Origin of the sequence: Streptomyces sp. NPDC006476, from assembly GCF_040612015.1 — a bacterium.
GTDB classification, from domain to species: domain Bacteria; phylum Actinomycetota; class Actinomycetes; order Streptomycetales; family Streptomycetaceae; genus Streptomyces; species Streptomyces griseorubiginosus_B.
Map to the genome: position 1 here is coordinate 1 of NZ_JBEXPK010000069.1, position 41,623 is coordinate 41,623.

36 protein-coding genes and 6 pseudogenes are annotated in these 41,623 nt (G+C 69.7%); 31 read left to right on the top strand and 11 right to left on the bottom strand.

Features of this window, described 5'->3' with window-relative positions:
• The 11 genes and pseudogenes from ABZZ74_RS42745 to ABZZ74_RS42795 form a co-directional block, all read left to right on the top strand.
• Positions 1-94 (top strand): annotated as a pseudogene (locus tag ABZZ74_RS42745) (carbohydrate ABC transporter permease); the annotation flags it as partial.
• Positions 95-102: 8 nt separating this feature from the next.
• Entirely contained in the window at positions 103-2,139 is a 2,037-nt protein-coding gene (locus ABZZ74_RS42750) for a hypothetical protein (RefSeq protein ID WP_356949540.1), read from the top strand.
• The gene (locus ABZZ74_RS42755) at positions 2,136-2,483 is read left to right on the top strand and encodes an L-rhamnose mutarotase (protein ID WP_356949541.1); all 348 of its coding nucleotides are present in this window, start codon (positions 2,136-2,138) and stop codon (positions 2,481-2,483) included. The genes ABZZ74_RS42750 and ABZZ74_RS42755 overlap by 4 nt, the downstream gene beginning before the upstream one ends.
• Positions 2,484-2,541: 58 nt before the next feature.
• Positions 2,542-3,447, top strand: a complete 906-nt coding sequence (locus ABZZ74_RS42760; RefSeq protein WP_356949542.1) for an amidohydrolase family protein — start codon at positions 2,542-2,544, stop codon at positions 3,445-3,447.
• 159 nt (positions 3,448-3,606) lie between these two features.
• Positions 3,607-4,650 (top strand): alcohol dehydrogenase catalytic domain-containing protein, encoded by a 1,044-nt coding sequence (locus tag ABZZ74_RS42765; RefSeq protein ID WP_356949543.1) that lies wholly within the window; start codon positions 3,607-3,609, stop codon positions 4,648-4,650.
• Positions 4,647-5,408 (top strand): SDR family NAD(P)-dependent oxidoreductase, encoded by a 762-nt coding sequence (locus ABZZ74_RS42770; RefSeq protein ID WP_079658457.1) that lies wholly within the window; start codon positions 4,647-4,649, stop codon positions 5,406-5,408. Before ABZZ74_RS42765 ends, ABZZ74_RS42770 begins: the two co-directional genes overlap by 4 nt.
• Positions 5,405-6,037 carry a bifunctional 4-hydroxy-2-oxoglutarate aldolase/2-dehydro-3-deoxy-phosphogluconate aldolase gene (gene eda, locus ABZZ74_RS42775; RefSeq protein WP_099935557.1) on the top strand — a complete coding sequence of 211 codons (633 nt, stop codon included), beginning with the start codon at positions 5,405-5,407 and terminating at the stop codon, positions 6,035-6,037. Before ABZZ74_RS42770 ends, eda begins: the two co-directional genes overlap by 4 nt.
• Entirely contained in the window at positions 6,034-7,128 is a 1,095-nt protein-coding gene (locus tag ABZZ74_RS42780; protein WP_356949544.1) for a sugar kinase, read from the top strand. Before eda ends, ABZZ74_RS42780 begins: the two co-directional genes overlap by 4 nt.
• 61 nt (positions 7,129-7,189) lie before the next feature.
• Positions 7,190-8,188 (top strand): aldo/keto reductase, encoded by a 999-nt coding sequence (locus ABZZ74_RS42785; RefSeq protein ID WP_079658460.1) that lies wholly within the window; start codon positions 7,190-7,192, stop codon positions 8,186-8,188.
• Positions 8,188-8,691: pseudogene (locus ABZZ74_RS42790) on the top strand (IS5 family transposase); the annotation flags it as partial. The gene ABZZ74_RS42785 and the pseudogene ABZZ74_RS42790, both read left to right, overlap by 1 nt.
• Before the next feature lie 31 nt (positions 8,692-8,722).
• Positions 8,723-8,968 carry a hypothetical protein gene (locus ABZZ74_RS42795; RefSeq protein WP_162499661.1) on the top strand — a complete coding sequence of 82 codons (246 nt, stop codon included), beginning with the start codon at positions 8,723-8,725 and terminating at the stop codon, positions 8,966-8,968.
• Between the two features lie 41 nt (positions 8,969-9,009).
• Here the strand turns inward: ABZZ74_RS42795 and ABZZ74_RS42800 are convergent.
• Positions 9,010-9,311: pseudogene (locus ABZZ74_RS42800) on the bottom strand (transposase); the annotation flags it as partial.
• Between the two features lie 135 nt (positions 9,312-9,446).
• Entirely contained in the window at positions 9,447-10,379 is a 933-nt protein-coding gene (locus ABZZ74_RS42805) for a LysR family transcriptional regulator (protein ID WP_079658461.1), read from the bottom strand.
• Between the two features lie 105 nt (positions 10,380-10,484).
• Between ABZZ74_RS42805 and mdlC the strand changes: the two genes are divergently transcribed.
• The 3 genes from mdlC to ABZZ74_RS42820 all read left to right on the top strand — a co-directional run bounded on the left by mdlC (position 10,485) and on the right by ABZZ74_RS42820 (position 14,928).
• Positions 10,485-12,065: a benzoylformate decarboxylase gene (gene mdlC / locus ABZZ74_RS42810; RefSeq protein ID WP_356949545.1), complete on the top strand. Its 1,581-nt coding sequence runs from the start codon at positions 10,485-10,487 to the stop codon at positions 12,063-12,065.
• Between the two features lie 67 nt (positions 12,066-12,132).
• Positions 12,133-13,587 carry a benzaldehyde dehydrogenase gene (locus tag ABZZ74_RS42815; protein ID WP_356949546.1) on the top strand — a complete coding sequence of 485 codons (1,455 nt, stop codon included), beginning with the start codon at positions 12,133-12,135 and terminating at the stop codon, positions 13,585-13,587.
• A gap of 57 nt (positions 13,588-13,644) precedes the next feature.
• The gene (locus ABZZ74_RS42820; RefSeq protein WP_356949547.1) at positions 13,645-14,928 is read left to right on the top strand and encodes an aromatic acid/H+ symport family MFS transporter; all 1,284 of its coding nucleotides are present in this window, start codon (positions 13,645-13,647) and stop codon (positions 14,926-14,928) included.
• A gap of 277 nt (positions 14,929-15,205) precedes the next feature.
• Here ABZZ74_RS42820 and ABZZ74_RS42825 read toward each other — a convergent pair.
• A pseudogene (locus ABZZ74_RS42825) lies at positions 15,206-15,652 on the bottom strand (IS5/IS1182 family transposase); the annotation flags it as partial.
• Between the two features lie 64 nt (positions 15,653-15,716).
• Positions 15,717-16,013, bottom strand: a complete 297-nt coding sequence (locus ABZZ74_RS42830) for a hypothetical protein (RefSeq protein WP_356949548.1) — start codon at positions 16,011-16,013, stop codon at positions 15,717-15,719.
• Positions 16,014-17,156: 1,143 nt separating this feature from the next.
• Between ABZZ74_RS42830 and ABZZ74_RS42835 the strand changes: the two genes are divergently transcribed.
• Both ABZZ74_RS42835 and ABZZ74_RS42840 read left to right on the top strand, forming a co-directional pair.
• Positions 17,157-19,376, top strand: coding sequence for an alpha-L-fucosidase (locus tag ABZZ74_RS42835; protein ID WP_356949549.1), 2,220 nt, complete (start codon positions 17,157-17,159; stop codon positions 19,374-19,376).
• A gap of 127 nt (positions 19,377-19,503) precedes the next feature.
• Positions 19,504-19,656, top strand: a complete 153-nt coding sequence (locus ABZZ74_RS42840; RefSeq protein WP_356949550.1) for a DUF4177 domain-containing protein — start codon at positions 19,504-19,506, stop codon at positions 19,654-19,656.
• Here the strand turns inward: ABZZ74_RS42840 and ABZZ74_RS42845 are convergent.
• Both ABZZ74_RS42845 and ABZZ74_RS42850 read right to left on the bottom strand, forming a co-directional pair.
• Positions 19,637-19,999 (bottom strand): annotated as a pseudogene (locus tag ABZZ74_RS42845) (transposase); the annotation flags it as partial. The gene ABZZ74_RS42840 and the pseudogene ABZZ74_RS42845 overlap by 20 nt on opposite strands.
• 150 nt (positions 20,000-20,149) lie before the next feature.
• A complete protein-coding gene (locus tag ABZZ74_RS42850) occupies positions 20,150-21,028 on the bottom strand; it encodes a 3-hydroxyacyl-CoA dehydrogenase family protein (protein WP_356949551.1) in 879 nt (292 codons plus the stop codon).
• Between the two features lie 102 nt (positions 21,029-21,130).
• Here ABZZ74_RS42850 and ABZZ74_RS42855 point away from each other — a divergent pair, with 102 nt between their 5' ends.
• The 3 genes from ABZZ74_RS42855 (at position 21,131) to ABZZ74_RS42865 (ending at position 23,994) form a co-directional block, all read left to right on the top strand.
• Positions 21,131-21,928 (top strand): acetoacetate decarboxylase, encoded by a 798-nt coding sequence (locus ABZZ74_RS42855; RefSeq protein ID WP_356949552.1) that lies wholly within the window; start codon positions 21,131-21,133, stop codon positions 21,926-21,928.
• Positions 21,925-22,554: a TetR/AcrR family transcriptional regulator gene (locus ABZZ74_RS42860; protein WP_356949553.1), complete on the top strand. Its 630-nt coding sequence runs from the start codon at positions 21,925-21,927 to the stop codon at positions 22,552-22,554. Before ABZZ74_RS42855 ends, ABZZ74_RS42860 begins: the two co-directional genes overlap by 4 nt.
• Positions 22,555-22,833: 279 nt before the next feature.
• A complete protein-coding gene (locus ABZZ74_RS42865) occupies positions 22,834-23,994 on the top strand; it encodes a serine hydrolase domain-containing protein (RefSeq protein WP_356949554.1) in 1,161 nt (386 codons plus the stop codon).
• A 484-nt stretch (positions 23,995-24,478) separates the two neighbouring features.
• Here the strand turns inward: ABZZ74_RS42865 and ABZZ74_RS42870 are convergent, their stop codons facing one another.
• Positions 24,479-25,699 carry a helix-turn-helix domain-containing protein gene (locus ABZZ74_RS42870; protein WP_118082903.1) on the bottom strand — a complete coding sequence of 407 codons (1,221 nt, stop codon included), beginning with the start codon at positions 25,697-25,699 and terminating at the stop codon, positions 24,479-24,481.
• 292 nt (positions 25,700-25,991) lie between these two features.
• On the opposite strand from ABZZ74_RS42870, the gene ABZZ74_RS42875 reads away from it, so the two are divergent.
• From ABZZ74_RS42875 to ABZZ74_RS42885, 3 genes are read left to right on the top strand one after another with little or no spacing between them, the layout of a single operon-like run.
• Positions 25,992-26,198 (top strand): hypothetical protein, encoded by a 207-nt coding sequence (locus tag ABZZ74_RS42875; RefSeq protein ID WP_356949555.1) that lies wholly within the window; start codon positions 25,992-25,994, stop codon positions 26,196-26,198.
• A gap of 38 nt (positions 26,199-26,236) precedes the next feature.
• Positions 26,237-27,667, top strand: coding sequence for an aldehyde dehydrogenase family protein (locus tag ABZZ74_RS42880; protein WP_356949566.1), 1,431 nt, complete (start codon positions 26,237-26,239; stop codon positions 27,665-27,667).
• Between the two features lie 47 nt (positions 27,668-27,714).
• Entirely contained in the window at positions 27,715-28,677 is a 963-nt protein-coding gene (locus ABZZ74_RS42885; RefSeq protein WP_356949556.1) for an oxygenase MpaB family protein, read from the top strand.
• 264 nt (positions 28,678-28,941) lie between these two features.
• On the opposite strand, the gene ABZZ74_RS42890 is transcribed toward ABZZ74_RS42885, so the two are convergent.
• Both ABZZ74_RS42890 and ABZZ74_RS42895 read right to left on the bottom strand, forming a co-directional pair.
• Positions 28,942-29,511: a MarR family winged helix-turn-helix transcriptional regulator gene (locus ABZZ74_RS42890; protein ID WP_007379938.1), complete on the bottom strand. Its 570-nt coding sequence runs from the start codon at positions 29,509-29,511 to the stop codon at positions 28,942-28,944.
• Between the two features lie 80 nt (positions 29,512-29,591).
• The gene (locus ABZZ74_RS42895; RefSeq protein WP_356949557.1) at positions 29,592-30,347 is read right to left on the bottom strand and encodes an SDR family oxidoreductase; all 756 of its coding nucleotides are present in this window, start codon (positions 30,345-30,347) and stop codon (positions 29,592-29,594) included.
• A gap of 108 nt (positions 30,348-30,455) precedes the next feature.
• Between ABZZ74_RS42895 and ABZZ74_RS42900 the strand changes: the two genes are divergently transcribed.
• The 8 genes from ABZZ74_RS42900 (at position 30,456) to ABZZ74_RS42935 (ending at position 39,221) form a co-directional block, all read left to right on the top strand.
• Positions 30,456-31,079, top strand: a complete 624-nt coding sequence (locus ABZZ74_RS42900; RefSeq protein ID WP_030944704.1) for a hypothetical protein — start codon at positions 30,456-30,458, stop codon at positions 31,077-31,079.
• Positions 31,080-31,160: 81 nt separating this feature from the next.
• On the top strand, positions 31,161-32,771 hold the full coding sequence (locus tag ABZZ74_RS42905) for an FAD-binding oxidoreductase (protein WP_356949558.1): 1,611 nt from the start codon (positions 31,161-31,163) through the stop codon (positions 32,769-32,771).
• Between the two features lie 120 nt (positions 32,772-32,891).
• On the top strand, positions 32,892-34,178 hold the full coding sequence (locus ABZZ74_RS42910; RefSeq protein WP_356949559.1) for an ABC transporter substrate-binding protein: 1,287 nt from the start codon (positions 32,892-32,894) through the stop codon (positions 34,176-34,178).
• A gap of 33 nt (positions 34,179-34,211) precedes the next feature.
• Positions 34,212-35,081: a branched-chain amino acid ABC transporter permease gene (locus ABZZ74_RS42915; protein WP_356949560.1), complete on the top strand. Its 870-nt coding sequence runs from the start codon at positions 34,212-34,214 to the stop codon at positions 35,079-35,081.
• Between the two features lie 3 nt (positions 35,082-35,084).
• The gene (locus ABZZ74_RS42920) at positions 35,085-36,155 is read left to right on the top strand and encodes a branched-chain amino acid ABC transporter permease (RefSeq protein WP_356949561.1); all 1,071 of its coding nucleotides are present in this window, start codon (positions 35,085-35,087) and stop codon (positions 36,153-36,155) included.
• Complete coding sequence (locus tag ABZZ74_RS42925; RefSeq protein WP_356949562.1) at positions 36,152-36,868, top strand: ATP-binding cassette domain-containing protein; 717 nt, start codon at positions 36,152-36,154, stop codon at positions 36,866-36,868. The genes ABZZ74_RS42920 and ABZZ74_RS42925 overlap by 4 nt, the downstream gene beginning before the upstream one ends.
• Positions 36,865-37,614 (top strand): ABC transporter ATP-binding protein, encoded by a 750-nt coding sequence (locus ABZZ74_RS42930; protein ID WP_356949563.1) that lies wholly within the window; start codon positions 36,865-36,867, stop codon positions 37,612-37,614. The genes ABZZ74_RS42925 and ABZZ74_RS42930 overlap by 4 nt, the downstream gene beginning before the upstream one ends.
• The gene (locus ABZZ74_RS42935) at positions 37,611-39,221 is read left to right on the top strand and encodes an FAD-binding oxidoreductase (RefSeq protein ID WP_356949564.1); all 1,611 of its coding nucleotides are present in this window, start codon (positions 37,611-37,613) and stop codon (positions 39,219-39,221) included. The genes ABZZ74_RS42930 and ABZZ74_RS42935 overlap by 4 nt, the downstream gene beginning before the upstream one ends.
• A 494-nt stretch (positions 39,222-39,715) precedes the next feature.
• Here ABZZ74_RS42935 and ABZZ74_RS42940 read toward each other — a convergent pair whose 3' ends face one another.
• Together ABZZ74_RS42940 and ABZZ74_RS42945 are read right to left on the bottom strand one after the other, a co-directional pair.
• Complete coding sequence (locus tag ABZZ74_RS42940; RefSeq protein ID WP_356949565.1) at positions 39,716-40,267, bottom strand: transposase; 552 nt, start codon at positions 40,265-40,267, stop codon at positions 39,716-39,718.
• Between the two features lie 249 nt (positions 40,268-40,516).
• The gene (locus ABZZ74_RS42945) at positions 40,517-41,365 is read right to left on the bottom strand and encodes an SDR family NAD(P)-dependent oxidoreductase (protein WP_030944676.1); all 849 of its coding nucleotides are present in this window, start codon (positions 41,363-41,365) and stop codon (positions 40,517-40,519) included.
• A 171-nt stretch (positions 41,366-41,536) separates the two neighbouring features.
• Between ABZZ74_RS42945 and ABZZ74_RS42950 the strand changes: the two are divergent.
• A pseudogene (locus tag ABZZ74_RS42950) lies at positions 41,537-41,623 on the top strand (cell wall protein); the annotation flags it as partial.

Here is a 41,623-nt window from a genome sequence, read left to right on the forward strand (position 1 = left end):
GACGCTGGTTGCCATCACCCCCGTCCTCGTCGTGTTCCTGTTCGCCCAGCGCTTCCTGGTCAGCGGAATGCTCGCCGGCGCCACCAAGGAGTAACAGCTCTCATGCCATACAGCCCTGACTCCCACCTCTCCGGCGACCCCGGCGACCCCGGCGACGACATCCCGGCCGCCGACCGGTCCACCCCCGCTTCCGACGTCCAGGCCGCAGTGCCGCTGCTCGAACCCCCCGGCTGGGCCGTGGCCCAGCGCGCGCTGTTCGACCTTCTCGACCACGCCTGGCGCCGCTTCGCCCGCGACTTCACCGGCCCCGACGGGCGCCTCAACTACACCGGCCCGCTCACCACCCGCGACGGCGTGGACGACTTCTACGAAGTGTTCTTCAACTGGCCCCAGCTGTACCTCCTCGGCGGCGCCGACGACCTGCTCCCCGCCAGCGAGAAACACTGGGAGGGCGTCACCCGGCAGCTGACCGAACTGGACATGCTGCGCGACGAGTTCGAGCGCGGCTACGACTGGTTCCACCAGGGCGAGAGCCTGCTGCTGCTGTACTTCCTGTGCATGGCCGCCCCCGACCGCTGGCGTGAGCGCGCCCTGCGTTTCGCCGAGTTGTACGTCGACCCGGCCAAGGGCAACTACGACCCCGAACACCGCATCATCGCCCGCCCGCACAACGGCAGCGACCCCGACCGCACCGGCCTCTTCGACGGCGACGTCTACCCCTGGCTGCCGAAGGAGGCGGAGACCTACGGCTTCCCCCTCGAGTGGATCCCCGAGGCGGCGAACGGCCCCTTCCCCCTGTCGGCGGACCCGCGCCTCGGCGACCAGATGCGGGACCGGATGGGCGTCGGCGACACCGCGGTCAACCTCGCCGCGGCCGGGCTGGTCCTCAACGCCTGGATCCTGTCCGGCGAGGAGCGCTACCGCGACTGGATCGTCGAGTACGTGGGCGCCTGGCGCGAGCGCACCCGCGAACAGGGCGGCCTGATCCCGGACAACGTGGGCCCGGACGGCGAGGTCGGCACCATGCTGGAAGGGCGCTGGTACGGCGGCCACTACGGCTGGTCGTGGCCCCACGGCTGGCACAGCCTCGGTCACGCGGCCTGCGTGGCGGCGCTCGCGGCGGCCACGGTCACCGGCGACGACGACTACCTCTCCATGGTCGCGACCTCGCTCGACACCCTCATCGACCACGCCAAGGTCATGCCCCACACGGAGGCCGACTCCAGCCTGCCCTCCAAGTGGGCAGTCGAACTCGGTCCGGACCGTCACACGCCCACACCGCACCTGCCGTTCCGCCACAACGACTCCGGCTGGTTCGACTACAACCCGGCCACCCCGCCCGTGCCGGTGGCCCTGTGGCACCACACGGCCTCCGACGCCGACCGCACCCGGCTGGAGGGGCTGCGCGAGGCGGACGGAATCGACTGGCGCACCGTGCGGCCGTTCCGGTCCAAGGAGGACTCCGGACACGAGAAGGCGTGGTTCGCCTTCCTCGCCGGCGACGACCCCGACTACCCCGAGCGGATCCTCGCCATGGCGCAGGCCCAGGTCCGCCACCGTCTGCGGCGCATCGACCGCTACCGCGACCTGGACGTGCCCGAGGCCGACATCCACGTGTGGCAGCTTTGCAACCCGGTGGTCACCGAGGCCCTGGTACAACTGACCTGGGGCGGCCCGCAGGTGCTGTATCAGGGCGGTCTGCAGCAGGCGAGGCTGCGCTACCACGACGCCGACGCCCGCCGGGCCGGCCTGCCCGCCGACGTCGCCGCCCTGGTCACCTCCATCGACCCCGAGGCGACCACCGTCGAGCTGGTCAACCTGGCCCCCGAAACCGACCGCACGGTGATCGTCCAGGCGGGCGCGTTCGCCGAGCACACCATCACCAGCGTCCGGTACACCACCTGCCAGGACGACGGCTGGATCGGCGACATGTACGACTACGGGCACACCGAGCCAGTGGTCGCCGAGGCCGAGGTCCCGTGCGACGGCCCTTACCTGACGGTCCGTCTGCCCGCCTCCACCCGTATCCGGCTCACCCTGCGGCTCGGGCTGCGCACCCGTACTCCCAGTTACCGGACCCCGTTCGACAACGCGGCCGAGCAGGCCGACTCCACCGAGACGACAGGGGAACCGGCGTGAAGCGCATCGCCCAGACCATCAGGCTCCGTCACGAGCACCGCGAGGAGTACCTGCGGCTCCACTCCGCCGTGTGGCCCGGCGTAGAAGCCGCCCTGCTCCGGGCGAACATCCGCAACTACAGCATCTTCCTCCACGGTGACGTGCTCTTCGCCTACATGGAGTACATCGGCGACGACTTCGAGGCGGACATGGCGTCCATCGAGGCCGACCCCGAGACCCAGCGCTGGTGGAAGCTCACCGATCCGTGCCAGGAGCCCTTCCCCGACCGGGGGGAGGGACGCCAGTGGACCGAGCTCCCCGAGATCTGGCATCTGAGCCCGCCCGACGGCGACGCCACCGTCTGATCCGGCCCGCACCGGCCAGAGCCGGCCCGCACCCGCCCGACCCGACTTGGACCACCCCATGAACGCACCCGTGCTCGTCGACGCCCACCACCACCTGTGGGACCTCGCCCACCGTCCGCAGCCCTGGCTGGACGACCCCGGCGTGGCATCGATCCGCCGCACCTTCACCCCCCATGACCTGCGCACCACCGCCACCCACCGCATCGCGGGCCGACGGCTGCACAGCACAGTGGTCGTCCAGTGCATCGCGGAGATCGCCGAGACCGAGGACCTGCTCGCGCTCGCCGAGCGGGTACCCCTGATCCAGGCCGTGGTCGGCTGGGCCGACCTGACGTCACCGGCCATCGGTGACGTACTCGACCAGCTGCAAGCCGGGCCGGGCGGCGGATACCTGCGCTCCTTGCGGCACCTCGTCCAGGGCGAGACGGACCCCGACTGGCTCCAACGCCCCGACGTGGAACGCGGATTGCGGGCGGCCCGGGATCGCGGACTGCGCTACGACGTGCTCGTGCGCGACCACCAGCTCGGTCAGGCTATCCGGCTCGCGGAACGCTTCCCGGACCTGCCCCAGGTGCTCAACCACGCGGGCAAGCCGGACATCGCCCGTGGGGACATCGCCGAGTGGGAACGCCGGATGCGGCAGCTCGCCGGGCACCCGCAGGTGGTGTGCAAGGTCTCGGGGCTGATCACCGAGGCCGACCACACCCGCTGGACCACCGCCGACATCCGCCCGGTCTGGGAGGTGCTGCTCTCGGCCTTCGGCCCTGAGCGGCTGATGTTCGGCTCGGACTGGCCGGTCGCCAACCTGGCGGGTGGCTGGAACCGGTGGGCCGCCACCGTGGACGAACTGCTCACCGGCTGGAGCGAGAGCGATGTCGACGCGCTCCTCGCCGGCACCGCGACCGCGTTCTACGGCCTGGCTTCCGTTTTCACGAAGGGCGACGCGACCGCCCGGAGGGCCTGACCCGCTCCGGCTCCGCGACGAGACCCACTGCCGCGGAGCCACATCCCATGACACGGACTCACACGAACTCGCGCGAAACCAGCGCCGGACACATAGCCACGGACGCCGAGCCACTCGGCATCCGTAGGCACCGGTCCGCGCCGAAGGGACCCTGCCCCCATGACACTAGCCGCCCGATACCTCTGCGCCCGCACCCTGGACACGGCCCCCGCCCACAGCGCGCCGCCGGGACCCGGTGAGGTGGAGCTGGCCCCGGCCTACGTCGGCATCTGCGGGACCGACCTGCACATCTTCCACGGCGACATGGACGCCCGGGTCAGCGCACCGGCCGTCCTGGGGCACGAGATGGCCGGGCGCGTGGTCCGCTGCGGGCCGGACGTAACGGACTGGCGGCCAGGCGACGCGGTCACCGTGATGCCGCTGCGCTGGGACGACACCTGCCCGGCCTGCCGCAACGGCCACCAGCACATCTGCCAGCACCTGGACTTCATCGGCATCGACTCTCCCGGCGCGATGCAGCAGCGCTGGACGGTACCCGCCGCCACCCTGATACGGCTGCCCGACTCCCTCCCGCTGGACCGGGCCGCGCTCGTCGAGCCCACTGCGGTCGCGGTGCACGACGTCGGCCGGGCCGGGGTGTGCGAGGGCGAGCGGGTCGTCGTGGTGGGCGGCGGCCCGGTCGGCGTCCTGATCGCGCTGGTGGCCCAGGCCGCGGGGGCGGACGTCCGGGTGGTGGAGCTCAGCGCCCACCGCCGGCTGCTCGCCGAGGAGTTGGGGCTGACCGTGTGGGATCCTGCCGCCGAGGACCTGGCTGAGCTGGTCCGGCGGTGGACCGGGGACGCGGGGGCGGACGTCGCCTTCGAGGTGTCCGGCGCGGCGGGCGGGGTGGACACCGCGGTCGACGTGCTCGGCGTGCGCGGCCGACTGTGTCTGGTCGCGATCCACTCCCGCCCGCGCGAGGTGAACCTGCACCGCTTCTTCTGGCGCGAACTCACCCTCGTCGGGGCCCGGTTGTACGACCGCTCCGACTTCGAGAAGGCGGTGACACTGGTGGCCGACGGCACCATTCCCGCCGACCGGCTGATCAGCAAGGTCGTGCCGCTCACCCAGGCACCCGCCGCCTTCGAGGCGCTGGAGGGTGGCGGCGACGTGATGAAGATCCTCGTGGACTGCACCGACGACGCCCAGGGAGCCGCCGTATGACCGCCTTCGACCTCACCGGACGGCTCGCCGTCGTCACCGGAGCCCGGCGAGGCATCGGACGGGCCATGGCCCGCGCGCTCGCCGGGGCCGGCGCGGACGTCATCGGCGTCAGCGCCTCCCTGGAGGAGTCCGGCAGCGCGGTGGAAAAGGACGTCGTCGCCGCAGGCCGCACATTCGAGGCCATCCGCACCGACTTCGCGGACCCCGAGGCGGTACGGGCCCTGGGCGCGGACCTCGCCGGGCGCGAACGCCCGGTGGACGTCCTGGTCAACAACGCGGGCACGATCCGCCGCGCCCCGGCCGCCGAACACACCGACGCCGACTGGGAGTTGGTGCTCCAAGTCAATCTCAACGCGCAGTTCGCGCTAACCCGCGCGGTCGGCGCGGCGATGGTCGCCCGCGGCCAGGGGAAGGTCATCTTCACCGCATCGCTGCTCAGCTTCCAGGGCGGCATCACCGTGCCCGGCTACACCGCCGCCAAGCACGGCATCGCGGGCCTGACCAAAGCGCTGGCCAACGAGTGGGCCCCGCACGGTGTGAACGTCAACGCCATCGCCCCCGGCTACATCGCCACCGACAACACCCAGGCCCTCCAGGACGACCCGGTGCGCAGCAAGGCGATCCTGGACCGCATCCCGGCCGCGCGCTGGGGCAGCGCCGACGACCTCGCGGGCGCCACCATGTTCCTGGCCTCCGACGCGGCCGCCTACGTCCACGGCGTAGTCCTGCCCGTCGACGGCGGATGGCTCGGCCGATGAGTGACGTAGACCTGGCCTGCGTGCTGGACGGCGCCCGTGTCATGCCGGTGCTGACTGTGCGCGACGCCGCCACGGCCGGCCCGTTGGCCGACGCGCTCGCCGCGGGCGGCGCCCGGTGCGCAGAGGTCACCTTCCGCACCCCCGACGCCGAACAGGTCCTCAAGACCATGGCCTCCCACGGAAGACTGGCCGTCGGCGCCGGCACGGTCCTCACGCCCGAGCAGGCCGAGCGGGCCGTGGCGGCCGGGGCCCGCTTCGTGGTTTCGCCCGGCTTCGACGAGGAGGTTGTCGCGAAGTGCGGTGAGCTGGGGGTCCCGGTCGTGCCGGGCATCGCCACCGCCACCGAGCTGATGTGCGCCCTGAAGGCAGGCCTCGACACCGTCAAGCTCTTCCCGGCCGAGCCGCTCGGCGGCGTCCCGATGCTGCGCGCGCTCGCAGCGCCCTTCCCCCAGGTACGGTTCGTGCCGACGGGCGGCATCGACGCCCGTCGTCTGCCCGCCTATCTCACCGACCCGGCGGTCCTCGCCGTCGGCGGCAGCTGGATGGGCACCGTTGCCCATCTGGAGCGGGGCGAGTACGGGGAGATCCGCCGGCTGACCGCCGAGGCCGTGCACGGGAGCGCGACGTGACCGACGTGGTGGCACTCGGTGAGGTGATGCTCCGCTTCGATCCGGGCGAGGGCAGGATCCGCACCGCCCGCACTCTCCAGGTCTGGGAAGGCGGCGGGGAGTACAACGTCGTGCGCGGACTGCGCCGCTGCTTCGGCCTGCGCACCGCCGTCGTCACCGCCCTCGCCGACAACGAGGTCGGCCGGCTGGTCGAGGACCTGATCCTGCAGGGCGGCGTCGACACGTCACTGATCCGCTGGGTGCCCGCGGACGGCATCGGCCGCGGGGTGCGCAACGGACTGAACTTCGTCGAGCGGGGCTTCGGCATCCGGGGCGCACTGGGCGTCAGCGACCGCGCGCACACGGCCGTCTCTCAGCTGCGCAAGGGGGACATCGACTGGGACGCCATCTTCTCGGCCGGAGTGCGGTGGTTCCACACCGGCGGCATCTTCGCCGGCCTGTCCGACACCACCGTGGACGTCGCCGACGACGCCATGGCGTCCGCCCGCCGCCACGGCGTCACCGTCTCCTACGACCCCAACTACCGCCCCAGCCTCTGGGCCGGCCGCGGCGGCGCCGACCGGGCCCGCGAGGTCGACGTACAGCTCACCCGCCACGCCGATGTCGTCGTGGGCGCCTTGGGCCTGGCCGGGCCGTACCCGGGTGCGGTACGCATCGGGGCGGACGAGGTGCAAGACGCCCTCGTCGAAGTGGCCGGGCTCCTGCCTCAGGCCGAGGTCCTCGCTACAACACTGCGTCACGTGCCCTCCGCCGGGGTCAACGACTGGTCCTCCGCGGCCTGGTCGGCCCGTACCGGAATCGTCCGTGGCCCGCAGATGTCCGGCTTGCACGTCCTCGACCGCATCGGCTCGGGTGACGGCTTCGCAGCCGGCCTGATCTACGGACTGCTGACCGCCCGCGGGGAAGAGGACGGACCGGCGGCCGCTGCCACACCCTTGGCGCACCTCGACGTCGCCGCGCTGAGCCGCGCCCTCGCCTACGGGACCGCGCACGGGGCCCTCACCATGACCACCCCCGGCGACGTGTCCATGGCCTCGCTCGCCGAGGTGGAGGCGCTGATGGCAGGCGGCTCGGCCGCCGTCAGAAGGTGACAGGCCCGTGGGCGCTCACACCGTCCGCGTCATCCAAGGAGAACAGTTGACACACAGGAGCATGGGGCGCCGGAAGATCGGGAGCACCCCTGTCGAGCTCACCGAGCTCGGCTTCGGGGCCTCCGTCATCGGCAACCTCTACAAGGCCACCCCGGCGCAGGACGCGCAGGCCGCGATCGAGGCGGCGTGGGACGCGGGCATCCGCTACTTCGACACCGCACCGCACTACGGCCTCGGCCTCTCCGAGCGGCGCCTGGGCGCCGCACTGCGGGACCGGTCGCGTGACACCTACGTCATCTCCTCCAAGGTCGGCCGTCTGCTCGTCCCCAACGAGCACCCGCGTGGCACCGACGACGAGGGCTTCGTCGTACGCGATGACCTGCGCCGACAGTGGGACTTCAGCCGGGACGGGGTCCTGCGGTCCATCGAGGACACGCTGGAACGAACGGGACTGGAACGCCTGGACGTCGTCTACCTGCACGATCCCGACGCCCACTGGCGGCAGGCCGCCGAGAAGGCCATGCCGGCTCTGGCGGAACTGCGCGACCAGGGGGTGATCGGCGCGATCGGCGCCGGCATGAACCAGTCGGCCATGCTCGCCCGCTTCCTGCGCGAGACCGCTGCCGACGTGGTCATGCTGGCCGGTCGCTACACCCTCCTCGACCAGTCGGCACTGGACGACGTCCTTCCCGCCGCACACGAACTCGGCAAGAGCGTGGTGGCCGTCGGCGTGTTCAACTCGGGACTGCTTTCCCGCGACCGGCCCGCCGAGGGCATGAAGTACGACTACCAAGAGGCTCCTTCGGCCCTGGTGACCCGCGCCAGGGCGATCGCCGAGGTCTGCGCGAGGCACGGTACGACATTGCCCGCGGCAGCGGTCGCGTTCCCGTACAGCCATCCCAGCGTCATCAACGTCACCCTCGGCATGCGCACCGCGCAGCAGGTCGCACGGAACGTGGAACTCCACCGTCAGCACATCCCCGAAGGTCTCTGGGACGATCTCCGCGACCGGGGGCTGATCAGGTCGGACGTGCCCCGGGCGAACGAGTCCGGGCGGTGATCGACGGCTCGCACGTCAGGGCGCTTAAAGGCGGCCCAAAACAGGACCGAGCCCGGTCGACCGTGCCCGAACAGGCTCCAAGCACGATCTGATCACCGACGGGCACGGCATCCCGCTGGCGGTATCGCTGGCCGGCGGAAACCGCAACGACGTCACCCAGCTCATCCCCCTGCTCCAGGCCGTCCCGCCCGTACGCGGCCGGCGCGGACGGCCCCGACAACGACCGGTCGCGCTCTACGCCGACCGCGGCTACGACCACGACAAGTACCGCAAGCAGGCGCGGGCCCTGGGGGGGGACCCCGGTCATCGCGCGGCGCGGAGTCGAGCACGGTTCCGGACTGGGCGTGCACCGCTGGGTGGTCGAGCAGAGTTTTGCACTGCTGCGCTGGTTCCGCAGACTGCGCATCCGCTGGGAGATCCGCGACGACATCCACGAAGCCTTCCTCAGCCTGGCCTGCAGCATCATCTGCTGGCGCCGACTGGTCAACCTGTCACTCTGTTAGGAGTTCTCAGGCAGGGCTGCGAGCGTTCGACGTGCCCAACGAACCATTCGTCGACGCAGCCCGGGCGCTCATCAGCGGCGAGCGGTTTCCGCCCCTCATCCTCGTCGGCGAAAGGCAGGACAACCTGGTCTGCCTTGAGGGCCATCTGCGTCTGACCGCCTACGCCCTCGTCGGCTTCCCGACCGGCATCGCGTCAGCGGTGTGCATCGTGAAGCCTCAGGTCAAGTGTCTGGTGTGCGCGGGGTTCGGGGTGCTCGGGCTGGTCGTGGGCGGATGACTACGGCGAAGATCATCGGTCACCGGGAGACTTCGCCGCGCGGTGGTGGAGTCGACGCTGACCAGGGACAGATCGATCTCGCCCCGCTTCGCGGCTTCCGCGATCAGGCCCTCCAGCAGGGCCTCGAAGACACCGGCGTCACGCCACTGTCGGAAGCGGTGGTGGACGGTCGCCAGGTACCGGACTCCTGCGGCATCTCCCGCCACTGGCCGCCAGTCTTGAACCGCCAGATCACCCCCTCGAACTGCTGCCGCAGCCGCTCGGGATACGGGCCGTACTCACCGATCGGCAGGTACGGCTCGATGAACTCCCATTCCTCGTCCGTCAGTTGCACGCGTGTCACACAGGAAGGTCTACCGCTCCAGGCCCCGCCACGACGGCGAATCCCGCAGATAGATCACGACTCAATACGCGCCCTAGGCCGCCCGGCAAAGCACGACCGGCGCGTTTTGCGCATGGCGAGAGCGCGGCCGACCGCTCAGCCAGCACTCGGCGGCAGCTGTGCAGGGCTGACCAACTCCCCCAGAACATCAGCCATGAACTGCACCAGCCACCGCTGGGACGGACTGCGTGATGCCTCGTGCCCGGCGTAGAGCGCCACTTCGATCGGTTCCGTGTCGAACGGGAGCCTCACGAGGCGCAGGCGGTGGGAGGCGGTGAACACCTCGCCGACGTATTCGGGGACGATCGCGATGAGGTCGGTGTGTTCCAGCAGGTAGGGCAGCACCGTGAAGCGCGTGGCGTCGACGGCGACGCGCTCCAGGAGGCCGTGCGTGGCGAGGAGCAAGCGGGGCACGTCGTGGCCGTGGGGGCCGTACACCGTCGCGTGGTGTTCGGCCGCGAGGTCCGCCAGCGTGACGGAGGCGCCGCGGATGCGGGGGTGGTCGGCGGCGACCATACCGACGTAGCGCTCGTGGAAGAGCGGGATGCGGACGGTGCGGTGGGACGTGAGGACCGGCGTGGCGACGAAGGCGTCGAGTTCACCGCGGCGTAGCTGGCTCTCGACGGAGTCCACGTCCAACGGGCGGACAGTGAAGGACACTCCGGGAGCCCGCTCGCGGGCCGCAGCGGCCAGCCGGGGCAGCAGGGTGACCTGGCCCAGGTCGGAGAGAGCGATGGTGAAACGCCCTGACATGGCGGTCAGGTCGAAGTCGTTTTCCTGGCGGATCACGGCGTCCATGCCGGCCAGCGCACGCTGCAAGGGCTCGTAGAGGCGCTGGGCGCCGGCGGTCGGGGTCAGGCCGCGGCCGGTGCGCCGGAAGAGCTCGTCGTCGAAGTGCCGGCGCAACTTGGCCAGGCTGTAGCTCACCGTGGGCTGAGTGACGTGCAGCGTCTCCGCCGTCGCCGTGACGCTGCCGGTCTCGTAGAGCAGCACGAAGACGCGGGCGAGGTTGAGATCGAAGCTGCTCATATCGAACAAGTCTATATCGCAGCCAGCCAACATTTATTAGTCCGAAAGTCGTGCGGTGCCTAGCGTGGCCTGCATCACTTCGGCGTCGCCGCGAAAGGAACGTTTGTGCCATCCGTGCGCCGTGTCTGCCATGAGTTCCTCCAACGGCAGGAGCTCACCACCGTCTTCGGGAATCCCGGCTCCAACGAGCTGCCCTTCCTCGCCGACCTGCCGGACGGCTTCCGGTACGTCCTGGGGCTGCACGAGGGCGCCGTGGCGGGCATGGCGGACGGCTACGCACAGGCCACGGGACGTCCGGTGCTCGTCAACCTGCATGCCGCGTCCGGCTCCGGCAACGCGATGGGCGCGCTCACCAACGCCGTGGCCTCGCGCACTCCGCTGGTCGTCGTGGCCGGCCAGCAGGTGCGGCCGGCCATCGGACCGGAGGCCAACCTCGCCAACGTCGACGCCCCGTCGCTGATGAAGCCGCTCGTCGGCTGGGCCGCCGAACCGGCCTGCGCCCAGGACGTGCCCCGGGCCCTCGCCCAGGCCGTCTTCGAGGCGCAGTTGCAGCGCCGGCCCACCTACCTCTCCGTCCCCTACGACGACTGGGCGGTGGACGGGGGCGAGAACGCGTCAGCCGTGCTGGACCGTCAGGTGCACCGCGCCGCAGTGCCCGGCACGGAGCAGGGACGCCGGCTGGCCGATGCGGTGACCGCCGCGCGCAGGCCCGCGCTGGTGCTGGGCGGTGACATCGACTCCGCCGGTCTCTTCGACGACGCGGTGCGGCTCGCGGAGCGGCTCGGCGCTCCGGTGTGGGCGGCACCGTCGCTGTTCCGGCTGCCCTTCCCCAACCGCCACCCGCAGTTCCGCGGGGTGCTGCCGGCGGGGATCGAACCCGTCTCCCAAGCTTTCGAGGGTCATGACCTCGTGCTGGTGCTCGGGGCACCGGTCTTCCGCTATCACGAGTACCAGCCCGGCCGGTATCTGCCCGAGGGCACCCGGCTGATCCAGGTCACGGAGGACGCCTCCGCCGCCGCCCGCGCGCCGATGGGCGAGGCTCTGGTCACCGACCCGGCCGCCGTCATCGACCTGCTGCTCAAGGAGCTCGACGCGGCGACGGAGCCGACGGGCGACTACCGGCCCACCCCCGCGCCGGCCACCGGGCAGGGGACGCGGCTGCATCCCGAGGAGGTCTTCGCCTCCCTCCGGGACGAACTGCCCGACGACACGGCGTACGTGGTGGAGTCGACCTCGACGAACTCCTCGTGGTGGCGCCAGATGGACCTGCGGCGGCCCGGCTCCTACTACTTCCCGGCAGCGGGCGGACTCGGCTTCGGCCTGCCCGGCGCCGTCGGGGTCGCCATGGCCCAGCCCGACCGGCCGGTCGTCGGCGTGATCGGGGACGGCTCGGCCAACTACGGCATCACCGCCCTGTGGACGGCCGCCCAGCACCGCCTGCCCGTGACCGTGGTGCTGCTGCGCAACGGAACCTACGGCGCGCTGCGCTGGTTCAGCGGCCTGCTGGGTGTCCCGGACGCACCGGGCATGGACATCCCGGGCCTGGACTTCACCCGCATCGCGGAGGGCTACGGCGTGTCCGCCCAGCACGTCGAGAGCGTGGACGAACTACGGGCGGTGCTGTCCCGGCGCCCGGACGGCCCCCGGCTCGTCCAGGTCGACACAGTGCTCACGACACCGTCCTGACCACGACGCCCACCCCACGAACACACCTCACAGAAGTCATCCCCCTCAGGTAACGGAAGGAAGACCGATGACACTCCTGGACAACGACGTCTGGAGCAAGAAGTTCCTCAGCGACGGCTGGCAGGACGCCACCCGCGAGCACCCGGTCACCGAGCCGGCCACCGGCGCGCAGCTCGGCACCGCCGGCCTGGCCACGCCCGAGGACGTGCGCCGCGCCGCCACCCGGGCCGCCGAGGCGCAGCGGTCCTGGGCGGCCACGCCCCCGCAGCAGCGGGCGGCCGTACTGCGCCGCGCGGGCGAGCTGTTCACCGAGCACGCCGCCGAGATCGAGGACTGGCTGATACGCGAGGCGGGCTCGGTACGGGCCAAGGCGGCGTTCGAGGTGCAGCTTGCGATCGGCGAGTCATTCGAGTGCGCGGCACTGCCCACGCACCCTCAGGGAGACGTACTGACGTCCGAGGAGGTTCGCTGGTCGTTGGCCCGGCGCCGCCCCGCCGGCGTCGTGAGCGTGATCGCGCCGTTCAACTTCCCGCTCGCCCTCGGCCTGCGTTCGGTGGCACCCGCGCTGGCGCTCGGCAACGCGGTCCTGCTGAAGCCCGATCCGCGTACGGCGGTGAGCGGTGGCGTGGTCATCGCCCGGATCTTCGAGGAGGCCGGGCTGCCCTCCGGACTGCTGCACCTGCTGCCGGGCGACAGCGCGGTCGGCCAGGCGGTCGTCGAAGCACCCGAGGTACGGGTCATCTCCTTCACCGGCTCCACTCCGGTCGGCCGTGCGATCGGTGAGCAGGCAGGCCGTCTGCTCAAGCGCGCCCACCTCGAACTGGGCGGGAACAACGCGCTGGTGGTGCTGCCGGGCGCGGATGTGCAGAAGGCGGCCTCCGCCGGTGCGTTCGGCTCGTATCTGCATCAAGGACAGATCTGCATGACCACCGGCCGCCACATCGTGCACGAGTCGCTGCTCGACGAGTACAGCGCCGCGCTGGCCTCGAAGGCACGGGCGCTGCCCGTCGGCGACCCCGCCCGCGAGGACGTGGCGCTCGGCCCGATCATCGACCGGCGGCAGTTGGAGCGGGTGCACGGCATCGTCACCGACAGCGTCGCGGCGGGCGCGACGCTGGCCGCGGGCGGCGAGATCGACGGCGCCGGTTACTCTGCCACCGTCCTGACCGGCCTCACCACCGACATGCGGGCGTGGCGCGAGGAGATCTTCGGCCCCGTCGCACCCGTCATCGGCTTCTCCACGCTCGAGGAAGCCGCCCGGATCGTCAACGACTGCGAGTACGGCCTGTCCGTCGGCATCCTCGGCGACGTCGGTACGGCGATGAAGCTCGCCGACCAGATCGACTCCGGCAAGATCCACATCAACGAGCAGACCGTCAACGACGAGCCCAACGCCCCGTTCGGCGGAGTCAAGGCATCCGGCACCGGGTCCCGCTTCGGTGGAGCCGCCGCCAACGTCGAGGCCTTCACCGAGGCCCAGTGGGTCACCGTCCGCCCGGACATCGCCGACTACCCGTTCTGATCCCGGCTCCCCCGTCCCCATCCCGTCCCCCGTAGCCGCTACAAAGGGAACCCAGCCATGACACCCATCACCTCACCGAACACCACCGACGCCGCCTCGAGAACAGGCACGTCCGACCGCAACGTCTGGACCGTGGTCCTGTGCTGGATCACCGTCATGCTCGAGGGGTACGACCTCGTCGTCCTCGGCGCCATCATCCCCACCCTGCTCAAGACCCATCACCTGGGCATGACAGCCGCGGACGCCACCACGGTCGCCACGCTTTCACTCGTAGGCGTCGCCATCGGCGCCATCCTGGTCGGCCCGCTCGCCGACCGCTTCGGACGACGCCTGCTGCTCATCGGCTCGGTGGTGGAGTTCTCCGTCTTCACCCTCCTGTTGCCCCAGGCCACCTCCGTCGGGATGTTCGCCGCGCTCAGGCTCGTCGCCGGTATCGGTCTCGGCGCCTGCATGCCGGCGTCGCTGACCATGATGGCCGAGCACATGCCCGCCGCACGCCGGGCTCGCGCCAGCACCCTGACCATGACCGGCTACCACACCGGTGCCGTGATCACGTCCCTGCTGGCCCTGCAGGTCACCGACAACTGGCAGGTCCTCTTCTACGTCCTCGGCATCGCCGGACTCGTCATCGCGGTCATCCAGTGGTTCCGCCTGCCGGAGTCCGAGGCGTTCGTCCGCACCAAGGAAGCGCCCGCCTCCCAGCGCGTCGCATTCGGCGAACTCCTCAGGCCGGCCTACCTCCGCGCCGGCATCGGCATCTGGGTCGCATCCTTCATGGGCCTGCTCCTGGTCTACGGCCTCAACACCTGGCTGCCCAAGCTCATGAACGAGGCCGGCTACCCCATCCCCACGGCGGTCACCCAACTGCTCATCCTCAACGTCGGCGGGGTCGCCGGCCTGGTGCTGGGCGGCTTCGTGGCCGACCGGCGCGGCATCAAGCCCACTGCGCTCGGCTGGTTCGCGATATCGGTGGCCATGCTTGCCTGCCTCAGCATCAGGATGCACAGCAACCTGCTCCTCGACACCGTCGTCTTCCTCACCGGCGTGTTCGTCTTCTCCGCCCAGGTGCTGATCTACGCGTACGTGACGAACTTCTATCCGGCCTCGGTCCGCAGCACCGCCCTCGGCTCGGCCTCGGGCATCGGCCGTATCGGCTCCATCGTCGGCCCGACGATCACCGGTGCCCTCGTGGCGGCAGGCATCGGCCACCCCTGGGGCTTCTACTTCTTCTCCGCCGTGGCGGTCGCCGGATTCCTGGCCGTGCTCACCCTGCCCGGCCGGGCCGCCGCGGCACAGGCGGAGGCAACCGCGGCCGCGCCGGCAGCCGAACCCGCCGTCTGACCCATCACGGAAGGCGGTACGGCACCGAACGGGCCGTACCGCCCTGTGCTCGATGCGGTGAAGAACCCCGACAGCCACACTGAACCCATGGAACACGTCGGCCGGATACCCGCTCCGCCGCTCGACCAGTTCATCGACGACATCTACTGTCTGACCGGGGTACCGCCCCACCGGCCGGCTGTGGGACTCCGACCGTGCGTGGTTCATGGGTGTGTGGACGGAGGCGCTTCCTCTTCGAGTACCCCCCGCATGCGCGGCTCGTCGGCGTGCACTTCAAAAGCGCGATCACGAGCAGGCCGTGGCATTTGTTCCTGCCCGAGTGGTTCTTGCGGTTCTCGACCCCGGTGCGCCGCCGGGTACGTATCACCGAGCCGTCCAGCAGCACCACACCGCCACCCTTTCGGGCGATCTTCTTCAGGGCCCGGTTCAGGCGCGGGGCGCGGGCGGCCAGCAGCCCGACGACCTCCCGCATCCAGCGAGTGACGGTGGTGCGATGGATGCCGTTGCCGCCTGCCAGGTCGCCGGGCCGCTGGTCACAACGCAGTACCGCCAGCACGATGCCGGCGATCTTCCCCGCGGGCAGGGCCCGCCACCTGGAGCCGATCTTCTTGAAGTGGCCGCGTAACAGGTCGGCGAGCCAGTTCAGGGTGGCACTCGACAGCGGCAGGCGGGCGATGTGGACAAGACCGTCAGAGCCCTCGACGGGATGGTTGTTTTTCTTCACATCAAACTCAACTGCCGTCGGGGGCCCGCCGGTTACGCCCTCTTGTCGCCCCGGTCCGCAGCTACTACAGGCGTGCGGTGAACTTCCCGTCAGGCCGCTTGTGCAGCCGGCCCCGATCGGCGAGCTTGGTCACCTCCGCCCGCAGCGGCCCCAGCCTCCCGCGCACCCCTACCTCAAGCCCCAGCTCCTCACCCACCCTCTTGACCTGCACCGGACCGCCAGCGGCCCTCACGATCGCCAGGATCCGGCGGTAGTCGGCGGGCAGCGCGGCCTCGTCGCCAGTCTCACCGCGGTGCGGAATCAGCAGCACCGCACGCCCCGCCACCTCCGCCTTCACCGGAACGCCGCCCGCCCTCCCCACGATCCCCGGCGTATCGGCACGGTGACGGACCGTAGGCGGCCCGCTCACGCAGGCGCAGCAGAACCAGAGAACCCTCCCGACCGACTGGTCAGACGATCTTCACCATGGTCACCCGCCGCCCACCAGCCCGAGCACCCCCGACCCCGCGCACACCAGCCCGCCCGACCTGCACCTTTCACGATGCACACTACTCAGTGCCTGATCGGCACCTCGCCGACCATGGGACGCTGGGCGCAATAGACCAGTCACCTCGGGCTACGTGGGCTGATGGTGCGGCGTGGCGGAGTTGCTCGGGCGAGCGCTGTTCTCTTCCCGCGCTGCTCAGTAGACCCTCTCGAGCAGCGCCTACTGCTGAAGTTTCCTCGACTGCAACCGACGGACTCGAACAGGCCCGCCGGCGCGCTCGACGCCGGCCAACTCGGCAGACCCGAAGGGCCGGTCTGAATGTCAGGGCGCACCAAAGAGCAGATGTCCTGCCCGGCGCAAGACGATCCCACGGCCGCGACGAGGTCGAGCACAGTGAGCCGCGCGTACGTCGCTCCCCCACGTCGCCGTCCATCGCTCGTACTGCCGGGTCGCGTTGGGCCAGGCCGGGGCTGACCGGAGGACCGGCGCCCTCCCGGCACTGCAACCGATCCGGGACCACTGACGCCTGACGGTTAAACATACCATGTCTATCGAGGGATAGATCAGCAGAATCTCGCACAAAAAGGAACAAAAGCTCAGTTGGCGAGCTGCTTTCATCCCTGCACGACCGTTGACATGGGCAGGGTGAGTGCCGCAATTTCATGCGTGACATCCGGCACCACGCGGCTCAGGGGTCTGCAAGAAGTCCCGGAGCCGAAACGGTCACGCGGCGGTGCTGCCGTACGGGAACGGAGTGAGGACATGTCGTCAGGAACCTGCTCTGCCACGAGATCCCTGGAGTCCGCACAGACCGTTGCCGTTCGCAGCCGGTGACGCGCTCCATCCACCCGCTTGCGCCGCGGACTTCGTCGCCCGTAGGCCGTGGCGCCGAGTCAGTCACCTGCCGACCGTGTCCGGTCCGGGTTGCGTCGCGCACGTCGTGCTCCCGCCACCGGAAGTGCCCGCCACTGACCACCGGCCCTGGTCTCCCACCACAGCTCTGACGGAGGTACCACCATGATCAACAGACGCCAGTTCCTGGCGAGTGCCACGGGTGTCGCGGCGACTGCGGTCGCAGGCAACGTCCTCGCCGCCGGCACCGCCCGGGCCGCGACCACGTACACCCCCACGTGGGCCTCGGTCGACCAGCACACCGCGGCTCCCGAGTGGTTCAAGGACGCCAAGTTCGGCATCTACTACCACTGGGGTGTGTTCAGCGTTCCGGCCTACGGGAACGAGTGGTATCCGCGCCGCATGTACATCAGCGGCGATGCGTGCAACCAGCACCACATCGCCACGTTCGGTGACCCGTCGGCGTGGCCATACCACAACTTCATCAACGGCGCGAAGGACCTGAACGGCAACTTCAACAAGTTCGCCCCGAAACTGAAGTCCGCGGGCGGGAACTTCGACCCGGACGAGTGGGCGCAGCTCTTCGTCGACGCCGGCGCCCGGTTCGCCGGCCCGGTTGCCGAGCACCACGACGGATTCTCCATGTGGAACAGCTCGGTCAACGAGTGGAACTCGGCCGCCAAGGGCCCCCAGCTCAACCTGCTCCAGTTGTTCACCGACTCCATCCGTGCCAAGGGGCTGAAGCTCCTTGTGGCCATGCACCACGCGTTCAACTTCAACGGCTACTACGACCACGTGCCCGCGCAGTCCGACCCGAGCCTGCAGAAGCTGTACGGGCAGTTGGGCACCACGGCCGAGAACCAGCTGTGGTATGACAAGCTCAAGGAGGTCATCGACCTCGCCAAGCCCGACATCATCTGGCAGGACTTCGACCTCAACAAGGTCGACCAGACGCAACTCCTGAACTTCCTGTCGTACTACTACAACCAGGCCCAGGCGTGGGGCCGCGAAGTCGTCGCCACCTACAAGGACGGCCTGAACGGCCACGGCGAGGTCTTCGACTACGAGCGCGGCGGCCCCGGGGACATCACCGCCCCCTACTGGCTCACCGACGACAGCATCTCCAGCTCAAGCTGGTGCTACACGAACGGCATCGGCTACTACAGCACCCAGCAGATGCTGCACTCACTGATCGACCGGGTCAGCAAGAACGGCAACATGCTGCTCAACATCGCCCCGATGGCGGACGGCACCATCCCCCAGGCCCAGAAGGACATCCTCCTCGGCATCGGCGACTACCTGCGCCGCTTCGGCGAGTCGGTCTACTCGACCCGGGCCTGGACCACGTACGGCGAAGGCCCCACATATATGGGCGGCGGCGCCTTCACCGCCCCGCAGGTCGGAACGGCACAGGACATCCGCTTCACCCGGAACAAGAACAACACCGTCCTGTACGCCACGGTCCTCGGCTGGCCGGGAAGCACGCTGACCATATCGACGCTCAACTCGGCCCGGATCAACGTCAGTTCCCTCACCTCGGCGAAGCTGCTGAACTCCACCGCCGGCACCTACACGGACCTGCCCACGCCGACGCAGGACTCGACCGGGCTGCACGTGACCCTGCCGTCGTCGGCGCCGTTCTCCGCCCTGGCCTACGTCGTGAAGCTGACCTTCTCCGGCCAGATCCCCGCCGTGCAGCCGCTGTCCGGGGCCGTGGTCTACCAGGACGTCAACTACTCGGGCGGCTCCTCGCGGCTCCAGCTCGGCTCCTACACCGCCGACCAGTTGTCGCTCGCCGGCCTGCCCAGCCGCAGCCTGTCCTCGCTGAAGCCGGCCCCCGGATACCAGATCATCGGCTACTCCGGTGACAACTTCACCGGCACCGCCTGGACCTTCGACGCCGACAACGCCGACCTGCGCGGCACCGGCAACAACGACACCGTCGTATCGATGAAGGTGCAGCTCGCCCCCTCGGCATGGTTCAGGATCACCAACGTCACCGACGGGCTGGTGCTGGACAGCGGCGGGAACGTCCCCAGCGGCTCCAACCTCAAGCAGTGGACCTGGAACGGCAGCACCAACCTGCAGTGGCAGGCCGTAGAACTCGGCAACGGCTACTACAAGCTGGTCAACCGCGCCAACGGCATGGTCGCCGACGGCGGGGGCGCCACCACGAACGGCTCCCCAGCCCTGGAGGCGACCTGGACCGGTGGCAACAGCCAGCAGTGGCAGCTCAAGTACCAGGGCGGCAACAGGTACTGGATCGTCAACCGCGCCACCGGCCTCGTCCTCGACGGCGGCGGCGACGTGCCCTCGGGCTCCGTGACCAAGCAGTGGTCCGGAAACAGCAGTACCAACGTGCAGTGGACCTTCACCAAGGTCTGAGCGGGTGGACGGGTGGAGGCCGGAGCACCGCTCCGGCCCCCGCTGGCGCGCACGCAGGTGTGACCTGCCTCGCAGCATGATTGGCTGGCCCTGGGCAGTGCAACAACACACCGGAGGGCACTCAAGCATGAGCAACGGCCACACCTACGAGTACAAGGTCGTCAGTTTCAGGGAGTCGCTGATCGGTGACGCACTGGACAGCGACAAACTGGAGAAGGTTCTCAACAAGCATGCCGAGGACGGCTGGGGCCTGAGAACTCCTAACAGAGTGACAGGTTGACCAGTCGGCGCCAGCAGATGATGCTGCAGGCCAGGCTGAGGAAGGCTTCGTGGATGTCGTCGCGGATCTCCCAGCGGATGCGCAGTCTGCGGAACCAGTGCAGCAGTGCAAAACTCTGCTCGACCACCCAGCGGTGCACGCCCAGTCCGGAACCGTGCTCGACTTTGCGCCGCGCGATGACCGGGGTGATCCCCAGGGCCCGCACCTGCTTGCGGTACTTGTCGTGGCCGTAGCCGCGGTCGGCGTAGAGCGCGACCGGTCGTTGTCGGGGCCGTCCGCGTCGGCCGCGTAGGGGCGGGACGGCCTGGAGCAGGGGGATGAGCTGGGTGACGTCGTTGCGGTTTCCGCGGTGCTTGAAGAACTGGTTGAAAAGGGACTCACAGTTGCCGGTTCGGTCGAGCGTCGCGACCTCGCCCACGGCTACGTCGCACCCGAAGCCGCATGAGGTGTCACGGGTGCGAGTAGTGAGGCCCGACGTGATACGGACGGTGCGTCAGGCGTCGCTCGCAGCGGTGGCGTAGTCGTCGTAGAAGCCGCGGCCGGTCTTCACGCCGAGGCGGCCGGTGTCGACGTACTCGTGCAGCAGTCGGCGGGGTCCCTCGGGCAGGTGCGGATTCTCCGCGGCGTAGTGGTTTTCGATGTCGAGGACCACGTCCAGGCCGACCTGGTCCATCATCCGGAACACCCCGAGCTTCACGCCGGTGTTCACCTGGAACATCGCGTCGAAATCCTCCGGCGTGGTCACCCCTTCGGCCACGACCTCCAGCGCCTCGCGCTTGATCGCGGCCCAGACCCGGTTGAAGATGAAGCCGGTGCTCTCCCGGCGGGCCTCGAAGGGGTGCACTCCGTAGCGCGGCAGCTCGGCCTTGAGCCGCTCGATGATCGCGGGGTCGGTGGCCCCGTCGCTCATCAGGTCGACCGCGTTCTGCGCCGGCGGCATGTAGAAGTGCATGTTCAGTACCCGCTCCTTGTGCTCCACCTGGTCGACGAACAGGCGGGAGGCGTAGGAGGAGGAGTTGCTGGCCAGGATGGTGTCGGCCGGGGCGATCCGGTCCAGATCGGCGAACAGGCTGCGCTTGAGGTCGAGCCCCTCGGGCACCGCCTCGATGACCAGCCACGCGTCGTCCAGCGCGGCTTCCAGTGTGTCGACGCCGACCACGCGGCCCTCGGTGGCGCCGGGCCGGGAGGCGACCACCTCCGGCAGCTCTGCTGCGACGTAGTCCAGGGCCGCGGTCCGGACGTCGGCTGACAGGTCGTACAGGCGTACCAGCCCACCGTCGGAGGCGAACATCATCGCGATGCGGCGGCCGAGGGTGCCTGCGCCGATCACCGCGACCGGGCGGGCGGCGAGCTGACGAGAAGTGCGGGTCATCACGGGACTCCTTTGTGCACGTTCGGTCCGGCTGGTTGCCCGACACGCGAACTCGATGCAAACTGTACTCAATACGTTTTGTATCGCAAGGAGAGTGGAGCCGTGCGCGAGTCCGAGGTGGCGCGTCAGGCGCTCACGCCGCTGGGGGTACCGGTTTATCCGGTGCGCGCGACCCGGTTCACCGACCGGGAGTACTTCAACATCGTCTACCGCACCGACCCCGATGCCCTGCGCGCAGTCGTGCCCGAGCCACTGACCGTGCCCGAGCCGCTGGTGCGGTTCGAAGTGATGAAAATGGGTGACGTCGAGGGCTTCGGCCCCTACCTGGAGAGCGGGCAGGCGATCGCCGTGGAGTTCGACGGCGAGGTGGGCGAGTACCTGCACGCCATGTATCTGGACAGCTTCGCCGCCACGGCTGCGGGCCGCGAGCTGAGTGCCTACCCGAAGGTGGCCGGCAGCCCGGCACTGTTCACCGACACCGGTGCGCTGGTCGGCACCCTGGACCGCGGCGGCCAGCGGGTGGCCACCGCGACTATGCCCTACAAGCGGCAGCCCCTCGACCTCGATGCGGCCCGGGAGCAGATCACCGTGCCCACCTTCGCGCTCAAGCAGGTGCCCAACGTGTTCACCGGGCAGTTGCGCGCCTCAGACCTGGTCCGCACCGAGATCATCGACATCGTGGTCAAGGAGGCCTGGACCGGGCCCGCCCGCCTGCAGCTGTTCGAGCACGCGATGGCCCCCCTGGCCGATCTGCCGGTGCTCGAGGTCGTCTCCGCCAGCCACATCCTCACCGACCTGACCCTCAGCCCGGTCACCTCCGTGCACGACTACCTGAACAGCGGCTCGCCCCTCAGCCAGGAGGCAGGCTCGCAGCTGCCGACGGAGAGGATGGCCCGATGAATCACCCGACCACCCCCGCGCCCGCACGTCCACCCCGCCAGCGCAAGGCGACCCGCGCGCAGCTGATCGCCGCGGCCGCCGACCTGTTCGCCGAGCATGGCACCACCAACGTCAGCATCGGGGCGATCTGTGAGCGCGCCGGGTTCACCCGCGGCGCGTTCTACTCCAACTTCAAGACCGTCGACGACGTCTTCTTTGCCCTGTACGAACAGCGCAACGACGAGGTTCAGCAGCGACTGGAGGCGCTGACCGCCGACGCGCCGTTTTCTGAGCAGGCTCACTGTTCCCTGGAGTCCGTCGTGGCCACGATATTGCGGGCGCTGCCGATGGATCCGCAGTGGGTTGCGATCCGCACCAGTTTCGCGGGGCAGGCCCAGCACCGGCCAGAGGTCGCGGCCGCACTGCGCGAGCATGCCGAGCAGCTCCGTCGGCATCTCCAGCCGCTGCTGTTGCATGTCCTGGAGCTCACCGGCCGTCGACCGCTGGACTCCGTAGAGGATTTCACCCGGGCCGTCATCACCGCGCACGTCGGCGCGATCACTCAGTCACCACTCCACGACGACCCCGAAGCCGTCCGCGAAGCCGTCGTCCGCGGCATCATTCTCGGCCTGACCACCGAGCAGTGAGCAACAGCACCTCCGCTCAGCTCAGCAGTCCTGGCTGTGGACGTGAGGGCGGGCCACGCTGCGCGGGTCGCGGACGACGCACGCGACAGCCTCTCGATCCGATCGTTCACACGGGCCGGGTGCGCTTCAAAACCCGTTCCGCTCCAGCGGCTCAGCCACCAAGGCGACCGTGCCTGCACGACGCGGGGCCCGTTCAGCCCTTTTAGTAAGCATCAGTCGTTTCGTTCTTCTGGGCTCAGCGCTGCTGAGACATTCAAAACACGAAGGGAAAAGCTGAGGATGAAAGAGATCTCGGGTCAGTGCGACGACCGGTTCGCCGCAGTGAGGAAAGCCTTCGAGCAGGCCCTGGACGAGAGCCAGGGCGGGGCATCGGCGGCGGTGTTCCTGGACGGCGAGCCGGTGGTCGATTTGTGGGGCGGCTACGCCGACCGTGCGCAGACCCGGCCCTGGACCCGCGACACCCTGGTCAACGTCTGGTCGGTCACCAAGACCATGACCAATCTCTGCGCGCTTGTGCTTGCCGACCGCGGGGGGCTGGACCTGTACGCACCCGTGGCGCGGTACTGGCCGGAGTTCGCCGCCGAGGGAAAGGACTCGGTCGAGGTCAGGCATCTGCTGTCCCACACCGCCGGACTGGCGGGCTGGGACGTGCCGCTGGCGGCTCCCGACGAGCTGTATGACTGGGACAGGTGCACCGACCTGCTCGCCGCGCAGAAGCCCTGGTGGCAACCAGGTACCGTCTCCGGCTACCACGCCGTGACCCAGGGCTATCTCGTCGGTGAGGTGGTTCGCCGGATCACCGGGCAGAGCGTGGGGCAGTTCTTCGCCGAGCAGGTGGCCACCCCGCTGGGCGCCGACTTCCACATCGGCCTGCCCGCCGAGGCCGACGATCGTGTCTCGAATGTCTTCAACATCGATGGCCTCTCCTTCCCGCCCGAGCTGGAGGAAACGGGTGCCAAGGTGTTCGGGCGCCCCAACGTGCTGGCCGACCCGGAGCCGTTCGCGGCCACGCGCGCCTGGCGGGCTGCGGAGATTCCTGCCGCCAACGGCCAGGGCAATGCGCGCTCGGTGGCCGCCGTGCACTCGGTGATCGCCTGCGGCGGCGAGGCACGCGGTGTGCGAGTGCTGTCCGAGAAGGGCGTCCAGACCCTCTTCGATCAGCAGTCGGATGGCGCCGACCTGCTCCTGGGAAAGCACGTGAAGTTCGGTATGGGCTGGGGGCTGGGCAACGACGATCTGCCCATGGCCGGGCCTCGTACCTGCTACTGGGGCGGCGCTGGGGGCGGCATGGTCATCGCGGACTGCGACAACCGCCTGACCGTGGCGTTCACCATGAACCACATGAAGATGGGCGGCAGTGACGGCAGCATCAACACCGGCGGCGACGAGCGGTTCCACCGCATTGCAGAAGCCGTCTATCAGGGCCTCGGCCGCCCGTAAACGCCCGCACCGACCACAGCAAGCGTGCTCGACGGATCCGTCGAGCACGTTCCAGACCTAGGACCAACGCACAGCGTGATCTTGAGCTGTGAGCCTCGAACGGGAGCCTCGATCGGGAGATCGCCGCAGGCCGTGAGCATGAAGCAAAGCCGCTCCTCGATGTCCAGCATCGCGGATGGCGCTCTTCCTGTCTTGCGGCCGACACTGCGCAGTACTTGCGGCCAGGCCGAGGCCCCACCTCTGGCCTGGCCCGCTGAACTGCAAGCGGACGGCGAAGGGATGGACGGGCCAACGGCACGAGCGCGCGCCGTTCCGCCCGGGATTCCCTTCGGTACGCCGGGCGAGGTCGTCGGCCAACGTTCCGGCTTCCGCGTCGACGAAGCCCGGGCTGCTGGGGCGTTGGCGCTTGTGCCCTTTGACCATCTCCCGCAGCGGGCGGACCGCTGGAGAGTGTGGCGTCCCCGGCCCGGATGATGGGCTGCACCTACTCGTCCTGGAGGTTCAGCCAGTGCATCGCGTCCAGGGCGATGCCGACATTGGTGCCGTGCCGGTCCAGAGTGACGGGCAGGCGTTCTTCGGCGCGGCGAATGCGTTGCAGGATGGTGTTTCGGTGGGTGAACAGCAGCTCTGCTGTGCGGGATGCGTTGTACCGCTGGTGGATAAACATTCGCAGCGTGTCACGTAGGTCCTGTGGGCCTGTGGCCAACGGGCCGAGAGTCGCGTAGATGAATTCGCGTAGCCGGGCTTCATCTCGGGCCAGCAATATGACGGCGGCGACGTCGTCATAGAAGGCGACCCGGTGCGCGTTGTTGCTCTGCACCAGCCGTTGGGTCTCCACCGCGCGGTCGTGGGTGCGTCGGAACCCGTCCACTCCCTCGTCCAATGAACCGATCGCAAGCCTGACGTCGCGGTGCGGGGCTAGAGCGGTCTCGAGTGCCTCGGCCGAAACTGGGATTCCGGGCGTCAGCCACAGCCACAGCGACGAAGCGCTGGCATGAACGAGCAGCCGGCTTCTGGACTCCGCGATCCGGCTGAGCGCGCTCGCCACCTGCACGAGTGCCGCGCGATCGGCGAACTGTGGTGGCGCCCAGAGGATTACCCCCAGATGTCTGGCTGAGAGCGGGTATCCGAGACTCTGATCAACACCGGTCACAGGAACCGGTGTTCCACCCAGGATGAGATTGACCAGCTCGAGGCGTCTTACGTGCTCGTCGCCCGACAGAGCTGCGCGCTCCTGCTCCAGAATGTCGATCACGGCAGTGACTGTGCGGTCGACCCAGAGCGACAGTGAGCGCGAGGCCCGGTCAAGAGCGGGCTGCAGGACGGCGGTTTCATCGCACAGCGAAAATGCGATCCGCATCAAGATGGACCACATCGCCTGTTGAGCGGCGTAGTTGGAAGCGCGGAAGGTGTCCTCCTCACCCCAGCGATACCCGTCGCGCGAGATGTTGACGATCTGGCTTGTCAGGAGGGGCTCCACGTCCCGCCACGGGTCCTCGTACATCGAGCGTGCCCAATGATGCGAGTAGGCCCGGGTCGCCTCACCGATCGCCTCAGAAATGGAGGGGTCCGATCCGAAGCGGGCATCGATTGCGTTGACAAGTGCGTCCTGGATCGGACCCAAGACGGAGGGATCGGCCAGGAACTCCTTGCACATGGTGCGTAGCAATTTTTCGGAGTCGCCCCGCAAACCGGCGCCATGCATAGCGCTCACACTACCCCTCCTTCCTGTGCCTTGTGCTGTGCACTGTGCACTGTTCTCTCGGTTAATGCTGTGCATCACAACATTGAGTGGCGCCTGTCACAGGTCGACCATGAGTGCGTCGGTGCGCTCGCCGACCCCGCGATCGGACAAAGGCGAACGGCGATGGGAGGGTCAGGTGACTCGTGTGTCAGGGCCCCGGACTGAAGCGCGATTCAGGTCCGGTGATGGCGAGTGTGAAGCAACGATCTTCCGTCCCGCCGTTTCCCACGATCGAGGGGCCCTACCGACCATCGTGCTCACGCACGGAATCTCCGGGGTCAAGAGCCACCCGCGAGTCGAGATCCCCGCGCTGCTCTCCCTCTACCAGGCCGGCCGGTTGAACCTCGACGAGCTGATCACCAACAAGTACCGGTTCGAAGACATCGATCAGGAGTACCAGGACATGAAAGAAGGCAAGAACATTCGCGGCATGGTGAGCTACATGGACGACAACCGTTGAGCGCCCCGGCCTACACCGGCACCCTCGCAGGCGGCCAGGTGCTGGACCGGACGTCCCTGTACATCGGCGGTGAGTGGGTGGCCTCGGCCGGGACCGACCGGATCGAGGTGCTGAACCCGGCCACCGAGGAAGTGATCGCCCAGGTCGTGGCCGGGACACCGGCGGACGTGGATCGCGCGGTGGCCGCTGCGCGCCGGGCGCTGCCGGCCTGGTCGGTCCGGCCGCCGGGCGAGCGGGCGGACTACCTGGAGAAAGCCCACGAGGCGCTGGTGGCCCGGACCGACGAGATCGCGGCGCTGATCTCCCGGGACATGGGGATGCCGCTGCAGGCCGCCGCATCCGTACAGGTCGGTCTGCCTGCCTTCAACCTGGCGAACTTCGCCCGGCTGGCCCGGAGTTTCACGTTCGACGGCTCCGAGGTCGGCAACTCCCTGATCGTGCGGGAACCGATCGGTGTGGTCGGCTGCATCACCCCCTGGAACTTCCCGCTGCACCAGATCGTGCTGAAGGTGGCGGCTGCGCTCGCGGCCGGCTGCACGGTGGTGGTCAAGCCGACCGAGGTGGCTCCGCTGGCGGGTCATGCGCTGGCCTCGATCTTCGACGACGTCGGCCTGCCGGCCGGGGTTTTCAACCTGCTCAGCGGGTTCGGCCCGGTGGTCGGCGAGGCGCTGGCGGCGCATCCCGGGGTCGACATGGTGTCGTTCACCGGCTCCACCCGGGCCGGGAAGCGGGTCGCGGTGGTGGCGGCCGAGACGGTCAAGCGGGTCGCTCTGGAGCTCGGCGGGAAGTCGGCCAACGTGCTGCTCGACGATGCCGACTTCGAGCGGGCGGTAGCCGACGGTCTGGCCAAGTGTTACGTCAATTCCGGTCAGACCTGCTCGGCGCTGACCCGGATGCTGGTGCCGGTCGGCCGGCTGGCCGAGGCGGAGCAGATCGCCGCCCGGGTGGCCGGCGAGTACCGGCACGGCGATCCGTCCGACCCGGGGACCCGGCTGGGGCCGCTGGTCAGTTCGGCCCAGCTGGAGCGAGTCCGGTCGTACATCCAGAAGGGTATTGACGAGGGCGCAACCCTGGTCGTCGGCGGGGTGGAGAGCGGGCGCGACCCTGCCGACCTGGGCCGGGGGTACTACGTGCCGGCCACCGTGTTCTCCGGCGTCACCGCGGAAATGACGATCGCCCGCGAGGAGATCTTCGGCCCGGTCCTGTCGATCATGCCGTACCAGGATGAGGACGACGCCGTCCGGATCGCCAATGACACCGAGTACGGCCTGGCCGGCGGGGTCTGGTCGGCCGATCCGGAACGAGCGCTGCGGGTGGCCCGGCGTCTGCGGGCCGGTCAGATCGAGGTGAACGGGGGCGCGTACAACCCGGGCGCGCCGTTCGGCGGGTACAAGCAGTCCGGCGTCGGCCGGGAGGGCGGCGTCCAGGGGCTGGAGGAGTTTCTGGAGACCAAGGCGATCCAGCGCTGATGCGTGACGACATCACCAGACCCGATTCAGGAACCCGAGGAGGACACGTGACCACCAGGGAGAAACCGCGCAAGTGGATCAACGCCGAGATCGAGGCGCTCGACCCGGACGTCGACCACGCCCGGATCTGGCAGCTCGGCAACGCCTACCGGACCAGCCCGATGATCCTCAACATGGCGGTGTGCCAGGGCTTCCTGCGGCTCGTCGGGCCGGGCAGCGGCGCACGCACACTCGTCCGCGGCGGCAAGGGCAAGGTCGTCCTGCACCAGCAGCGTCGTATAGAGGGCACAATGCACGCGGTGTGGACCTGGTACCTCGGCGAGGGTGCGCACGACCCGACCGTGCGTGAGTCCGTCGAACGGGTCAACCGGCAGCACGACGCCTGGGCGGGGAAGTACCCCGACGCGATCCTGGACGTACGCCAGTACACGTACACGATCTGCATCCTCGCCGCCGAGCCGCACCGGGTGATGCAGCGGCTCGGTCTGCCCGGCTTCAGCGCCAACGAGCAGCGGGCCGCCTACCGGCACTGGTCGCAGATCGCCGGGCTGTTCCGTATCGGTTCGGACCAGGGTGTTCCGTTGCCGGCGGACTTCGACGGAATGCTCGCCTTCCTCGCCGACTTCGAGCGCAACGACTACTCGACCGCTCCGGAGAGCAACGTCGTCGCCGAGGCGATGCTGCAGCAGTTCTGCGACCGCTGGTTCCCCCGCCCGTTGCACGGGCTCGGTCGTGCCCTCGTGCTGTCCCTTGCCACCCCGGACCTGCTCGCCGTCCACGGGCTCAAGGGCCCGCGGCCGCTCGTGGTCCGGACCCTGCGGCGGGCACTGCGCACGCTCATCACCGTCCAGGTCCGGTGGGCGCCCGACCCGGTCGAGGTGGCGCCGATCCGCGCCGCGTTCGCCGAGCCCCGCCCGGAGACCCCGATGGGCGGCCGGCTGAAGGCCGCGCTGTCGGGCATGAGGGAACAACGGCCCGTGCCGGACGGGTCGACGAGTACGGACGCCTGACGTGTCGGCCGGGACCGGTGCACGGTCGTCGGGATCCTCGCCCCGTCCGCACCGGGTCCCGAACTCGGCCCCGCGGCGGTCGTCGGCCGGCCACCGTCCCCGCCGGGCGGTCGCGGGCGGCCTCGCCTCGACCCTTGTGAGGGGCCGCGACCGGCCTCTACCCGGCGGTCCGTGCTGCCGGGGTCGCTCCGACCGAGGCGCTGGCGACGCCGTCAGCCGACACCGCGCGGCCCGCCGCCTCACCCACCGGTTCGTTGCGAAGGCTTACGCCGTGCTGACGTCACCGTTCACCACTCGGGTGGCGTCCGTGATCGTGCTGACCTCATGCCGACGGATCTTCCGCAGCAGCCGGATCAGAGTGCTGCGCTCGCGGGCGGTCAGGGCTCGGGCCCATTCGGCCTCGCGGGCGTTGTTGCGTGCGAAGAGCTCACCGACCACGTCGTGTCCGTAGTCGGTGAGCTGGATGGTGACGGACCGGCCGTCCTTGTCCGACCTGCTGCGCTGGATGAGTCCCTTGCGTTCCAGGGTGTTGAGCACCGCCGAAACGCTGGCCTGGGAGACGTTGGTCAGCCGGGCGAGCTGCAGCGGGGTCAGTTCGCCGACCGTCTTGACCGCGAACAGGGCACGAAAGCCCGCCCAGGTGAGGCCGGCCGGGCGCTGGACGCTGACCTCGAAGTCCTGCTGGAGTCGTTCAGCCGCTCTTACCAGTCCGAAGATCATGAGCATGGCGTCGATGTCCGCGTCCGGCGCGAAGGATCGTGCGGCCTCGGCGGCCTGGGCGTCGGCCTCGGCGGGATCGCCGGGGATCGGGAGCTGGGACTGGCTCGGCTGCATGAAGGGACTCTGTCCTCACCATTAGGAGAAGTTACTGAGAGGTCTCAGCGTATAGCCGGCTCGCCGCACATCCTGCCCGGTTACGACGCGGTGGCCCCCGCGTCCACAGGCAGAGCGGTCCCCGTCACGAAGGAGGACGCGTCGGAGCAGAGCCAGAGCACGGCATCGGCGATCTCCTCCGGTTCGGCGAACCGCTTGATCACCTGGGGGGCTACGGCCTGCGCCTGGAGTTCGGGCGGCAGAGCGGCGGTCATGTCGGTGCGGACCGCCGCCGGGCAGACCGCGTTGACCCGGATGTTGCGGTCCGCGCACTCGATGGCGGCGGTCTTGGTCAGACCGATTACGGCATGCTTGCTCGCGGAGTAGGCGGCGCCCTGCGGAAGGCCGATGAGCCCGGCGAGCGACGCGGTGTTGACGATCGCACCGCCACCCGACGCGGCCATGAGAGGGATCTGCGCCCGCAGACCGTGCCAGACCCCTTTCAGGTTCACGGCGAGGCAACGGTCGAAGGCCGCCTCGTCGGTGTCGGTGACGCTGCCCTGCACGGCGATACCCGCGTTGTTGTGCGCGAAGTCCAGCCGCCCGTACGTCTCTGCCACGGTCGCCGCGAGTGCGGTGCACTCGTCGGCCTCGGTGACGTCGCACGCGACGAACACTGCCCGCCCGCCGGCCTGCTCGACCAGCCGCACGGTCTCCAGTCCGGCGGCGCGTCGGCTGCCCAGATCGGCGACGACGACCGCTGCCCCGGCGCGCCCGAAGGCCACGGCGGCGGCTCGTCCGATGCCGCCTGCCGCGCCGGTGACCAGCCCGGCCTTGCCCTTCATTGTGATCTCCATACCTCCGAGACTAGCTCGATGTCTCAGTAATTCACACCCGCGCAGTACCTAGACCTCTAATTAATTGGTTGCTACGTTGAGGCCGCTTCAGAGTGAGAGGAGCGCACCGTGCGCCTCATTCCGGCCGTCGTGCCGCGACTGGACGTCCTGAACGTCCCGCGCGAGGCAGAGCGCCAGCTCGGCCTCGCGACCGATCCCCGTCAACGGGCGATCCTGACCAACTTCCGCCGCCACGCCATGCTGGAGGTGTCCGGCCGGTGGCCGGAGATCCTCGACCCGGATCTGACCGTGCCCCACCCCGTCTACCGCATCGCCGAAGGCGACAACACCGCCGTCTTCGACGGCCATGACGCCGTCGCCGACTTCTACCGCACGATGACCGAAGCCGGACTGAACGTGCTCGTCCCGCTCACCGAGCGCATCGCGGTCGCGGACTGGGGACTGGCCATCGAGTCACTACTGGGGCAGATCGTCCCGGGTGCGCTGATGAAGCCCGCGATGGGCGAGGACGTCGACGACCTCGACGCCCACTACCTCGTCACCCACAAAGTGGCCAACATCTGGCCCTATGACGAGGCCGTCAAGCTGCTCGGCGAACACGTCTACATCGACCGCGCCTCACGCGAGGTCCACCGCATGGATCCAGCGGACGTCGTCACGCCGCAGCAGGCCGCTGACCTGCTGGCACCGTTGCTCGACCCACCTATTGACGTGGGTGTGACCCCGGCGTAGCTTCCAGAAATCGGTTAGATCTCTCAGTATTTTTCTGCACCTCGCGGGTCCGAGCCGGCCCGCATGTCCGGGAGGCCCGACGTGCCTTTCCAGCCACCTTCCAACACCGCCGTCCGCCCGCTCCCCGACGCCGCCGCCGAGGCCTTTGTCGAGGCGCTCGGCACGGACGCGGTCCTCACCGCCCCCGGAACCGTCGACGACTTCCGGGACCCCTTCTCCCACCCGGGCTGGAGCGACCACACCGCGGCCGCCGTCGTCATGCCGGCCACCGTCGAAGAGGTCCAGGCGGTCGTCCGCATCGCCGACGAGCACCGCGTCCCGCTGTGGACCTTCTCCCAGGGCCGCAACAACGCCTACGGCGGACCCGCCCCCCGCGTCCCCGGATCAGTGCAGGTCAGCCTGCGCCGCATGAACCGAGTCCTCGAAGTGAACGAGGAACTGGCCTACGCGGTCGTCGAGCCCGGTGTGCGCTTCTTCGACCTGTACGACCACCTGCGCGCCGGCGGTCACAAGGTCTGGTCCTCCGCCCCCGACCTCGGCTGGGGCAGCGTCATCGGCAACGCCCTCGACCACGGGATCGGATACACCGTCGACGGCGACCACGCCGCCCGGCTGTGCGGCCTGGAGGTCGTCCTGCCCGACGGGAGTCTGCTGCGCACCGGTATGGGCGCGATGTCCGGCAACCGTGCCTGGCACGCCTACCCCCGTGGCTTCGGTCCCACGGCCGACGGTCTGTTCAAGCAGTCCGGACTCTCCATCGTCACCCGGGCGGGAGTGTGGTTGATGCCCGAGCCGGAGTGCTATCTCTCCGGCGGCGTCCAGGTGCCCCGCAAGGAGGACCTGCCCATCCTCATCGACGCACTTCGCCCCCTCCTGCTGGACCGCACCATCCAGAACCACCCCGCCATCGGCCATCCGCTCTTCATCGCCTCCGTCATGGACGGCGCACCCACCCGTGCCGAGGTGTACGACGGTCCCGGCCCCGTACCCGAGGAGGCGGTTCTCCGGCTCGCCCGGCAAATGGGCCTCGGCCGCTGGAACATGCGCTTCGCGCTGTACGGCACCGAGGGCATCGTCGACGCCCGCCTCGCCCGGATCAGGAAGGCACTGTCGGTCATCCCCGGCGTCCACATCGTCGGCGAGAAGTTCGCCGGACACGCCGTACACGACACCGCCCGAGATCAGAACGCCCAGGTCCAGGCGGGCATCCCCAGCCTGGACCTGATGCGGGCACTGTCCTGGTACAGCGGCGAGGGAGGCGGCCATCTCGACTTCTCCACCGTCTCACCCCTGCGCGGGCAGGACGTCGTACGGGTGCATGCCCTGCTGGACGACCAGCTGAGCGGCAGCGGGCTGGACTACGACCCCGCCATGATCCTTGGCCAGCGGCACATCACCAACGTCGCCCAGCTCTACTTCAACCCCTGCGACGAGAAGCAGACCGGCGACGCTTACCGGCTCTACCCCGAACTGGTCCGCGCCCTCGCCGGGGCCGGCTACGGCGTCTACCGCACGCACGTCGACTTCATGGACGCCGTCGCCGACACCTTCGACTTCGGCGATCACGCGCTGCGCCGCTTCAACGAACGGCTCAAGGACGCGCTCGACCCACACGGCATTCTCTCCCCCGGCAAGCAGGGCATCTGGCCTTCCGGACTGCGCCACCTGCGCGACGTTTCGCCCAGCCGCTGACCCGCTTCCGCCCGCGCGCGGCCCCTCTCCCTTCCCCTTTGCCCCAGCCGACCACCATGAGCAACGGAGCCCATTGTGAAGACCAACGGCCATCGCCCGCACAGATTTACGAGCACCCGCGTGCTCACCGTCGCCGCCTGCGCCCCCCTCCTGGCCCTGCTGGCCACCGGCTGCGCCTCCACCGGCACCGACGCCGCCGCGGCCTCCTCCGCGAAGCCGTCCAAGGCCTCCAAGTGCGGCCTCGGCAACGGCAAGACGGCCACCGGGCCGGCCATCAAGCTCGGTGCCATCGTCTCCGACACCCCCGGGCTGAGCTTCACCGACGTCACCGACATGGCGAACGCGTACTTCTCCTGCGTCAACGCCAACGGCGGCATCAACGGCCGCCCCGTGAAACTCGTCGTGGAAAAGGACGCGCTCGACCCGCAGCTGACCGCGTCCCTGGCGACCAAGCTGATCGACACCGAGAAGATCGTCGGCTTCACCGCCAGCAGCAGCGTCCTGGACTGCTCGGTCAACGCCAAGACCTACGAGAAGAAGGCCGTCTACGGCATCGACGCGGGCCTCGCCCTCGACTGCTTCAACACCCCCGCCATCGCGCCGGTCAACGTCGGCGCAAGTTACAGCGCGCTGGCCACCGCCCAGTACCTGCTCGACAAGGGCGCCAAGAAGCTGGTCGTCTTCACCAGCAACACACCCGGCTCCAACGCCATCAACGCCAGCATCAAGGAGCTCGGCAAGAAGGCCGGCGTCCCGGTCACCGCCTGGGTGGAGAACGTCCCGGTCGCCGACGCCAACGGGCTCGCGCTCAAGGCCGCCCAGGCCGCGGGCGCCGGCGGCGGTGTCGTGGTGAACCTCAACGCGGGTGAGGCTCTGAAGGTGTTCAAGGCAATCGAGCAGCAGGGACTGATCGACCAGGCCATATGGGGCTGCCCGGCGGGCTGCAACGACCAGTCCATGCTCCAGCAACTGGGCACCGCCTGGGACGGCAAGCTCGGTGTCAACGCCGAGATGAACCTGGCCAGCTCGCCCGGTCCGGACAACCAGCTCTATCTCCAGCTGCGCCGGAAGTACGCCCCGAAGACCCAGCTCGGAAACTTCGGCCAGCTCGGCTTCACCGCCGCACGGATCGCCGTCCAGGCGCTGCTGAGCATCAAGTCCGGCGACTACACCACCGCCACCGTGGGCGCGGCGTTCAAGGGTGTCAAGGACTACCGGTCCGACCTGTACTGCAAGCCCTGGTACTTCGGCACCCAGGCGTTCCACACCGCCAACAACACCACCCGGACCATCACTCCGAAGAGCGGTCAGTGGACGCAGACCCAGGACTGCTCCGAGATGCCCGCCCTCCCGAACAACAACTTCGCCAAGATCCGCGCATACGAGAAGCAGATCGGTCTCGGCTGACCGCCGGCGGCTGATCGGAACCGGACGTCTCCCATGCCAAGCCTTCTGCCCTTCCTCGTTCTCGGACTGGCTCTCGGTGGTGTGTTCTCGCTCTCCGGCGTCGGCATCGTGGTCCTGTACCGCACCACCGGAGTGCTCTATCTGGCGGGCGGAGCGGTCGGCGCCGTCGGTGCCTTCACCGCCTGCTCCCTGGCCACCACCGCGGGCCTGCCCGTCTGGCCCGCGGCCGCACTCGGCGTGGCGCTGTCGGCGGCGATCACCCTGGTGTACGGCCTGCTCCTCGGTCCCCGGCTCGCCCAGCGCGAACCGCTGGTCAAGGCCGCGGCCACGCTCGGTCTGACGCTCGTCCTGCTGGGCACCATGTCCTGGATCTGGGGCGCGCAGACCTACTCCCTCTCCCTGCCCACGACCGCCTGGGGCATCGTCCTCGGCACCGTGCACGTCAACGGCACCCAGCTGATCAGCCTGGCGCTCGGCCTGCTGCTCACCGCCGTCACCGCGCAGTTCCTGGACCGCACGGCGCTGGGCACGGCGATGCGCGCGCTGGCCGACGACCGCGAGAGCAGCGCGCTGCTGGGCGTACCGGTGCGCCGGGTGGAGGCGGCCGCCTGGCTGGGTTCCGGCGTCGTCTTCGGCGTGGCGGGGATCGTGCTGTCCAACCTGGTCGGCCTCGACATCAACGGTCTGACGTTCCTGATCATCTCCGGGCTGGCCGCCGCCCTCGTCGGCCGGCTGGAGTCGCTGTGGACCACGCTGGCTGCCGGCCTCGTCATCGGGGTCGCCCAGTCCCTGCTCACTCCCGTGGCGAGCCTGTCCTCCTACCGATCCATGACGCCGTTCCTGGTGGCAATAGCGGTCGTACTGGTCATGGCCGTCCGCCGCCCGTCACAGACAAGGGTCTGACGAATGAACGTCCTCGAAGACGCGCACCGCACCACCGCACCGGACCATGCGCGGCACCCGACGGCGGCCATCGGGCACAGGCTGCGGCAGCCCCTGTCGGCGGCGGCCTGGCCGGCCGCTGTGGCGGCGGCCGCGCTCCTGCTGCCGCTGTTCACCAGCCCGTACTGGATCCAGGTCCTCACCGCCGCGGCGGTGTTCTCGGTCGCGGCCCTGGGTCTGAGCGTGCTGTACGGGCGGGTCGGACTGATCTCACTGGGCCAGATCGCGATGCTCGCAGCCGGCGGCTGGACCGCGGAACGGCTGGGCCAGACCGGCACGTTGCCGTTCTGGCTGGTACTGCTGGCCACCGGCGTAGTGACCGGCCTGATCGGAATCGTCATCGGACTCCCCGCCCTGCGGCTGTCCGGCCTGTACCTGGCCCTGATCACCCTCATGCTGGCCGCTGCGATCACCATCGTGCTGACCAACACCAACTTCCCCAACGGCGGACCCGGCTTCCTCGGCTACGACCCCGTGAAATCCGGCACCGTGCCGCTGCCCCGGCCCGCCGTCGCCGCCGGCGACACCGCGTACTTCCGCTACACAGTCGTGGTCTGTGTCCTGATGTTCCTGCTGGCCATCGCCCATACCCGGGGCAGGCCGGGCAGGGCCTGGGCGGCGATCCGGCAGAGCGAGCACGCGGCGGTGGCCGCCGGGATCAACGTCACCCTGTACAAGCTGTGGGCCTTCGCCCTGGCGTGCTTCATGACCGGTGTGGCCGGGGCCCTGCTGGCGGCCAGCGCGGGCGGGCTGACGGTCTACCAGTTCCCCCCGCAGGAGTCGATCACTCTGCTGGCCGCCCTGCTGATGGCGGGCATGTACCACTTCGCCGGAGCCGTCGTGGCAGGGCTGATGCTGAAGGCGATGCCCGCCCTGCTCGACACCTGGGGGGTCAGCGGCAACGTCCTGCTGATCGTCTTCGGGGTCGGCCTCGTGCAGACACTGGTCACCTCACCGGAGGGCATCGCCGGCCAGATGAGCCGGGATCTGGCCCGGCTGGGCGCCCGGGTCCGGATGCGGAGGACCACGTCATGATCGAGATCAGGGAGCTGACCGTACGCTTCGGCGGCGTCACCCCCATCCAGGCCATGGATCTGACGCTGCCCGGCAGCGCCTGCGGCCTGATCGGCCCCAACGGCGCCGGCAAGACCACCTTCTTCAACGTACTCAGCGGCTTCGTCACCCCGGCGACCGGCCGCGTCCTGGCATTCGGTGACGACCTGCTGGCCCTGCCGGGCCACCGCCGAGCCCGCTGGGGGCTGCGCCGCACTTTCCAGACCGAGCAGGCGATCGAGCAACTGTCGGTGTACGACAACGTGGCCATGGTCCACGAGCACACCGGGGGCCACCGCCGCGACCGCCACCGCGACGTGCTCACCGCCCTGGACTTCGTCGGCCTTTCCGTCAGCCCCACGGCCCCGGTCGGCGCCCTGGGCGCGGGGGAACGACGGCTGGTCGAGCTCGCCCGTGCGGTCGTCGGCCGCCCCCGCGTGGTCCTGCTCGACGAGCCCGCCGCGGGGCTGCCGGACGAGGAGACGGGCCGGATCGGTGCCGTGATCCGCCGCATCCCGGCGGAGCTGGACGCCATGACCGTACTGGTCGACCACGACATGAGCCTGGTGTCTGCCTGCTGCGACGTCACCGCCGTGCTCGACTTCGGCCGGCTCATCGCCGCCGGTCCCACCCAGGAGGTCCTGCGCGACGAGCATGTCGTGCGGGCCTACCTCGGTACCGAGGAGGTCGCATGACCGTCACCACCGCGCCCGCGCTGCACGTCGAAGAGCTCCGTGTCGCACGCGGCACCCGCACCGTGCTGCACGACGTACGTCTCGACATCCCCGCCGGAGAGGTCACCGCTCTCCTCGGCCCCAACGGCGCGGGCAAGTCCACCCTGGTCCTCGCGCTCGGCGGCATCCTGCGCCCCACCGGCGGGCGCCTCCTGCTCGGCGAGCGCGAGCTGACGGGACGCCGACCCGAGAAGGTGCGGGCGGCCGGGGTGGCAGTCGTACCCGAAGGACGGCGGCTGCTGCCCAGCCTGACCGTCCGTGACAACCTGCACGCCGCGGTCTACTCCCTCGGCCGCGAGGCCCGCCGGACCGGAGTCGAGTACGCGCTGGAGCTCTTCCCCGAGCTGAGGCAACGCTGGTACACCCCCGCCCGTGCCCTGTCCGGCGGGCAGCAGCAGATGGTCGTCCTGGCCCAGGCACTCGCCTCCCGGCCGTCCGTGCTGGTCGTGGACGAGCTGTCGCTGGGCCTGGCGCCGGTCGTGGTGAAGCGTCTGATGCCGGTCCTGGCCGACGTCGCCGCCGCCGGCACGGCCGTCCTGCTCATCGAGCAGTTCGCACACGTCGCCCTCGCCCTGGCCACCACCGCCCACATCCTGGAAGGCGGCCGCATCCGCTTCAGCGGCACGGCACAGGAGCTCAAGGACAACCCCGAGAAGCTGAGCGCCGCGTACCTGCTGCGCACGAATGCCGAGGACTCCCCGTCATGACCCGACCGCCCCTCTCCGCCGACGCTCTGGCCGCTCTCTCCGCCGCCCTCGGCCCGGAGCATGTCCTGCACCGCCCCGAGGACCTGCTGCCGTACCGCGATCCCTACGCCCACGCCTCCTGGCAGGAGCACATCCCCTCCGCTGTCGTCTCGCCCGCCACCGTCGAGGAGGTCCAGGCCGTCGTCCGGATCGCCGGCGAACACAGCCTGCCGCTGTGGACGTTCTCCCAGGGCCGCAACAACGGATACGGCGGTCCGGCCCCGGCCACCACCGGCTCGGTCTCGGTCAGCCTGCGTCGCATGAACCGCATCCTGGAACTGGACGAAGACCTCGCGTACTGCGTGGTCGAGCCCGGTGTGCGCTTCTTCGACCTCTTCGAGGAGATCCGGCGGCGCGGCCTCGCCCTGTGGCCCTCCATCCCCGACCTCGGCTGGGGCAGCGTCATCGGCAACTGCCTCGATCACGGCGTCGGCTTCACCCCGCTCGGCGACCACCCCGGCCGCCAGAGCGGCATGGAGGTCGTCCTCGCTGACGGCTCCCTGCTGCGTACCGGCATGGGCGCCATGGAGGGCAACCCGTCCTGGCCCGTCCGCAAGCCCGGCTTCGGTCCGTCGGCCGACGGGATGTTCATGCAGTCCAACTACGGCATCGTCACCAAGATGGGCTGCTGGCTCGTACCGCAGCCCGAGGTGTACATGTCCTGCGACGTGCGGGTCGATCGCGAGGAGGACATCGCCGCCCTCGTCGACACCGTCCGCCCGCTGCTCCTGGACCGCACCATCCCCAACTACCCCATCGCGTACAACACGATGCTCGTCGGCGGCGCGCTCAGCGGTGTCCGCCGCGAGTACTGGTACCGGGGAGAGGGCGCGCTTCCGGAGGAGGCCATCGACCGTATAGCCCGCGAGACGGACACGGGCCGCTGGTACATGCGCTTCGCCCTGTACGGCCACGCGGAAATCGTGGAGCAGCAGTACGACATCTGCCGCCGCGCCTTCGAGGCCATCCCCGGCGCCCGCCTCACCGCTCGCGCATACGACGGCGCCACCGCCGTCGACCGGCTCACGGCGCCCGTCGAACCCATCCCGGACGGCCCGGCCGCCGCCCTGCCGCGCATCCGGCACCAGTCCGACACCACCCAGGCCGGCGTCCCCACGCTCGACCTGTTGGACAACCTCAGCTGGGACGAACACGGCGTGGGCGGCCACCTCGACTACTCCCCCGTCGCCCCGCTCACCGGCGAGGAGGCGCTGGAGCAGAACCGCTGGCTGCGCTCCGCCCTCGCGGCAGAAGGCCTGGACTACGCCACCTCCCTGATGCTCACCCCGCGCGCCTTCGTCAACATCACCTCGTTGTGGTTCAACACGGCCGACGCGGCGCAGACCCGGCACGCGTACGACGTGATCGGCCGGCTCATCCCGGAAGGCGCCCGCCGCGGCTACGGCGTCTACCGCACACACCTGCGCCACATGGACGCTGTCGCCGACACCTTCGACTTCGGCGGCCACGCCCAGCGCCGCTTCAACGAAGCCGTCAAGGACTGCCTCGACCCGCAGGGCATCTTCTCGCCCGGCAAGCAGGGGATCAGGGGGCGGGCGCTGCGCTGAGAAGCCGTTGTCGTACCGAACTTAATGGGTGTGTTTCCGCAGTTCAGGCATGATGTCGGTGTTGGCGAGGCAGGCTCGGCGGGTCGGGTTGCCTCGTGGGTGAAGGCGCCAAGATGGCGTCGGTCGTGGGTCTGCTGGAGGAGCGGGAGCTGGCCGCGCGTGAGGGGGTGGAGGGGCTGCGGGAGGAAGCAGACCGGGTGCTCGCCGCACTCGCCGAGGCGGAGACGGACTGGCAGGAATGGCTGATCACGCGTCAGCGGGTCGGTGAGGTCCTGTCCGCGCCGAGGCCCGTGGAAGCCCGGACTCGAGGGCCCAGCACCGGCCGAGGAACCTTGCGTGTCGGAGTCGGTGTCCGTCCCGGACGCGCCCGCCGCCGTGCCGTCGCGGGTGGCTCGTGCGGGTTCGGTCGTCCCGGTGTGGCGGCCCGCGTTGTCGGCGGAAACGTACTGGCCCTGGACTACCGGCGCATCCTGTCCGTGCTGGCCGAACGCCGGTCAGACAGGCACAGGGTGATGACGTGTCAGGAGATCGTCGCCGCACTGGGGCTGGCGCCGGTCCCGGCCAGTGTGGAGGGCGTGCGCTCGAAGATGAAGCGGCTGGCGGATCGGAGCTGGGTCGTCGATCCGACCCCGGTCCGGTTCACGCTCGCCGCCGGGCGCGGCGGTGACCAGCACGGCCAGCAGCAGGCCGAGGCATCCGCGTGAGGACGCCGGCACCGTGGCCGCCGCGCGCAGGGACTGCGCGTCGATCACCGCGGCGGTCGGCTCCGGGTCGCGGCCGGCGTCCTCGCGGACCATGCCCCGCAGCCGGTCGTGGAACTCAGCCAGCAGGCCCCGCGCGCGCCACCGCCGCGCGAAGGCGTAGACCCGGTCCCAGGCGGGGAAGTCCGCCGGCATCGCCCACCACTTGATGCCGTTGTCGACCAGGGAGCGCACGGCGTCCGACATCTGCCGGTGGCAGTAGCCCTCCGGCTGCCCGCCCCGTCCCTGCAGCCAGGGCGGCACGGGCATCGCGTCCCGTACGATGACCCACTCGGTGTCCGTCATGTCCAAGTCGTAGCCGCGCGCACGGTCCGGACGGTTGCCCGCATTCCCGAACGGGTGAGCGAGGCAATCACACGACCGGGTAGCCGAGTTGGACGACACGGGCATAGGAACGCAAGACTGCGACACAGGGCCTCCTGGCCGGCTCGTTTGGACTTCGACAATCCCGAGCTGGACAGGAGGCCTGCCTTCATGCGCGAACCGGCTGGAGAGCACCCGACCGAGTCACCTCAATCGAACCGATGCCCACCACTAGGCCGCCTCGGGAAGCGGGAAGCTGCGGCGCATCAGGGCGTCGAAGGCGGCGTCGGGGAGCAGGCGCTTGGCCAGCATGGTGGCGCGGGCGAGCGCGCCGATCGCGTACCGGGCGCGGGGCTTGGCGGTGGTGGCGGCGCGGACGATCACCTTGGTGGCGGCCTCGGCGGGGACGGCGCCGCTGCGGCGGGTGAAGGCGTGGTTGGCGTACATGTCGGCGAGCTTGGCGCGGAAGCCGGCGTACGGGTCGGCGGCGTCCGTGGCGGGAGCCATGGTGCCGACCGCTGTGCCGCTGAACTCGGTGATGGTGGGCCCGGGTTGGACGACGACGACCTCGATGCCGAAAGGCGCGACCTCCAGGCGCAGCGAGTCGCTGATCGCCTCCACGGCGTGCTTGCTGGCGTGGTAGAAGGCACCGCCGGGAGGGGAGAAGCGGCCGGCCATGGAGGAGAGGTTGATGATCCGGCCGTGCCCGGCGCGGCGCATGCCCGGCAGCACCAGTTGGGCCATCCGGACCAGGCCGAAGACGTTGGTGTCGAACTGGGCGCGGACCTCGGCCGGGGTGGCGGACTCCACGGGCAGGTGCAGCCCGAATCCTGCATTGTTGATCAGGATGTCGACGCTGCCGTGCTCGGCCTCGACGGCGGCCACCGCGTCGGCCATCGACTGCTCGTCGGTGACGTCGAGCGGCAGGGTGGACATGCCGAGCGCGGCCAGGTCGGCCAGGGTCTCGGGGCGGCGAGCGGTGGCGTACACGCGGTGGCCGAGCCGGTGCAGGGCCAGCGCGGCCTGCCGGCCCATGCCGGAGGAGCAGCCGGTGATCAGGATGGTCCGGGTCGGGGTCATGGGGTGGCCTTTCGGTGCAGGAGGTCCCAGATGCGGCTTTGGCGCGGTCCAGGTCATCGGTGGGGAGGGAGTCGAGGCCGCCGGGGCGGGCGAGTTTCATCCTAAGCTAAGTTTGCAGCGGACTGCAACATTGCGGTGGGCTGTAACTTGCGAGCATTCTGAGAGCAAGGTCTGCGGGAGCGCGGTAAGGCAAGGCGCAGCGAGGCGGTCATCCGTGCCGCCTTCGAGTTGTTCGCCGAGCAGGGCTACGACGCCACG

Excerpts from the sequence above, each read along its gene's own strand:
- ABZZ74_RS42915 (WP_356949560.1), top strand. The coding sequence starts at position 34,212 with ATGCCAAGCCTTCTGCCCTTCCTCGTTCTCGGACTGGCTCTCGGTGGT.
- ABZZ74_RS42930 (WP_356949563.1), top strand. The coding sequence starts at position 36,865 with ATGACCGTCACCACCGCGCCCGCGCTGCACGTCGAAGAGCTCCGTGTC.
- ABZZ74_RS42770 (WP_079658457.1), top strand. The coding sequence starts at position 4,647 with ATGACCGCCTTCGACCTCACCGGACGGCTCGCCGTCGTCACCGGAGCC.
- ABZZ74_RS42925 (WP_356949562.1), top strand. The coding sequence starts at position 36,152 with ATGATCGAGATCAGGGAGCTGACCGTACGCTTCGGCGGCGTCACCCCC.
- ABZZ74_RS42760 (WP_356949542.1), top strand. The coding sequence starts at position 2,542 with ATGAACGCACCCGTGCTCGTCGACGCCCACCACCACCTGTGGGACCTC.
- ABZZ74_RS42935 (WP_356949564.1), top strand. The coding sequence starts at position 37,611 with ATGACCCGACCGCCCCTCTCCGCCGACGCTCTGGCCGCTCTCTCCGCC.
- ABZZ74_RS42895 (WP_356949557.1), bottom strand. The coding sequence starts at position 30,347 with ATGGAGATCACAATGAAGGGCAAGGCCGGGCTGGTCACCGGCGCGGCA.
- ABZZ74_RS42815 (WP_356949546.1), top strand. The coding sequence starts at position 12,133 with ATGACACTCCTGGACAACGACGTCTGGAGCAAGAAGTTCCTCAGCGAC.
- ABZZ74_RS42805 (WP_079658461.1), bottom strand. The coding sequence starts at position 10,379 with ATGAGCAGCTTCGATCTCAACCTCGCCCGCGTCTTCGTGCTGCTCTAC.
- ABZZ74_RS42920 (WP_356949561.1), top strand. The coding sequence starts at position 35,085 with ATGAACGTCCTCGAAGACGCGCACCGCACCACCGCACCGGACCATGCG.
- ABZZ74_RS42865 (WP_356949554.1), top strand. The coding sequence starts at position 22,834 with ATGAAAGAGATCTCGGGTCAGTGCGACGACCGGTTCGCCGCAGTGAGG.
- ABZZ74_RS42750 (WP_356949540.1), top strand. The coding sequence starts at position 103 with ATGCCATACAGCCCTGACTCCCACCTCTCCGGCGACCCCGGCGACCCC.
- ABZZ74_RS42945 (WP_030944676.1), bottom strand. The coding sequence starts at position 41,365 with ATGACCCCGACCCGGACCATCCTGATCACCGGCTGCTCCTCCGGCATG.
- ABZZ74_RS42860 (WP_356949553.1), top strand. The coding sequence starts at position 21,925 with ATGAATCACCCGACCACCCCCGCGCCCGCACGTCCACCCCGCCAGCGC.
- ABZZ74_RS42765 (WP_356949543.1), top strand. The coding sequence starts at position 3,607 with ATGACACTAGCCGCCCGATACCTCTGCGCCCGCACCCTGGACACGGCC.
- ABZZ74_RS42870 (WP_118082903.1), bottom strand. The coding sequence starts at position 25,699 with ATGCATGGCGCCGGTTTGCGGGGCGACTCCGAAAAATTGCTACGCACC.
- eda (WP_099935557.1), top strand. The coding sequence starts at position 5,405 with ATGAGTGACGTAGACCTGGCCTGCGTGCTGGACGGCGCCCGTGTCATG.
- ABZZ74_RS42940 (WP_356949565.1), bottom strand. The coding sequence starts at position 40,267 with ATGACGGACACCGAGTGGGTCATCGTACGGGACGCGATGCCCGTGCCG.
- ABZZ74_RS42850 (WP_356949551.1), bottom strand. The coding sequence starts at position 21,028 with ATGACCCGCACTTCTCGTCAGCTCGCCGCCCGCCCGGTCGCGGTGATC.
- ABZZ74_RS42890 (WP_007379938.1), bottom strand. The coding sequence starts at position 29,511 with ATGCAGCCGAGCCAGTCCCAGCTCCCGATCCCCGGCGATCCCGCCGAG.
- ABZZ74_RS42785 (WP_079658460.1), top strand. The coding sequence starts at position 7,190 with ATGGGGCGCCGGAAGATCGGGAGCACCCCTGTCGAGCTCACCGAGCTC.
- ABZZ74_RS42820 (WP_356949547.1), top strand. The coding sequence starts at position 13,645 with ATGACACCCATCACCTCACCGAACACCACCGACGCCGCCTCGAGAACA.
- ABZZ74_RS42835 (WP_356949549.1), top strand. The coding sequence starts at position 17,157 with ATGATCAACAGACGCCAGTTCCTGGCGAGTGCCACGGGTGTCGCGGCG.
- ABZZ74_RS42840 (WP_356949550.1), top strand. The coding sequence starts at position 19,504 with ATGAGCAACGGCCACACCTACGAGTACAAGGTCGTCAGTTTCAGGGAG.